This is a genomic window from Pseudarthrobacter sp. MDT1-22, from assembly GCF_054511035.1.
In genome coordinates, this window is record NZ_JBTNDK010000014.1 from 1 (window position 1) to 55,583 (window position 55,583).

The following is a 55,583-nucleotide window of genomic DNA, read 5'->3' on the forward strand; positions in this document are numbered from 1 at the left end:
AACCCGGACAACTACAAATCGCGTATCCTCTTGAGAAGTGCAGCCCGGATGGCAGCATGAGCAATCATCTCAGCAGACCATTCCCCGGGAACCTTGAAGAGCCGGGTTCGCCCTCTGGCTGTGCCTCGTCTACGCCCCCGCACGGTTCGACACCCACCTGTTCGTGATCATCCGCCAGTTTCCCGACGTCGGCGTCTCGCTGGTGCCTGTGCTCGTGCTGGCCATACTCTGGCCGATCCCGCGGACGGTCTGGCTGCTCGCGCGACTGCGGGGCGCCGCCGCTACCGAGCCGTCGCAGCCACATTGAACAGCACCGAGGCGCCCCTCTTCCGCTTCGACGCTGAACCCCGCCACCGGGGTTACGCCGAGGTTCTTCTGTCAGCTGCCCAGGTGCCACGAATAGCTAGCATCATTCCAATTGACAGTTGCCGAGAAACGGTAGCCCGATGACGAGCCATCCGGTTCGGTCTTGTTGACTGCGATGCATTGGAACGTGCCAGTGATAGCCGTCAAGTCATCGGAGGAACCTCCTCCTAGCGGAGTGCAGGAAGCCCGCGTGATCGGCCACTCCAGGACACCCTTGGTGACACGTGACTCTGCGTCCTTCAGAACTGAGTCCTCCAGCGCTGTGATAATCAGCTTTCGTTGTGCCCGCTTGCCCGTATCAGCGGCTTGTTTTGCAGCAGTCGCAGCGGCCGCTGCCCTCGTGGCCTCGGTCTGCCGCTTGTTTTCGGCTTCAGCCGCTGACGCCGCGGCAGCCTGCTCGGCGTTGACCTGGTTTGTATGCTGAATGTTTAGCGTGATTCCAATTCCCGCGATCACAACAATGAGAACAGCTGCCGCAATAAGGACAATGCGCTTGTTTACGTTAGCGAAGCGGCTTCGGGCGATGTACGGGGTGCCGCAACTCGGGCAATAGCCACCAAGCGTCAGACTTTGGACACTGCATTTTTGGCAAATCTTGGTCTGCGGTTCGTGTGGCTCTCTTGAGTCCGGTGCTCCGACTGCTGTCGAACTGTTGGCAAGGCTGTTCGGTTCCGGGTGAGGTTCCTCTGATTGACGTGGCTCGTCCTGCGGCGAATTGTTAGCTTCTGAAGTGTTCACAGGCGGTATCTCCTTGTCGGATGTCATGTGGCCAGCACTTGCCCGTATATCAGGCGGAGACAGACACGCTAAGGGAAGCCGGCGAAATCTTCCTATTGAATTCGTGCTGCACAATAGCTGAGCCGATGGAGCCCAAGAGGAACATAAGCCAGAAGGCGGCGTGACGTCCGAGGCCTTGGCGAGTGAACACCTCAACGCCGACTGAATACTTCCACAGCCAGACAATGTTGGCGATCGGCACGATCAGCAACCACGCCGTGGGTATTGCAGTGCCGTACTTATTCATTTCGTTCTTTGTCTTTACACTCCACACCAAAGAATAAATACCGAAGGTGATGAGAGGCAAAAGTAAGGGCGCTGCGATGCTGCGATATTTCATGATTCTCCTATTGATTGAGCATTCCAAAAACGTTCGCACTGTTGGCCTTCGAACGCCTTTTGGCTCCCGGGTCTGTTCGCGAACGAAAACAGCGCATGCAAGCTAAGTCGAGAGGTGGCGCTAGCTCTCACAGGCAACGCCGTCCTTGTCCCGGTCAAGCGCCGCCCGGTAGCCGGCCTGCCCGGCAAAGAGCGGTGCTGCCCCGGCAGCCTTGGCCTCGGCACAGCTGCCGAAGTAGGCCGCTGCCGGTGCCGGGGCTGGTGCCTGGACTACGGGTGCTGGCTTTACGACCGCCTGCTGGGCAGCCTGCTGTGCGGCTGCCTCGGCTGCTTTCTGGGCTGCAACCTGCTGCGCGGCTGCCTGATCTGCCGCAGCTTTGTCCGCCACAACCTTTGCTGCAGCAGCCGCCTCTGCTGCAGCCTTGTCAGCTGCGGCTTTATCAGCGGCGGCCTTTTCCGCCGCAGCCTTTTCAAGGTTCTTGACGCCGAGGTGAACGGTGGAGCCCTTTGCCACCTGTGCGCCTTCGGTTGGGTCTTGGGACGTCACCTGCCAGTTCTTCTTTACGATGATGGACTTGCCATCGGCAGTGTCCGCAGCTTCGACCTTGAACCCGAGATCTTCCAGTTGCTCCGTGGCTTTGTCCAGAGTCAGGCTCAGCACCCCTGGAACCGTGACAGCATCTGCAACCACTGCAACAGCGGTTGACGTTGATGACGCCTGCTTAACACTGCATCCCGTCAGCATGAGGCCGGTCAGCACAATTAATGTCAGTGTCTTCTTCATTTTTCCCCCTTGGAAAATTTTCTAAATAGGTGGAGTAATTTGGGCGTGGCTAGCTCTCGCAGGCCACACCGTCGGAATCGCGGTCCAGCCCGGCCCGGTAGCCGGCCTGCCCCGCATAGATCGGTGCGGCGCCGGCCGCCTTGGCCGCCGTGCAGTTGGCGTAATAGACGGCGGCCGGCGCTACAGGAGCAGGTGCCGGCACAACAGGAGCGGGAGCAACCGGGGCAGGAGCAGGCACCACAACCACTGGGACAGGAGCGGGAGCTACCGGGGCGGCCGCCGGTGCAGGTGCCGGCACCGCGGCGACTGGTGCCTGCTCGTTTGTTGGTGCGAGCTGCCCGGAGCAGTCGGCCAGGATCCTGGCCATCGCGTCGTGCTCCGCCTGGGTGACCCACAGGCTGTACGTTGCCTTCACCGAAATCTGCCGGGCCACGTATTCGCACCGAAAGCCCTTGTTCGGCGGCAACCACGTGGCGGCGTCGCCGTCGCCCTTTTTCATGTTGGTGGGACCATCCGTGGACTGGAGGTTCAGGGAGTCATTCGCGAAGGCCGTCCGCTGCTCCGTGGTCAGCTGCTGCGCGCCCTTCTGCCAAGCGTCGCTGAGTGCAACAACATGGTCGATCTGGACGGCGCTGCTGGTGGCACTCCCCCGCAGGAATCTGATGGTGCTACCCGTGTAGGGGTCCGCCAGCGTTCCGGACTGAACCTTGCAGGGCACGCTGTTGGTGTACGCGATCCCTGTTAGGTCGCGTTTGAGCATGTCGTTCCGGGTGTCGCAGCCATTGCGGTCAACGTCCATCCACGCCTGCCCGAACAGCGCGCGGTCATATCCGGTCTTGGGCGCCCGGCCCTTGACGGGAAGGGCCGCCAGCAGGTCGATCGCTTTGGTAGCAAACGCCGGCTGCGTCTTCGGAGCCGTTGCGCTGACGCCGTTCGCCAGGGCGAAAGCCGTCTCAGGATCGAGCGGGGCGCCCGTCGCCTGCGCAGTTGGAGCGGACGACGGCGTCGGCGAACCTGCGGAAGAGGCACTCGCTGTGGCCGTTGCTGGTGAGGCATTCCAGTCTGAGGAGGCTGCCTCAAGGTCATCCGCATTCGTCCGCGGCAACGCGGCCGCACCGCCGATGAAGAGAACAAAGGAAACCCCCAGGGCGATGGCCCCTGCCTTCCGCTTGGCCGGGAGCCACGCCCAGGACCGGCGTCCGGTGGCCAGGACATACAGGCCGGTGATGGCAGCCGAGATGGCCAAGACAACCAGGGCGCCCCCGAACCCGCCGCTGAAGGCACCAATAATCACGAAGAGGGCTGTGATGCCGCCGACGACGAACGTCGAAGCGCGTGGCCTGCGGGGCGGATTAGGTCCGGGCGCAGGAGCAGATGGTGCTGACCCGAAAAGGGTCTGATAGTTCGACATTCTTTTTCCCCAATACGGCCGGGTTAGCCTGACCCATTCCTTGAAACTTCACGTAAATGCCGAGCCTATTTCTTGGGGAGCTGGGGAAACCGAAACTTCGACGAACCTCGCACAACGTTGATTGAGTCTTGAGCTGATCTTGATCGGAGCACTGCCGCGCAGGATCATTTCTGACGCAGTAGCTGAAAACCCGGACACAATCTCCAAGGCGACCGACGCTGCCCAAGCCGCGCACCGCCGTCGTAAATTATCGATGGCGCGTGGATTCCCTCTTATCGCTATTTCGAACTCACTGCAGTACGTTGGGCCGACGCCGTGCGAATAGGGTGCTGTTGGGCACCGTTATTCCGGCCGCCAACTCTCGGAAACTTCGATTTGCGCATAAGGCTGGGGGTTCCTGGACTGACGCAACCCCGGGCGAGCGCGCGAGCGCACAGACCAGAGAGCAAAACTCATGAAATCTGCATCCCTTCCCCGCTCCCGTCAAAGCCCCCGGACCCGCTGGCTCGTACCTGCCGCCCTGATCCTCCTCAGCCTCGTCCCGGTCATCGCCGGGGCCGGGCGCCTGACCGAGCTCTCGGGAGGTCAGATCACGCCGGATAACGCGCGGTTCTTTGATTCGCCAGTCCCCGTGTTGATCCATATCCCCACCGTCACGGTGTACCTGGTGCTGGGGGCGTTTCAGTTCGTTCCCTCGCTTCGACGGGGCAAGCGCGGCAGGGCCAGCTGGCACAAAATCGCGGGACGCATTCTTGCCCCCACCGGCCTGCTCGCCGCCCTGTCGGGTTTGTGGATGGCAGTTTTCTACGATCTCCCGCCCCTGGACGGGCCGCTTCTACTTGTCCTTCGGCTGGCCTTCGGGTCCGCCATGGTGGCGTTCATTGTCCTGGGATTCATCGCCGTGCGGCGCCGGAACTACGTCCGGCACAGCGAATGGATGTCCCGGGCGTACGCCATCGGCATCGCCCAGGGAACCATTGTTGTGGTGACCATTTCGTGGATTCTCCTGGTTGGACCGGTTGACGAACTGACCCGGGCGCTTCTGGTTGGCGCATCATGGGCACTCAGCCTGGCGGTGGCCGAATACTTCATCCACCGGCGCGCCCAAGTACCAACGCGAGCGGCGCTCCTAAGCCGTGCGCCGTCGTCGTAATTACCGACGGCGGCCGCTGGCCAGGTGCCTAAGGTTTAGTAAGTGCACTTACGGGTTGGGATCTAAACTTAATCATGGACACGATCCCGGCGGTTTTCCTCGTCATCGGGGCAGCGTTCGCCTGGCTGGGCGTGACGCTAGTCGTCATTCTCCGCTCTCGGCGCCGAAGGAGTGCATCGAGGCCGGTACATCCAACGCATCCCACGGACCAGGCTCACCCCCGGACCGGCATGCGCTGGCGCCGCCTCCGCCGGATCGCGGACCAGAACACTGGAACTCCGTCGAGACGACACAGTCTGAAAATCAGGAAGGTCCGCCATTAAGGGCCCGGTGGTTTAGCTCAATCACCGAAACCGTCAGGACACGCGGCGGAACTCCCCCGGCCGGAGCTGGACATGGATGGGCAGCACCAGCTGGATGTGGGTGTCGCCGATGGGCTTGTCGAGCAAGTCGTTGATGGAGGTCTGCCCTTCCAACTCGCTGTGCTGGTTTTTGCCCATGTATCGAGCTTATGTGCGCCACGGCGGGAGTGAATCCTAAGACACGCGTGAGCTATGGCCTCTTGTCTGCGGCAGTGCCAGTATGTGGAGAATCAGGTTCGCTGCAGGCGCCCCATAACCGGGCAGTAAGGACGCGCAGTCATGACCTACGTCAACAGTTTGGCCGATGTGGGAGCAGCCGACATCGCCATGGCCGGCGGCAAGGCCGTGGGACTGGGCGGCCTCCTTCTGGCCGGGCTGCCCGTCCCCCCGGGGTTTGTGCTGAACACCGCAGCTTATTCGCACTTTGTGGAAACCAACCACAATGAGGCACGCATCCAGGAACTGGCAACTGTGCCGCCGGATGCCACGCCACAGGACTACGAGGACGCCTCGGAGCGGATCCGAACCCTGTTCACGGCCGGCACCATGTCGGCCGCCGTCGCAGCGGAACTCGGCGCCGCCTACGGGCGTCTTGGCGACGCGCGTCTCGATGACGGCGGGGAAACAGCCGTCGCGGTGCGTTCCTCCGCCACGGCCGAGGACCTCGCCGCAGCCAGCTTCGCCGGGCAACAGGAAACCTACCTGAATGTCCGCGGGGCCGAGGCGCTGGCCGCGGCCGTGATCGATTGCTGGGCCTCCCTGTGGACGGCGCGGGCCATGGCCTACAGGGCCCGCGAAGGCATCGGACCGGACTCGGTGCGGCTCGCCGTGGTGGTCCAGCGGATGGTCCAGGCCGACGCCGCCGGGGTGATGTTCACCGCCAACCCGGCCAACAGGCGCCGCGACCAGATCGCCATCAGTGCCGCGTGGGGACTGGGCGAATCCGTGGTCAGCGGGTCGGTCACCACGGATGACCTCGTGGTCGACGCCGGGACTGGCACCGTGGTGTCGCGGCACACGGCCGACAAGGCGGTTATGACTGTCTACGCTGAGCACGGCACCCGGGAGCAGCCGGTGGCGGCAGCCCGCCGTCGTGCGCCCGTACTGGACGACCGGGCCGCAGCCGAGCTCGCCGGCTACGGGACGCGGAGTGCGGATCATTTCGGGGCACCGCAGGACATCGAGTGGGCGCGGGCCGGGGGCGAGTTTTTCATCCTGCAATCCCGGCCCATCACCGCGCTCCCCGAACCGGCGGCCGACATCCCGGACACCTGGCCCGTGCCGTACCCGAAGGGGATGTACTTCAGGGCGAGCATCGTGGAACAGTTGCCCGACCCGCTCTCGCCGCTGTTTGCCGACCTCATTGACGGCTCGGTGTCCAGGTCGCTGCGAGCCTTGATGAACGAGGCCGTCGGCACGAACGTCATCCGCGAGGACGACGTGGGGCTGCCCACCATCAACGGCTACGCCTATTACTACTACCGCACCTCCGGAATGTGGCGGGTAATGGGCAGGGCGCTGACGGCGGTACGCGCACTGGCCCGCGGCCAGGCGCACATGGGAGTGGCCGGCTGGCGCGAATTCTCGCATCCCCGCTACGAACGCGTGATCAAAGACTGGCAGGCGAAGCCCGCCGCGGAGCTCTCCGGTGCGGAACTGCTGGACGGCGTGCAGGCGCTGCTGGACGCCGGCACCGTGTACTACACAGCCGTGCAGTCAGTCATTGCGCTCGCCGCGACCAGCGAAATCTCCTTCGGTGCGTATTACGACAAGTTCGTCCGCCGCGAGGGGGATCCCCCCGCCCTGACGTTCATCCTCGGCTACGACAGCGAACCCATCCGGGCGGAGAAGTCTCTGTACGACCTGGCAGCCTGGGCCCGCGGCGTCCCTGGGCTCGCCGCGGCGATCCTCCATGAACCGACGACGGCGTTGGCCGAGTCCCAGCGCACGGGGTTCCCGCCTGCCGGGTTCAGTGAGCCGTTGTGGCAGTTGTGGCGTCCTCGCTTCCAGGACCACCTCGGCCGGTTCGGCCATGCGGTGTACAACCTGGACTTCGCCAGCCCCGTGCCAGCCGACGATCCGTCAGCGTTGCTGGGCGCGGTGAAGTTCTATCTGCGGGGGCAAGGTGCTGACCCGCACGAGCGGCAGCGGCTGTCGGCCGCCCGCCGGGAGGACGAAACCAGCCGGATCAGCACCCGGCTCGGGCCGCGCCGCCGGGCCGCGTTCCTCCGTTTGCTCCGGTGGGCACAGAACACCGCGCCGATCCGCGAGGATGCCTTGGCCGACGTCGGTCTGGCCTGGCCGCTGCTGCGGCGGATGCTGCTGGAACTGGGACAGCGGCTGGTGGACTCCGCTGTCATCACCGAGCCCGCCGACGTGTTCTGGCTGCGGCACCAGGAGCTGCGCAGCGCCATCGAGTTCGGACTGGCCGCGCCGGGCACCCCGGCGGCCGTGGCCATTACCGGAGCGAACCGCCCCGTCCGCGCCGCCGCGGTTGAGGAGCGCAAGATGCTGTGGCGGGGCCAGGTGAAGGCCGCTGCCCCGCAACTGCTCCCGGAGAGCCGGTGGATGGAAAAGGCCTTCGGGTCCATGATGCCTGCAGGCTCGCAGCACCAACTCGGCGACATCATCAAGGGCACGGGCGCGAGCCCGGGCCGGGTCAGCGCTCCGGCCCGCGTCCTGCGGGGGCCCCAGGATTTCGCCCTGATGGAGCCCGGAGAGGTCCTGGTGGCCCGCATCACCACGCCCGCCTGGACCTCGCTGTTCGCGATGGCCTCCGCCGTGGTGACCGATGTGGGCGGCCCGTTGAGCCACAGCTCCATCGTGGCCCGGGAGTACGGCATCCCGGCCGTGCTCGGCACCGGAGTTGCCACCCAGCGGCTCACCAGCGGCCAGCAGATCCGCGTCGACGGCGACGCCGGCACCGTCACGATCGAGCATCCAAGCCCTACGCAGGAGCCGTGACCGGGTGGCATGATGGGCGCATGAGCCGAGTCACGTGCGACCTGACCATCTCCCTCGACGGCTTTGTCGCCGGCCCGAACCAAAGCCCGGCGGAGCCGCTGGGCGAGGGCGGCGAGCTCCTGCACCGGTGGATGTTCGAGGAACCCGAGGCCAACGCGGCCGCGATCGAAGGCATCCTCGCTTCCGGCGCCTACATCATGGGACGGAACATGTTCGCAGGTCCCGGGGCGTGGGATGAGGACTGGCGGGGATGGTGGGGCGAGGAGCCGCCCTATCACGCACCGGTTTTCGTTCTCACCCATCAGCCACGCGAGCCCCTGCAGATGCAGGGCGGCACCACGTTCAACTTCGTGACCGACGGCATCGAATCGGCACTGGCCCAGGCACGAGGCCGCCGGCAGCAAGGACGTGGCCATTGCCGGCGGAGCGCAGACCGCCCAGCAATACCTATCGGCGGGGCTGATCGACGAGCTGCGGCTCCACACCGCGCCCATCATCCTGGGGGCGGGCGAACGGCTGCTCGACGGCGTCGCGAACCTCACGCTGGAGCCGACAGAAGTGAGCGGCACCGCCCTCGTCACGCATGTGCGCTACCGGGTGATCCGCTGAAAACTGATGCTCGATCTGCATCAGGACCACGGCCAAGCTAGGCCCCAAGTGTCGCCGGCACGGCCCGGTCGAATGGTCCGCTGCCCCTGATCCGATCGACCACCTCAGTTCCGCGGACGCCTCACTTGCCGTGCTCCTTGGTGTGCTGCGCAAGCTCACGCCGGAGGACCGCGACAAGCCCACGCCGAGCGAGGCGTTCACCGCCCACGAGCTGCTTGAGCACCTGTCCGGATCGCTCAGAAACATGGGCACCGCCCTCGGTGCCGACATCACGGACCGCAGAGATGCTGCACCCGAGGTCCGGATCGCCGAACTGGCGCAACCCGTACTGGAAGCCTTCGCCCGCCGCGGCGTTGACGGAACCATCGATATGGGCTTCGCCGAGCTCCCCGCGACTATGGTGGCCGGCATCCTGAACCTCGAACTGCTCGTGCATGCGTGGGACTTCGCGAAGGCAAGCGGCCAGCAGCTGGCCGTGTCCGACGTCGTCACCGACTACGTGGAAGGGCTGGCCCTGGCGACGATCTCCGAACAGGTCCGCTCCGGTGGCAGCTTCGCACCCGCCCAACCCGTCGCGGAGACCGCCGGCAGCCTCGAGCGTCTCATCGCCTTCACCGGCCGGACCGTCACAGTCTGACCGTTTCCGCCAGGCAAACAACAGAAACAGCAATCACGAAAGAAGGACCGAAAATGTCAAAGTTTCTCTTTGTTTACCACGCCCCGATGACTCCCGCAGAGGCCGCGCCGGCACCGGAAGACATGGCAGCCGTTATGGCGGAGTGGAACGCCTGGGCTGCCAAAGTCGGCGACGGGATGGTCGACTTCGGAACCCCGCTGGCCAACGGCGTCCGCGTTTCGCCCGGCGGAGCCACGGCACCGAGCCAGCGCGAGGTCGCCGGCTACAGCCTCATCGAGGCCGAGAACGTCGAAGCAGCCTTGGAGCTCGCCAAGCAGCACCCGCACCTGAACATGCCAGGTGGCTGCGAAATCGAGGTCCACGAGGCCCAGCAGATCCCCGGAATGTAGTCCTGGCTCCCTATGGATTAGGCCGGTGTCCGCCGCCCTTCACGGCAGCGGCGGGCACCGGCGACGCACAGATTGGAATTCCCATGTCATGAGCATCGACGGAACCGCGACAACAAGAGTCACGACTTTCAGCCGGACATTCACCCTGAAAATCAAGGAATTTTCACCGACTGCACGGCTGGCACGGGGTGACGCGCTCGGAACCCGCGTCTACACTCTCAAGGAAACCGGCCCAGGAAAGACCCGTTTCGAGATGTCTGAACGTATCGGCGGGCCGGTGTTTCCGCTGTTCGCGAGCAAGATTCCGTCCTTCGACGCCAGCTTCTCCCAGTTCACCTCCGACCTGAAAGCGGCAGCCGAAGCGAAGGGCTGATTCGATGGACTGATCCGCGCAACCCGGACCCTCACCGGGGTTTCCATAGGCGAAACTCTACCGAGGGCGGCCCGGGGCGTAGCCTGAATCTATGGACTCCGAAGTCCGCGATCTCAGGCTCCACACCGGCATCACGGTGCCGTGCCTCGTCCACGGCGACGGCGACGCAAAGCCGGTGCTGCTGCTGCACGCGTGGGGCGAATCCCGCGGCAGCTTTGACCGCCTGATTCCCCTGTTGACCGGTTTCCGGGTCTACGCGCCGGACCTCCGCGGGCAAGGCGAGGCGGACAAACCGGAGCGCGGCTACTCCCTGGCGGAACAGGCCGAGGACGCAGCCGCAATCCTGGAGGCCCTCAACGTGCCGAGCGCCGTCGTCGTCGGCTCCTCAAGCGGCGGCTACGTTGCCCAGCAGCTCGCCATTGCCCACCCACAAAAGGTCGCTGCACTGGTGCTGGTGGGTGCTCCCTGGAGCCTCCACGGGCGGACCGCCTTCGCAGACGAAGTGGACGCCCTGGCTGACCCCCTCGACGAGGACTGGGTACGGGCGTCCCTGGCCTGGTTTCCCCTGCTGCACGAGGTTCCCGCCTGGTACATCGAGGACCGCGTGCGCGACGGTCTCAGGATGCCGGCCCATATGTGGAAAGGCATCCTGAACGGGCTGTGCGAGGCCACGCCACCCACGGAAACGGGAACCATCCACGCCCCCACGCTGATCCTGTGGGGCGCCCAGGACAGCTTGCTGCCACGCCGCGACCAGGAAACCCTGGCGGCCCGGATCCCCGGCTCCGTGCTGAAGGTCTACCCCGATGTGGGGCACCCGGTGCTGTGGGAGTGCCCGGAACAGGTCGCAGAAGATACGACGGCGTTCCTCGCCTCCCTCTTTGACGCCCGCAAGCCATCGGACGTACTGTGACGGCCCGTTCTGCAAGCTCGCCAGCCAGGCGGTTGAAGGAGGTTTACGACAACCTCCCGCTGCCACTGCCTATCGTGGCCGCGCTGGCCCTGGATCTCCTCCTTGACCGGGTCCGTCCAATGCCGCTTCCCGGCTCCCGCTCCCTCCACCGGATAGCGGGGGCGGCACTGCTGCTCGCCGGCGTCGGCCTGAATCTTTGGGCGCTGGCTGAACGGCGACGCCGCTCGGCGGGCCCCTTCGCGCTGGAGCGGCCGGTGGAGCTGGTCATCACCGGCCCGTATGCAATCACCCGCCATCCGATGTATGTCGGCTGGTGGCTCATCCAACTGGGCGCGGGAACCTTGGCCGGTTCATCATGGGTCCTCGCGACGCTGCCGGCCGAATTGCTTGTGGAACACCGCTTTGTCCTCGGCGAAGAGACCATGCTGGCCGAGCTCTTCGGACGGTCCTACCGTGATTACGCGAAAAAGGTTCCGCGCTACCTCGGGTTCCCGATGAGGCACAGTCCGCCAGATGCATTGCCCTGCAAAGTGCCGGGGCATTGCTTGCGCGGCGGGCTCGCTATTTAGCGGCAAGAGAACTCTTCAACGGGCATCGCGGGCGGCACTTCCTTAGTTCCGGCGGTGCCGGTGATGACTTTCGTAGCTTTGGAACACTTCTGAGGAGGTTTGGCCGGTGTGTCCGAATTTTCCGCGGAGGACCTCGGCCAGGTCATCCAAGGCCGCGTGCATCATCCGTCCGGCGAATTGCAGGTCGATGTTCGTGCTTGCCTGCGCTTCTGAGGCCAGTTGGTGCGCATAGGCGACGGTGGCCGGCAGTGATCCTCTCTGCTGCGCTTCGTGGAAGTAGTACGTTTCGTTGAACGCCAGCAGGTCCATGCTGACCGTGGCTACACTTCTGGCGAATGATTCGAGCAAGGCAGCGGCATGTCCGGATTCCAACGTCGACATGCCTTGCGGCCCGGCGGCCTGCCTGAACAGGTTCAGCTCGTGGGCAAGGGCGCGGCGTCGGCTGAGGGCGGGGTACATCTGCAGAATCCAGGAGACCGTGGCCGTAAGCAACCCGAATCCTGTGACGGCCTGTGCAGCGACGACGAACCGAAGTAATGGCGCCGCCGGAACTATCTCACCGAAGCCGACCGTGGAGAGGCTGACCATCGAGATATACATGGCCTCGGCAAGGTCCCCTCCCTGGGGGACGCCCGCTGCGTAGACGAACCCGTCCGGTAAATGCGGTAAATACACCAGTGCCCATCCCATGATGGACAAGGACGCCCAGGCGCCGATCACCGCCGCCATGGCGGCGGGTGCCGCGACAGTGGAGGCCCGGCCGGCGAATCGTCGGGACAGGAGCCACAGTGCACGCATGATCAGCCTGCACACGGGTCCCGTGCCGTGAGGATAGAGGAGCGTGTGAAAGACATCTGCGGCCATCAGCAGAATCAGTCCCGCACCGATGACCGTCAGCACAACGTCCGCAAAGTCCATGCTTCACCTTAGGCGTTGGGTAGCTGCCCCGGAGCACCCAAGGCCCGGCAGGGATCGAATGCGACGGCGGGCACCCTTCAACTATTGAAAAGGGTGCGCCATGAAGGCACGCGGCCGGTGCCGCCTCTGCGGTCGGCATCACGGGTCGGCATCACGCGGTGAGGTCACGGCGCCGGAGCCGGTAGGCAGCGATCCCTGCCCCGGCGAGGGCGATGACGGTCATGGTCAGGGCAGGCGCGGGGTTGAAGGCTTCGACTGGCATCGCCGCCGAGTGACGGAAAGGGCTCGCGTCCTGCAGCCAGGCCGGCAGGCGCAGAAGTTCACCGAACTGGCCCAGGACAAGGCCGGCGGCCAGCATGCCCCAACCCAGTGGAATACTCACTCTGGGTGCCGCTGCAAAGAGGACCGCGGTTGCCGCGACGAAGACGACGGCGGCCGGGACGTGCCCCAAAGCGGCGCCGACCAGCAGGCCTGGCGGGCCGTTTTCCGCTCCGGCCAGGGCAAGACCGATGGTGGCTGCGGTCCCGGCGACGACGGCCACCGCTACTGTCGAGGAGGCGGCGAGGATCAGGTTCGCGCCAAGCCACCGGGCCTTGGTTCTGGGTGCGGCAAGGAGAAGTTCGGCCCGGCCCTCGGCCTCTTCTGCACGGAGCCGCAGCACCGCCTGGATGCCGGCGGCTGCGGCGAGGACACCGGCGATGCCCAGCAAGGCTGCGGTGAAGACATCGATCATCCCTGCCCGGGCGCCCGGGACGAGCCGGTTGATCAGCTGCCGTAGTGAGTCATTGCCGCCGATCACGTCGCTGACCGCGGGCCCGAGGCCCCCAGCGATGCCACCCAGGAGGGCTGCGGCGACGGACCAGCCGATCAGGGTGGGCAGCTGCTGGCGCCAGGCAAGGCCAAGGAACGAAGCACCCCCGGCCCCAGCGCGTTCCGGGCCCGCGCGTTCGGGCAGGAGGCTGGCGCCCAGATCCCTGCGGCTCCTGAGTACCATGACCGCACCGGCCAGGACGGCTGCGGCCGCGGTCAGGATCAGCAGCGGTGCGGGATCGGCGGCCGTGAAAGGCCGGGAACGCTGCCCCCATCCGATAGGCGAAAGAAGCGAAACCCACCCGCTGGTGACATGGGCCGGATCGGCGCCCCGCCAAGGATCAGGGTTGCCGTCAACGACGCGGCGCGCCGGACCGGTACGGACCCGACCAGCTCTGCCCGTCCGAGCTCTTCATCGGTGCGGGTATGCCGGATGACCAGAAACGTGCTCATTAATCCTGCGAGCACGGCGGTGAAGGAATAGCCCTGGAAGAACACCAAAGCTCCGATACTGGTGCCGTCGGGCAGTCCGCGGATGAACCGGAACGCCGGGCTCGCCACAGACATTCCGATGATCGCAGCCCGCTCGGACTCGTCAGCGAACTCCGTGGCAACCGCCCCTGCGATGGCAAACCCCAGAAAAGCGATGCCCAGAATCCATGCTGGCAGCACGATCCGGTCCCTGCGCGCCTGAATCAACAGCAAAGTCATGACTCCGGACATCAGCGCACCTGCCCATTGGAATCGCTGTAGTGGCTCAGGAACAGGGACTCCAACGACGGCGGAGAGACGATCAGTCCGCTGATCCCCGCCGCGGCGACCGCTTGCAAAACCGGGGCAAGGTCCGCTGGGTCCACGTCAAACTCGACCACGTCCCCGTCGGTCAGAACCCCCTGTACGCCGGGCAGGGCTGCCAGCAGTGCAGCGTCAGCGCCCTCGAGCCTGAAATGGGTGAGTTTCAGATGCCTCAGCTCAGCCAGGGTCCCCGATTCCACGGCCCGGCCGGAGCGGATGATCGTCACCCGGCCGCAGAGCTGCTCGACTTCGCTGAGGATATGGCTGGAGAGCAGAACAGTGGCGCCGTCCGCGCTGACGCGCCGGACCTGCCGGCGGAACACCGAATCCATCACCGGGTCCAGGCCGGCGCTGGGCTCATCGAGCAGATAGAGGCGGGCCGGGCGGGCGAAGGCCGCGATCAGTGCCACCTTCTGCCGGTTTCCCTTGGAATACGTACGGGCCTTGCGCCGCGGGTCGAATTCGAACTCGTCGATCAGTTCCCGGCGCAGCCGCTCATCGGATCCGCCGCGCAGTCCGGTAAGCAGGTCAATGACTTCACCGCCGGAGAGGTTCGGCCAAAGGCTCACGTCCCCGGGAACGTAGGCGACGTCCCGGTGGGCCCGGACCGGGTCCCGCCAGGGATCCAGCCCGAACACACGCGCGGTTCCCGATGTCGGCCGGATCAGCCCGAGCAGCACTCTGAGGGTTGTTGATTTGCCCGCGCCGTTGGGACCAAGAAACCCGTGGACCTCGCCCGGACCAACGCGCAGATCAAGGTTGTCCAGCCCGGGTCCTGCCGAAAGTCTTCACGAGCAGGGTGGCGTCAATGACCGGTTCCGTTGCGGATGTCATGGTGGGTTCCGTTCCCTCGGTCCAGCGATAACGACCGAGGCGGCTGCCATGGCGTTCCGCGGGCACAGCTTCCCGCGGGCCGACCAGGCTTCCCGGCTCTCCGATCCACAGCCTACGTCCGGCCAACCCGCCAGGGAAGAGCTACCGGCGCAGGCCCGTCACGGCTGTGCGTTGAGCCGTTGGATGAACTCGTCCGCTTGGGCCAGGTTCCGGGCCATTTTGGCCCGCTGGCGGACGGCCTGCTCCAAGAAATCCGAGAGCCTCGCCCGGCCTTCCTCTGGAACTTCATGGCCCTGACCTGCGGCGAGGATGCCAAGGATCTCGGCCATTTCCTCGAGCGAGAACCCCAAAGGCTTCATCTGCTTGATCACCATGAGACGGTCGAAGTCATCTTCCGAATAGACCCGGAACCCACCGTCAGTGCGTGCGGTTGCAGGCAGCAGACCCACGTCGTCGTAGTGCCGGATGGTCCGCAGGGACAAGCCCGTCCGTTCTGCCAGTTCGCCGATGTGCATGGTGGTGCTGCCGGTTTTGGCCGTCATCAGGGACCTCCGTTCCTTGTCCGGGTACAACTCTACCATCACGTTAGGGTAGAGTTCGTGGTGAGTGGTGAGACCTTCAAGGATAGATGCCCACTTCCCGGCGCGGCGCTGCGCCCCCTGCATTCTTCGAAAAAGCGAAGACACTCTCGTGTCTTCCTGACCATGAACGGAGCCAGCAATGGCCGTCAAAACCGCCGGGGAAGCCTCAGCCTACACACCCGAACAGCTGCAATCTGTCCGGGAAACCCTGAAGTCTCCGCGCCGGCTCAAAACCGAAGTCTTCGCCGGGCTGGTCGTCGCCCTGGCGTTGATCCCGGAAGCGATCGCGTTCTCGATTATCGCCGGGGTGGATCCGCGGCTGGGATTGTTCGCCTCCTTCACGATGGCCGTCACCATTGCGTTCGTTGGCGGCCGGCCGGCGATGATCTCCGCCGCCACCGGTGCGATCGCCCTCGTCATTGCCCCACTGGTGAAGTCCCACGGTGTGGACTACTTCATCGCCGCCGTGATCCTCGCAGGAGTCTTCCAGGTCATCCTGGGCCTGTCCGGGGTGGCGAAGCTGATGCGATTCATTCCGCGCTCGGTGATGGTGGGCTTCGTCAACGCCCTGGCAATCCTGATCTTTATGTCCCAGGTCCCCGAGCTGCTCGGTGTCCCCTGGCTGGTTTACCCGCTGGTGGCCCTGGCACTGGTGATCGTGTTCGGCCTGCCCAAACTCACGAACGCCATTCCCGCCCCGTTGGTCGCGATTGTGGTCCTGACCCTCATAACGGTGCTTGCCTCCGTCGCCGTGCCGACCGTGGGTGATAAGGGCGACCTGCCCGATTCGCTGCCCTCGCTCTTCATTCCGAATGTTCCGTTCAACCTCGAGACGCTGCAGATCATTTTCCCCTTCGCGCTGGCCATGGCGTTCGTCGGCCTCCTGGAATCCCTCATGACCGCCAAGCTTGTCGATGACGTCACGGACACCCGCTCCCATAAGACCCGCGAAGCGTGGGGCCAGGGCGTGGCCAACATCGTCACCGGCTTTACCGGCGGCATGGGCGGTTGCGCGATGATCGGCCAGACCATGATCAACGTCAAAGCCTCCGGCGCGCGCACCCGCATCTCCACCTTCCTCGCCGGGGTCTTCCTGCTGATCCTCGTCGTAGCCTTGGGCGACATCGTTTCGCTGATCCCCATGGCCGCGCTCGTCGCAGTGATGATTTTCGTTTCGTGGGCCACGTTCGACTGGCACAGCATCCACCCCCGGACGCTGAAGATGATGCCCAAGAGCGAAACGATGGTCATGGTCGCCACCGTCATCGTTACCGTCGCCACCCACAACCTCGCCATCGGCGTCGGCGTCGGCGTCCTCGTCGCGATGGTTCTCTTCGCCCGCCGGGTGGCCCATTTCGTCACGGTGGAGCGGACAGCCAAGACCGTTGACGGTCATGAAACCGCTACCTACGTCGTAGACGGTGAGCTGTTTTTCGCCTCGTCCAACGACCTCTATACCCAGTTCGAATACGCCCTGGACCCCAAGGAGGTCATCATCGACATGCACGCCTCACACCTCTGGGACGCCTCCACCATCGCTGCCCTGGATGCGATCACCGAAAAGTACCGGCACCACGGCACGGAAGTGAAGATCATCGGCCTCAACGACGCCAGCGAACTCATGCGCCAACGCCTCGGCGGGAAACTCGGCGCCGGGCACTGAACCGTCAGGTCGACTTCACGGCACGCTGGGTGTCAGGGACGGATGCCGTCGGATGCTTCCACATGCTGTACGCCATGGGCAGCATGGCCACGAGAGCGGCGACACCGTGGACGTAGAACTGGACGGCGGACAGCGGGACAACACGCGACAGGGCCATGACAAGCAGCGCCACGACGACGACCCAGGTAAGCCAAAAGCTCAGCAGTCCGCTACGCGAGACACTGATGGCAAAGCCGACCATCCCGACAGCAAATGTGACCGCCGCGGCGATCAGCAGCGGGATGAACCATGGGAGCAGGGCAACTTGAGCCGCCCCGACGTCTCCGCCCGTTTCACTCGCGGCGAGCGGTGCGAATTCCATTGCCGGCAGCATCGCGTAGAGCGTGCTGCCGATGACGACGAAGGGCAGCGCGGCGGCGCTCCAGCGGTCTTCGCCTAGCTCGTGCAGGTGGCTTCTGATCGCGAGGAATGCCACGGCCAGGACTGCTGAAGCGACTCCCGTCGCCAAGTGCACAACCCCCCAGCGCGTCGGGTCGGCGGTGACCTCCGCAACCAACGCATCAATGTTCGGCTGTGGACCAGGCAGGTACGGGTGGTAACTGAGAGCGGCGAGCAGGATCACTGGCGCGATCGCCACGACGCCTGCGCGAAGCGAATACTTGGCCTGGATAGACATGAGGGCCTCCTGCAGCAGGTGCCACGCCGGGCTCCCTCCCACAGGAGTCGCAGTTCTGGAATCTCAGTATAGACCGTGAGCCATGGGAACGATGCGGGCGCCACTCGCCGGTTCCTTGAGGGTGCACAACATCGCCGGTTCCTGATTTCGACGGCCATCCGGTGATGGCTGGCCTCGCGGAGTGGCCAATATAGTAAGTTGCCTTATGATTTTGGTATATACATTGCCGCAGCGCCGGAAGGAACGGGTATGGTGGCGGAATCGCCGAGCTCCAACAGAATTGACGTGGTTGGCGGACGTTACCGGCTGGGCGAGGTGATCGGCCGCGGCGGCATGTCGTCCGTCTACCGTGCAAGGGATAAGAATCTGGGTCGCGACGTGGCATTGAAGCTCTTCGCACCCCAGGCCCCCGACGCAGACGAGTTGAAACGCCAGGAAGCTGAAATAACGCTGCTGGCGACGCTGAACCATCCCAGCCTCGTGACATTGTTCGATGTCGGCGTCGACGTACGTATCCCGGAGGAGCCCCGGCCGTTCCTGACGATGGAACTGGTCGAGGGACAGGATCTGCGCAGCCGGATCAGGCACAGTAAAGTCCCCCTGGACGAGCTCGCCGTCATAGGAGCCGGCATCGCCGACGCACTGGCCTATGTCCACGGCCTCGGCATCCTCCACCGCGATATCAAGCCGGGCAACATCCTCTTGGTGCAGATCCGACCCGGGGAGCCACTGCGGGCCAAGGTCGCAGACTTCGGCATAGCACGAATCGCCGACGCAACACGCCTGACCGTTACGGGGGCAATGGTGGGCACCGCGGCGTACCTCAGCCCCGAACAGGCCATGGGTTCCCCGCTCACCCCTGCCACAGACATCTATTCGCTGGGGCTGGTCCTGCTCGAATGCACCAAGCAGACAATGGAGTACCCCGGCAGCGCCGTGGAATCTGCGGTGGCCAGGCTGCACCGCGCGCCCAAAATTCCTGCGGATCTCCCTGCCGAGTGGGCAGACCTGATCCGCTCGATGACGGCAATCGAGCCGCTGGAACGCCCGACAGCTGCGGACATCGAGACGGTGCTGCGGCAGGCCCTTGTCTCGCCGACATCCACTCCCGGCGACCTTGCACCGGAAACCACGCGTGTGCTGCCGGCCATGCCGTTCAGGACGCCGTCCGTCACAGGAGAGTCGCCCTCCCCTAATCTGCGCGCAAGGCCGACCAACGAAGGCCCCAACGGTGAGGATTCCGCCAACGCCGCCCAGTCACGGCCGGTGCCTGGCGCCTATCAGCCCAGCAGCCCCCTGGGAGTGCGCCGACGGAGGTCGGCCCGTGCGGGACAGAAGATGCGGCGGCTCCCGGTGGTGGCCATCCTGATCCTTGTTGCGCTGGCAGGCGGGGCCGCGGCACTGACAGCGGGCCAGGCGCCAGAGTCCACATCCGGCGTCGTGCCTTACCCCGCGGTGAGCGGCACGCTGGGTGACCACCTCCTGGAACTTCAGAAGAGTGTGGAACCATGACCGGCTTTTACTCCACAGGCCAGCGCGCCGGAGCACGGGGAGCCGGCTTTGCCGCCACCTTGGTGCTGGCGGCATCGCTCGCCGGCTGCGGCCCGGCCGCTACCGGCCTGCAGCGCGACACGGCCTCCCATCTTCAGGAACTCGTGCTCGGCGTAAGCCAGGCAGCGGCCGCCAACGATCACGCGGCCGCGCTCACGGCACTGGAGAATCTGGAAGCGGACCTGGCGACTGCAGCCGGCAGCGGCCAGGTCTCCGAGGAACGGCGCCGGAGCATCATGACCAGCATCACCGCCGTCAGGGCCGACCTCAATGCCGCCGTAGAAGCCGCCGCCGCGGCAGCGAAGGCAGCTGAAGAAGCAGCGGTTGCCGCGGCAGAAGCGGAAAAAGCCAAGGCCGACGCGGAAGCCGCGCAGGCCGCCCAGGAAAACACTGCGCCCGTCGTGCCGGAACCTATACCGGCACCAGCTCCTGCACCGGAACAGGCAAAAGGCGCCGAGGGGAAAGGCAAAAACAAGAACGGCTGACGATTTGCCGTCCACCCTGGCGGACCCTTCGACTACGCTCATGTGATGCCTGTTCTCATCGCTCCGGACGTCAGTTATCACTCCTCCTGGGTGGAAGGATCCACGGAATTTGGCGGCGCCAACCGGGACGGTGGGGGCCCGAGGACTGGTCCTTGGAAGCACTCAAAGATGCCCAGACGTTCCGCCGCTTTGTCGATGCCCTCGTCAACGATGCCCTGCAGGAGAGCCCGCGCAAGCCGGGGTACGTGCCCTGCACCTACTTATGGATTGTGGAGGGTGACACGTTCCTTGGCTCGCTGGCCATCAGGCACGAGCTGAAAGATTTTCTCCCCAACGAGGGCGGGCACATCGGCTAAGGTGCTTAGGCAAACACTCATTGGGGGAATTATGAACTGTTTCGACTTGCGCTGATCCTGGGCTTCCTTGCTGCAGGCCTTACCGGCTGCACCTACTCATCCCCTCCTTCGTAGGCTGGAAGCACGCACACGGAATTGCCGGCGCTGTCCACACCTGCCCCGTTAACCATGGCAACCTACAACCGCAGGGGTCCGCGACGCCTTTCTCGATGGATACCAAACAGTGCGACGACTCACCCGACTCGAACACAAATGGCTGCACGCACTCGTGCTGTTGCCGGGAATCCCAGCCATCCCACCCGGCGATGACCCCGCCGGGTGGGCCAGCGCTCTGTAAGCCGGTGACTGGTGGAGAAGTTCCTATATCGGCTTCCCGCTATGCCAGGCGAGAAACTGGCCTTCCGCGCGCACATCCTGGGTGGGATGAGGAGCAAGGACGTGGCCATTGCCGGCGGAGCGCAGACCGCCCAGCAATACCTATCGGCGGGGCTGATCGACGAGCTGCGGCTCCACATCTCGCCAATCCTCCTGGGAGCGGGCGAACGGCTGCTCGACGGCGTCGCGAACCTCAAGCTTGAACCGACGGAAATGCGGCTGCCGCTAGACGCGCGTTGGGAAGGACTCCACCTTGGCTGGATCCCGCTCGACGACGTCGCCCAGCACCCCGTCAATACGGTCCAGAGTGTCCTGGCCCAGCGGGAGGTCGGCGGCCTTGACAGTGTCGTCGAGCTGCTCAGAGCGGCTGGCGCCGACAATCGCCGCGGAAACGTTGGGGTTCGCCAACACCCAAGCCACGGCCAGGGTAGCCAGCGGCACACCGAGGTCCGCGGCAATCGGCTTGAGCTTCTCCACCCGCTCCAGCACCTCGGGTTGCATGAACTTGTGCTCAGTCTTCAGCCCGCCGTCGTCGGCGGTGAATCGGCTGCCGGCCGGTACGGTGGAGGCACCGTACTTGCCGCTCAGCACGCCTTGGGCCAGCGGCGACCAGCACACCTGGGTGATCCCGAGCTCTTCGCAGACCGGCACCACTTCAGGTTCGATCACGCGCCACAGCATGTTGTACTGCGGCTGGCTGGAGACGAACTGGATGCCCAGTTCGCCCGCCAACGCGGCGCCCGCGCGGATCTCCGCCACGGTCCATTCCGAGACGCCGATGTAGTGGGCCTTCCCGGCACGGACGATATCCGCAAAGGCACCCATCGTCTCCTCGAGCGGGGTCTCGTAGTCATAGCGGTGCGCCTGATAGACGTCCACGTAGTCCGTCTGCAAGCGGCGCAGCGAACCGTTGATGGATTCCATGACGTGCTTGCGGGACAGGCCACGGTCGTTCTTCCCGGTGCCGGTTGGGAAGAACGCCTTGGTCATGACCTCGATGCCCTCGCGGCGCACACCCTTGAGTGCTTCGCCGAGCATCGTTTCGGCCTTTGTGCCTGCGTAGGCGTCGGCGGTGTCGAAAGTGGTGATGCCAAGGTCCAGGGCCTTGCGCACGCATGCCGTGGCAACATCCTGGTCCACGGTTTCGCCGTGGGTGGCCCAGTTGCCCAGCGCGATCGAGCTGACGTACATGCCGCTGTTGCCGAGTTTGCGATACTGCATAAAGTTTCCTTTCAGAGTTTGCCGGGGTGTCCGGCGGAATACTGAGAATCCGGGGCGGTAAGTGTTGTGCGCAGGGCCCGGGGCGGTGCGGTGGTCTCCCGTACCACCAGGCGTGCCGGACGGGCAAGGTTGGCCGCTTGCCCTCCATGCATGACCTCCAGGAGGATCCGGGCGACGTCCTGTCCTTGTTCGGCCACCTCGTGGTCCATCGTTGTCAGGCCCACGACGTCGCAGAGCTCGTGGTTATCGAATCCGACCACAGAGAAATCCCGGGGAACTTCCAGGCCTGCCTGGCGGAGGACCTTAAGGACCCCGAAGGCCATCTCATCGGAGGCTACAAAAGCCGCGGTCGGAGCGCGTCCAGCGACAAGCAGCCGGGACATGGCCGCCGCGCCCCCAGCGACACTGTTCTCATCGAATTGTTCAAGGGCGACGTCCAGGGTCAGTCCGGCCTCGGCCAGAGCCTCCCGGTATCCCACCAGCCGCTCCAAGGGCGGCACACCGCCCAAATTGCTGCCCTCCTCATCACGGATGCCGATGAACGCTATCTGCTCATGGCCTAGGTTCAACAGGTGCCTCACAGCAGCCCGCCCGGCCCCGACGTTGTCCACAGACACCGATCCGGCGCCCTGCGCTTGAGCCCCAAGCAAAGCCACCGCCTGCCCCTGGGAGGCGAGCGATTCCAGCTCCTCCCTGCTCGGCTGCAGGGCCATGATGATGACCCCGTCCGTACGGCCATGCAAATGCACGGTGCCGAAGAACCTCTGACGCTGTCCGGCAGTGGCGAGCTCGTAGAGGAGCACATCGAATCCGGCCTCCCGGAGCGTGTGTGTGGCCTCGCCAATAACCTTTCCGAAAAACCACTTGGCCAGCACCGGTACCACGATGCCCACGGTCATCGTCCGGCCTGTCGCAAGACGCGACGCAGCCGGGGATGCCGAATACCCTAGCTCATCGGCCGCCTTCTGCACGCGCTTGCGAGTTGCCGTCGAAACACCCGGAACGGAACGCAGCGCACGGGAGACTGTTGATATGGAGACCCCAGCACGTTCCGCCACTGATTCAACGTTTGCTACCATGCAACCTATGCTAGACAAGCATTCCGCAGTAACGCAAGCGCTTGCAATGCGTTCAGCGCGTCGCTGACTCCAATGCCGACGCCGGGGACTCATAACCGGGCTGACCAGCCTCCGGCTACATCGCCCAGCAGCTCGCCATTTCCCATCCACAAAAGGTTGCCGCACTGGTGCTGGTGGGCTGTCCCCTGAGCCTCCACGGGCGGGCACCCTTCGCCGACGAAGTGGACCGCCTGACGGACCCCCTCGACGAGGGCTGGGTCCGGGATTCCCTGACCTGGTTTGCCCTGCTGCACGATGTTCCGCGGTGGTCGCTCGAGGACCGCGTGCGCGACGGTCTCAGGATGCCAGCCCACGTGTGGAAAGCCATCCTGAACGGCCTGGGCGAGGCCACCCCGCCCACGGAAGCGGGAACCATCAACGCCCCCACGCTGATCCTGTGGGGCGCGCAGGACGGCTTGCTGTCACGCAGCGACCAGGAAACCCCTAGCCACCCGGATCCCCGGCTCCGCGCTGAAGGTGTACCCCGGAATGGCACATCTTGTGCTGTGGGAGTGCCCGGAACAAGTGGCGGAAGATACGACGGCGTTCCTCAGCTTGCTCGGTTGAGGTCAGGCACCAAACCAGCGGCCGCCGTCGTGATTCCCGACGACGGCGGCCGCCCGGCAGGCGCTCAGCTGAGGTATCCGTTCGGGTTGAGGACGTACTTGGTGGCCGCTCCGGCGTCGAACTCGGCATAGCCCTTGGGCGCATCCTCCAGGCTGATCGCCTTCGCGTTCACGTTCTTGGCGATGCTCACCTTGTCGTGCAGGATGGCCATCATCAGTTGCCGGTTGTACTTCATCACCGGGCATTGTCCGGTGGTGAAGCTGAGCGACTTGGCCCAGCCAGTGCCCAGGCTCAGGCTCAGCGCACCCTTCTTGGCAGCTTCGTCCACGCCGCCCGGATCGCCGGTGACGTACAGCCCGGGAATGCCCAGCGCACCGCCGGCCGCGGTGATTTCCATCAGCGAATTCAGCACCGTAGCGGGCGCCTCCTTGGCGTCATGGCCGTGGCCGCGCGCTTCGAAGCCCACCGCGTCCACGCCGCAGTCCACTTCCGGGACGCCCAGGATCTGCTCGATCTGCTCCGCCGGGCCGCCCTTGCTCAGGTCAATCGTTTCGCACCCGAAACTGCGCGCCTGCTTCAGCCTGTCCTCGTTCAGATCGCCCACAATCACGACGGCGGCACCCAGCAAGTGCGCGCTGGTGGCCGCTGCGAGGCCAACAGGCCCAGCGCCGGCCACATACACTGTGGAGCCGACGCCCACCCCGGCCGTCACGGCGCCGTGGAAGCCGGTGGGGAAAATGTCCGACAGCATGGTCAGGTCCATGATCTTTTCCAGGGCCTGGTCCTTGTCCGGAAACTTCAGCAGGTTCCAGTCTGCGTACGGGACCAGCACATAATTGGCCTGGCCGCCCACCCAGCCGCCCATATCCACATAGCCGTAGGCGCTGCCGGGGCGGTCCGGATTAACGTTCAGGCAGATGCCGGTCTTGCGTTCCTTGCAGTTCCGGCAGCGGCCGCAGGCGATGTTGAAGGGCACCGAACAGATGTCCCCCACTTTGATGAACTCGACGCCGGGACCAACCTCCACCACCTCGCCGGTGATCTCGTGCCCCAGCACCAGGTTGGGCGGCGCCGTGGTGCGCCCGCGGACCATGTGCTGGTCCGAACCGCAGATGTTGGTGGCCACGGTTTTCAGGATGACCCCGTGGGGTACTGTGCGCCCCACGTTCGCCGGATTCACGCCCGGGCCGTCTTGGAGTTCGAAGCTTGGATAGTCGATGTCGATCAGTTCGACCTTGCCCGGTTCTTTGTAGGCAACGGCTTTGTTCCCAGTCATCAGTGCTCTCCTCTGGTCAGAACGGCGAAGCCCAGTGGGGCCGCCATGAATCATGAGTGTTGCGATGGATCCCCACGTGCAGGGCCTGCCCGTTGCTTGAGCAGCTGGATGTTTTCCTGGCGTTGGGGGTCCGGCCAGTCTAGGCATGCCGGCCCGAAGGGTCCATAGCCCGAACCCCTTATTTGCTCCCCTGCCGGGGGCCGTCTGGCCTGGCGGGGCAGGTTGGCCTGGCGGAATTCAGGCCGGCCGGCCTGGACCGGATGCTAATTGAAGGTCCAGGCGGGCAACTCCGCCTTGCCCCGTCGTCGCCGCCGCAGCACCGCGATCAGGGCACCGGCGCCGCCCAGCAACAGGGCCGCCGCCCCGGCGGCGATCGCCGTAAGTCCGAGACCGGAGACTCCGCCAGTGGTACCCCCGGCTGAAGAACCTCCGCCGGACCCCGGGGACTCCGCGCTGGGCTCCCCGCCGTCGGGCGTTCCCGCACCAGGCGCGGGCGCACCTGCAGCGGCAATCAACGTCAGGGACCTGCCGCCCCTGTTGACCACCACCACGGAGCCGTCGGCCCGGACCGCTATACGGCCGGGGTCCTCACTGGTGGGAATCGCCGCCGCCGCGGCCGTGGCCCCGGGCGGGATGACCGAGACCGTGTTGTCCGCGCTGTTGGTCACGTAGACCGCGCTGTCCGGAGTGGCCACCACCTCCTGCGGTGCAGCGCCCACGGGGATCCGCCGCGCCACTGTGGCACCGCCCGGTTCGATGACCGCCACGTCGTTTCTGAGGATGTTTGCCACATAGACGGTTCCGTCCGGCGCGGCGGCAATCCCGTGCGGGTGGTCCTTCGCGCCGACGGTGATGGTGTGGGAGGGGCTCGGCGAACCGGCGGCCACCACTGTGACAGTGCCCTCGTACTCGTTGGTGGCGTACGCCGTCCCGTCCTTAGCCAGGGCCACCTCCACCGGGTAAGGCCCCGCCTGGATAGCGCGCTCGGTCCATACACCGCCAGGCGGCACCACCGAAAGGCTCCCTTAGGCCGGGTTGGCCACGTACAGCGATCCGTCCGGTCCGGCCGTCAGCCAGTGCTCGCCCGGGGTCACCCCGATCGCAAAGCCCGCTTCAGCCGCACCGGGGGCCACCACGCCGATCTGGGCCTGCCCGGACTCTGTCGACTGGAGCACGTAAAGGGTCCCGTCCGTCGTCACCGCCAGCGACGAGGGAAAACGTCCCACCTTGATGGTGCGGGAAGCGCGCGTTTCGCCGGGCTTGAAAACGCTGACGCCGCCCGCCCAGTGGTAAGCCGGCGTCGATCACCGTGGTTTCAGTGACGGCCGGATCAGTCGCCGTCGGGTCCTCGGCGGACGCCGGGAGCGCGACGACGGCGGGGCCCAGCAGGAGCCCGGCCGCGGCCAGCAGCGCCATGCCTGCGCGCAGCGACGTTGGTGTCTTCGTGCCCTCCTACCTGTCGCCGTTAGCGCTGTGGCCGCTGGGGGTGAAACTTGGCTGAGGATGGCGGTTCAAGTGTCGCTCAAGCCGAGGGCTGGGATTACTAGTGCCCTAAGTTCCAGGAACAATGAGGTCAGCCCGGAGGCGTGTCCCGTCAGCGGCGAAGAACCTGTCCTCTTCATCCATCCAACGACCCAAAGCGCCCTGTGACCTTCTCCGTCCCGATCTATGCCGCGTCGCATACGCTCGTCCTTTTGGGCCTCCACCCATATCGCGAAGGCAATCTTCGCCGAGGCTCTCCCGTCAGGTACAGGTAACGCCTTCGATGAGCAGCACCGGACTCCAGCTCACTGTTGTCCGACGACCCAGGAGATCACCGAATATGTCCTTGGCCCAGGACGGCACCAGGCCCCAGCGGGCAACGAGCAGGTGCCGGTCAATCGCCCCGTCCTCAAGCCGCTCGGCAATAATCGGCACGCCCTGGGTGGGCACCACGTTCCAGCTCGGCGCCGGCGGAGTCCCCTCCACCTCGTTGGCATAAGTGCGATTGCTAAGTTGTTTGGCGGTGAACGAAAGCGCAGTTCGCATTGGCGGTTTGTGTTGAAGATCCTGGGTTGCGGTGTTGTTTGCGGCCTTTTCTAGGCTTTGAAATCCGAGATGAGTTTCGCACTCCGTGCCCGGATTGGGGCTAGATGTTCGCCAATGCCGCTGAGCACAATGCCGGCGTCGGCCGCCTGGAGCGCGGATTCCGGGATGGACAGCCCGTCTGCGCGGAGGCTGATTAGGGTCTCCACGAGTCGAAAGGCCAGATCTCCGTTCTGGCCGGTGGCGGTCCAGTCGTTCTCGGGGAGTGCTGCCCCCAGGCGTTGGTACAGTCCCCGGAGTTCCCGTCTGTCTTTAGTGAAGCTGTGGAACCGTTCGCTGCGTGATTCCGGGAGGTTGTAGAGCACGCCGACGTTCCAGCGGGCATTGCACAGTTGGGTTCCGTCAAACAACGCGACGGCGTGGAGCCGGGCACCAGCCGATACGGGGTCGCGATCGCCGTCGGCCCCCGCGCAGATGCCGCGGGCAAAACCGAGGCCGCTGGATACTGTGCCCGCGAGCAGCACCTCAAGAATGTCGTCCTTGGTCTTGAAGTGGTGGTACAGCGAGGACTGGCGGATCCCCACGGCCTCCGCGATGGACCGCGTCGACGTGGTGGCATAGCCCTGGATGGTAAAGAGTTCGGCGGCGGCGTCGAGGATTTCTTCACGTGCGGTGGCTCCCGGGCGGGAGGGTTGCTGATTACGGGGGCGTCCGGGGCCGGTTGTTGTCACTGCATTATTCTTGCACTCCGGGCGCACCATCTGCTGCCGCCTCGGTGGCGGTGAGGAGCCCGAAATGTGGTGGAAATGAACCGTCAATCAACTCTTTACAACGGGGAAACGAGTTCGGGATCGCGGCCTGTAAAACTATCAATTGACCGGTATTCCGCAGCGCCGGCACCACAGCGCTGCTTGTGCCGGAAAGCTTTGTCCCAACGCCGTCCCAGCCCCGGAGATCCCGATGACATCCACTGTTCTTCCCAGATCCGCGCAGGCGGATGATGCAGACCTTACGTCTCTTGGCTACCAGCCGTCCCTGCACCGCAAGCTCGGCCGCTATGCTTCATTCGCGGCAGGCTTCTCCTTCGTGTCCATCCTGACCACCATCTTCCAGCTCTTCGCGTTCGGCTACTCCTTTGCCGGACCGGCCTTTTTCTGGACCTGGCCAGTGGTCCTGCTCGGCCAGCTTCTTGTGGCCCTGAATTTTGCAGAGCTTGCCGCCCGCTACCCGCTCTCCGGCGCCGTGTATCAGTGGGCGCGGCGTGTGGGCGGCGAAACGGTTGGCTGGTTTGCCGGCTGGTTCATGGCGCTGGCTCAGGTTGTCACAGCTGCCGCTGCGGCCATTGCCCTGCAGGTGGTCCTTCCCCAGCTCTGGGGCGGCTTTCAGCTGGTTGGTGGCGACGCCGCACTGAACACTGTCTCGGGTGCCGCGAACGCCGCGGTCCTGGGCGCCATTCTGCTGGTGGTCACCACGGTGATCAACTCCATGGGAGTCAGGCTGATGGCCCACGTGAACTCCGTCGGCGTGACGTGCGAGATCGTCGGCGTCATAGCGGTGGTCCTCGCCCTCATCACGGCCGCCCAGCGCGGACCGGACGTCGTGCTGGACACCGTCGTCCTGCAGGGCTCCGATCTTGGCGCTGTAGGCGCGTTCATGGTTTCGGGCCTGATGGCCGCCTATGTCATGGTGGGCTTCAACTCGGCCGGGGAACTCTCCGAAGAGACAAAGGACCCTCGCCGGACCGCACCCCGCACCATCCTCTCGGCCCTGATCATCTCCGGCATCGGCGGGGCGCTGATGATCATCACCGCGCTGATGGCAGCTCCCAGCCTCGATGACGGCCGGCTCGCCACCGAGGGCCTTCCCTATGTGTTAACTGCCGTCCTCGGGACCTTCTGGGGCAAGGTACTCCTGGTCGACGTGGCCGTGGCTATCTTCGTCTGCACGTTGGCCATTCAGACGGCCGGCTCGCGGCTGGTGTTCTCCATGGCCCGAGACGGCAAGCTTCCCGGCTCGGCACTGCTTTCGGCCGTCCATACTACGCGCGGCACGCCGATGTGGCCCTCCATTGCCATCGGCGCACTGGCTGTCGGCGTTCTGGCGATCAATGTAGGCAATGCGGCGCTGTTCACCACGCTCAGCAGCGTTTGCATCGTGATGGTCTATCTGGCCTACCTCCTGGTCACCGTGCCGCAGCTCCTCAACCGCCTCCGCGGCGACTGGGACCGGGTCGGCGAGACCATGCCGGGGGGGTTGTTTTCGCTGGGGCGGTGGGGTCTGCCGATCAATATCCTCGCCGTGCTGTACGGGGCAGTGATGGTGGTCAACCTCGCCTGGCCACGACCCGAGGTCTACGACCCCTCCGGAGAAAACGGAATCCTCCTCTACTCGGCTCCGCTGATGGTGGGCGTAGTGCTGCTCCTCGGTGTGTGGGTCCGACGCTCCAGCGCCCGGTCGGCCGCACGCTCGGAAGCCTGACCACACAGCAGGACTGCAACGCGCGGTTGCAACATCGGATTGTTACACCACCCCCTGCCACGCCAACACCCCCAGGATTGACATGACATTGACCACTGAAGCACCAGCCACCGCCACCACCGCCGGAGCCCGCGCCCACGCCCGGGAGCAGCATGGAAGCGCCGCGGACACCATGCGGCACATCCCGGCCATGTCCGCCCCGGAGCGGCTCACCGCCGACCTGCCGGACAGTGCCAAGGAGCATCTGAGCTGGGCAGAGTCCGTGGCCTTTGGTCGCTACACCGCACTGACGCTGGCCCGGGGGTCCCGGATCCGGCTCACAGACACCAAGGGTGATGCCTGCGTCCATGTCCTGCTCTACCGGACCGGGGCCCTGCACGAGCGGCTCAACGTCGCAGACACCGTCAAGGTTCCGTGGCAGGCGTACCCCACCGCAGGACACCCGCTGCTCTCCGACGCAGGCCGGCTGATGGCCACCATCGTGGCTGACACCTCCGCCAGCCACGATGCCCTGACAGGTGCCACCACCCTAGTCGGAAACACCACCCGCTACGGAGCCGGAACCGCCCACAGCAGCTCGCCGGCCGGGCGGGAACTGCTCACCCTTGGTGCGCTGAAGCAGGGGCTGGGCGTACGCGACGTGGCGCCATCAATCTCGCTGTTCAAGGGGATCCGGGTGGATCCGGACGGCGGCATCCGGTTCACCGGAGGTGCCGGTCCCGGGGCGGCCGTCGACATCCTGCTGCAGATGGATGCGGTACTACTCCTGGCTAACACGGCCCATCCACTTGATCCGAGGCCCGCTTTTACCGGAACCGCCGTGGATGTCCTCGCCTGGCACGCCCCCGAAGACCTGGACCTGCTCGCCGCGGGCCATCTTGTTGGGCCGCTCATGCCCGAACACCGCCAGGCCCTGAACAACACCGAACACGACCTCACGGCAAGGAACGCACGATGAACACCGCCACCGAAACCCGGGCCCCCGTCAACGCAACCGTTAGCCAGACAGCGCTCGTGGCCGGCACCGTCATCCTGGACGAATACGTGGAAGCGCGCGGGCCCTGGTCCGCCGTCATTGCCGCCGGCGACGTCCTGACCATTGTGGACCTGGAAGGCAACCAGGCAGTGGACTGCCTGCTGTACGCCGCCGAGGACACGTCGGTGAGGTACTCAGCCGCCGTCACCATCGCCGCGCAGCGCTCCATCGTGCTGACCACCGGCTCCGTGCTCCGCTCCGATACCGGCGCCCCGCTGATGACGGTTATGGCTGACGAAGTCGGCGTCCACGACACCATCGGCGGCGCCTGCTCCCAGGAATCCAACACCCTCCGCTATGGCCAGCACACCCGCGAGCAGCACGCCTGCGTCGAGAACTTCCTGATCGAGGGTTCCCGCTGGGGGCTGGACAAGCGCGACCTCGTCTCGAACATTAACTGGTTCATGAATGTCCCGGTTGACCCGGACGGTGCCCTCGGCATCGTGGACGGCCTCTCCGCCCGGGGCAAACGCGTGGCCCTTCGGGCGGACATCGACACTCTGGTTCTGGTCTCTAACTGCCCGCAGATCAACAACCCGTGCAACGGCTTCAACCCCACCCCCGTCCGTATGATCGTCACCCGGCCGGAGGCTGCCCTGTGAACCGCTTCGACACCCTGCTCATTGCCAACCGCGGGGAAATCGCGTGCCGCATCATCGAATCCGCGCGGAAGATCGGCCTGCGCACGGTGGCCGTGTACTCCGAAGCGGACCGCGGCGCCCGCCACGTCCGGCTCGCCGATGAGGCCGTGCTCTTGGGCCCGGCACCGGCCAAGGAATCGTACCTGCGCGTCGAGGCGCTGCTGTCGGCCGCTGCGGCAACCGGGGCGGGAGCCATCCACCCCGGCTACGGCTTCCTCTCCGAGGATGCCGGCTTCGCCGAGGCAGTCGAGGCAGCCGGGCTGGTCTTCGTCGGTCCCACCCCGGAGCAGCTCAGAATCTTCGGCACCAAGCACACGGCACGGGATGCCGCCCGCGCTGCCGGCGTCCCGATGATCGCCGGCTCCGGCCTCCTCGCAGGCGTGGACGAGGCCGTACTGGCAGCCCGGGACATCGGCTTCCCGCTGATGCTCAAGGCCACCGGCGGCGGCGGCGGAATCGGGATGACCGTCTGCCGCACCGAGGACGAACTCACCGAGAGCTACCCCCGCGTCGCGCGGCTGGCGGATGCAAGCTTCAGCACGGCCGGCGTCTTCGCCGAGCGGTACGTCGAGCAGGCACGGCACGTGGAAGTGCAGATCTTCGGCGACGGCGAAGGCAGGGTTGTGAGCCTCGGGGACAGGGACTGCTCGCTCCAGCGCCGGCACCAGAAAGTCGTGGAAGAGGCACCCGCCCCGGACCTTCCCGAATCCCTCCGCGACGAACTGCACCGCAGTTCGCGGGCGCTCTGCGCATCTCTGGACTATCGCTCGGCCGGGACCGTGGAATTCGTCTATGACCCGGTCCGCGAGCACGCCTCGTTCCTCGAAGTCAACGCCCGGCTTCAGGTGGAGCATCCCGTCACCGAAGCCATTACGGGTGTGGACCTGGTCGAGTGGATGCTCCGCCTTGCCCAAGGCGGCACCGAAGCAAACTCGGTGCTGGGCGGCCGGCCGGACAGCATTCCCGTGACCGGCTACGCCGTGGAAGCCCGCCTTTATGCCGAAGATCCGGCCCGCAACTTCCAGCCCAGTTCAGGGACCGTGACAAACGCCGTCTACCCCGCAGCCGACGGCGTGCGCGTGGACGCATGGGTGGAAACGGGCAGTGAGGTATCCACCAACTACGACCCCCTCCTTGCCAAGATCATCACCACAGGCGCCGACCGGCACCAGGCCTTCGACAGGCTCGGTGATGCGCTGAAGAACACCCGGATCGACGGCATCGAAACCAACCTCGGAATGCTCCGCGCAGTAACCGGACTGCACGCGGTCCGGAGCGCGGAACATTTCACTGGAACCCTGGATGAGCTGGGTGACCCGGAACCCCGGATCACCGTGGAAAGGCCTGGGCTGCAGACTTCGGTCCAGGACTGGCCCGGACGGGTGGGCCTGTGGCAGGTCGGTGTCCCGCCCAGCGGTCCTATGGACGACCTCTCTTTCCGGCTCGGCAACGAGGCGCTGGGCAACGCGGAGGGCGCGCCCGGGCTTGAGTTCACCATGACCGGCCCCTGCCTGCGCTTCAGCCACAGCACCACCGTGTGCGTCACCGGCGCGGACGTGGTGGCTACCGTGGACGGTACCGAGATTTCCGCTTGGGAACCAGTGACGGTGCCCGCTGGAGGCACGCTTGACATCGGCACGGCCGAAGGATCTGGCCTTCGCGGATACATCCTGTTCCAGGGAGGGCTTGACGTGCCCCGGTATCTCGGCAGCGCCTCAACGTTCACCCTGGGCCAGTTCGGCGGCCACGGCGGGCGTGTACTTCGCGCCGGCGATGTCCTGAGGGCAGCGACAGTCGACGGCGACGACGCTCCGGCCGTTGCTTTTGGCGGGTCGGGACTGGCCGGCAGAGTCCCCTTGGACAGCCGGCCTGCGCTGACGTCCGAATGGGAATTGACGGTAGTCGAAGGACCGCATGGCGCGCCGGAGTTCTTCCAGCGCGAGGACATCGAGGACCTGTATTCGGCCAGCTATGAGGTGCACTTCAACTCTGCCCGGACCGGTGTGCGCCTGATCGGCCCTAAACCCCGATGGGCGCGGGAAGATGGCGGCGAAGCCGGGTTGCACCCCTCAAACATCCACGACACCGCCTATTCCGTGGGAGCCCTGGATTTCACTGGCGACACCCCCATTCTGCTGGGTCCGGACGGTCCCAGCCTGGGCGGCTTCGTCTGCCCGGTCACCGTGGTGAGCGCCGACCGTTGGAAGCTGGGCCAGCTACGTCCCGGTGATACTGTGCGCTTCGTGCCAGTGGAAGCCAGCCGGGCGCCGTCGACCAAGGATCTGGGTCCCGCCCGGCAGTTGGTGCTGCCCGGCGATCACGACTGGGCATCCGGGGCGGTGTCGGCCCCCGGTCTCCGTCGAGGAGACGGCGACGACGGCGTGCTGGGACGGGTGCCCCAAGCCCCGGGCCGGCCTGCTGTCACGTATCGCCGCTCGGGGGACGACAACCTGCTGGTTGAATATGGCGACATGGTCCTTGATCTCAGCCTGCGGGCCCGTGTGCATGCCCTGCACCAGCACATTGAAGGGCTCCGCTTGCCGGGGATCGTTGACCTCACCCCCGGCATCCGTTCCCTGCAGATCAAGGTCGACCCTTCGGTGCTTCCGACCCCGAAGCTGTTGGGCCTGGTGCAGGAAGTCGAGGCTGCCCTGCCGGCAAGTTCAGAGCTGGTGGTGCCCAGCCGCACCGTCCGTCTTCCGCTGTCCTGGGATGACCCGGCCACGCGCGAAGCCATCCAGCGCTACATGGCCGGTGTCCGGGATGACGCTCCCTGGTGCCCGTGGAATATCGAATTCATCAGGCGCATCAACGGCCTGGACTCTGTGGACGAGGTCTTTGACACGGTCTTCAACGCCGAATACCTGGTCCTCGGCCTTGGCGATGTCTACCTTGGCGCCCCGGTAGCTACACCGCTGGACCCCCGCCACCGTCTGGTGACCACCAAGTACAACCCCGCCCGGACCTGGACACCGGAAAATGCCGTGGGAATCGGCGGTGCGTACATGTGCATTTACGGGATGGAAGGCCCTGGTGGATACCAGTTCGTGGGCCGTACCACCCAAGTGTGGTCCCGTTACGCCGATTCCGCGCCGTTCGAGGCCGGTTCGCCCTGGCTGCTGCGGTTCTTTGACCGCATCTCCTGGTACCCGGTCAGCCCCGAAGAACTGTTGGACCTGCGGGCCGACATGGCCGCGGGCCGGGGCCACGGAGTGGAGATCGAGGAGGGCACCTTCTCCTTGGCGGACCATGAGGACTTCCTTGCCCGGAACAGCGACTCGATCGAGGTGTTCCGCGCGAAGCAGGCGGCAGCGTTCACCGTCGAACGCCAAGCGTGGGCCGACGCTGGTGAGTTTGACCGCGCCGACGCAGCAGCCGCCGTTATTCCGATCGCCGAAGAGCTGGTGGTTCCCGAGGGAGGAACGCTGGTTGCCGCGCCTTTCGCCGCGAGCGTGTGGAAGGTGGATGTGGCTCCCGGTGACCGGGTCGCCAAAGACCAGCCGCTGGTTTCGCTGGAGGCCATGAAAATGGAAACGGTGTTGGTTGCCCCGTGCGACGGCGTGGTCCAGCAGGTCCTGCCTGTGGCAGGTTCCCAGGTGGTGCAAGGCGAGGCCCTCGTGGTCATTGCACCACCGGCGGACCAGAACGCAACCGGGCACTCCGACGTGGTTAGCGACGAACTGGAAGAGGCTGCAGCATGAGCACCGTACCCGTAAGCCGATGCGCCACCGAGCGTGTGCGAGCAGCACTGGCCGCCATCGACGCCGTCGACAGGCCGGAAATCTGGATTGCGCTGCGCCCGGCGGATCAACTTCTGGCCGAGGCCGGCCGTATCGACACTGCAGTGGCCGCCGGCGCGGACCTCCCTCTGGCCGGAATGCTCCTTGCCGTGAAGAACAACGTTGACGTGGCGGGGATCAGCACCACGGCGGCATGCCCCGGGTTCGCCTACATGCCGGAGCAGGACGCCGAGGCCGTAGCCCGGCTGCGGGCGGCCGGGGCCGTGGTTCTCGGCGCCACCAACCTGGACCAGTTCGCCACCGGGCTGGTAGGGACGCGAAGCCCGCACGGAGCCGTCCGCGATTCCCGCCGACCCGACCATATTTCCGGCGGTTCCAGTTCAGGCTCCGCCGTCGCAGTGGCCCTGGGGCTCGCCGATGTTGCGATCGGCACGGACACCGCCGGCTCGGGACGGGTACCCGCCGGACTTCAGGGGATTGTGGGCATCAAGGCCACACTCAACGTGGTTTCCACCGCCGGAGTAGTTCCGGCATGCCGCTCGTGGGACGCCGTCACTGTGTTCGCCCGGGACCTGGCGACAGCCGAACTGGCCATGGGAATCATGGCAGGGAACGCACGAACCTGGCCGTCGGACGCCAAGCTTGCCGCACCGGCCCGGCCACGAGTTGCCTATCCATCGGCCTTGCCGGAACTTCCGCAAGATTGGGCTGATGAATTCGGCCGCCAGATTGCCAGGCTTCAGGCTTCGGGAGTTGATGCGGAGCCCATCGAGTTCGACGACTTCCTTGAGGGCGCGCGTCTGCTTTATGACGGCGGTCTGGTGGCTGAGCGCTATGCCGCCGTCGGAGCATTTGTTGCCTCCGCTACCGCTGACTCCGGCAATTCTGACGGGTTGGATCCCACCGTGGCCGGAATTGTCCTCCGGGCTGGCGAGGTCCCTGCCCACCGGTACGTTTCGGACACCGGCAGGCTCAACGACCTCAAGAGCCAGGCAATGGCGCATTTGCGGGGCTTCGATGCACTGATCGTCCCCACAGCACCTTTCCACCCGAGCCTCTCGGACGTCGCCCGCGACCCTGTCGGAGTGAACTCGAAGATGGGGACTTACACCAATTTCTGCAATCTCTTCGACCTGTGCGCTGTCGCCATACCGGCCGGGGAATTGGACGGCTTCCAGTTCGGGCTCACCGTTGTCGGGCGAACGTTCGAGGATGCGGTTGCCGCTGACATCGCCCGCAGAATCGAAACAACGCCTGCCCCACCGGCCCAGTTCGCGGCCGGAGCCGTCCAGGCGCCCCCGGCCGGCCCCCGGAAACCATGGCCGGTGCGGGCGGGCGCCTCCGCTGAGCCGCTCGTCGTGGTTGGGGCACATCGACGAGGGCAGCCCCTGTCCCACGAACTCGAAACCTTAGGTGCCGCCTGGGACGGGGATGTGCGTACGGCGGCCTGCTACCGCATGGTCGCACTGGACACCCAGCCACCGAAACCCGGGGTGTACCGGTCAGAGAACGGGGCGGAGCTCGTGGCAGAGCGCTGGCTGCTGCCGGAAGCGGCGCTGGGACGGTTCCTGGCCGCGCTGCCCGAGCCAATGCTCCTGGGTTCCGTTCGTCTGGCAGACGGTACTCGCGCTGTCGGCTTCGCCTGCGACGCTGTGGCTGCCTCCACTGGCCAGGACATTACAAGCTACGGCGACTGGATCGCTGCAATGGCGGCCGGATTGGAGGGCCCAGGGCAAGACGCCCGCGGTAGCCTCCGGGACTCGCTCCTGACCGGGTTCACCCGGGGTCGCGAGTCAAACACCACACGCGGCTAGCAGTGGCTGCAATCCTCGGATTACAGGAACCTTGAGGCCAGCCCACAGATCACAAACCCATATTCAGATTCCCCAGCTCTGACAGGGGTGGAATGAAACGATCAGAAGAAGATAACCAGCTGGTGGCCACAAATTAGTTTCAGATCTTGCCTTAGCCGCCCGGTGAATCGTCCAACGAACCCGGCGGGCGATGCGGAGCGCCAATATTGGTGGCTGCTCCCCGGTGACGCCGCATACGCGATACCGGAAAATGCCCAGTTAGAGGGCGGAGTGATTCAGTCTCCGGCCGTCGGTTCGTCCAACTCCGTCTGATTGCTCCGATATGGAGATTTGCCCAAACCTAAACGACAGGACGCTCTCCGACGTCTCACGCGCCACTGTCTACCGCGAGCTCCAACGCGCGCAACATTTAGCGCTGCGAAAATGTGGGATCAGAGGTGCCAGCGACGGTGCTTTGCCCGGAGCCGCGAAAGCGCTCGGGCACCGTGTCGTTCAGTGAGAAGGGGCCCCACGCGTCGCTCTTGGGCAGGGTCTCGTCGATTTCATGCCACCGCTCCCATGCCGCTTGGCGCGTGACCCCGAGAGCGGTGGCGATCTCTGCCCAGGACAGGCCCGCCTTCCGTGCGTACTTCACGGTCGTGAGTTCGGTGTGGTCGCACGTCTGGCGGACCTGCTGGATAGCCCTCAGGGTGGCGATTACCTCCGCCTTCCAGCTCTGTGGGCTCGACATGGACGCTCCCGTGGATCGAGGCCCCTTCATTGCCCTATGGACGGTTGGCCCGCCGCTGTATCTCGCCATAACGTCAGCGTGTCCTTACGACGGCAACCTGTCAAGGCACCTTGGCAAGGTCCCATAAGATCCAGCACCGCCCGAGTGTGGAGCGCCCGGTAAGGATCGGCTTAGGTGCACCAGGGCTGCCATTTAGCGCTGCAAAAACACCGCCACTTACCACTGCGATTCACAGCAATTGGGCCAATTTCCCCGCCCACGCACTCTTGCCGGACCCGGAAGGCCCAGCAATGCCGACTATCCTGATGCCACCAACGGCCGATGCACTCAGCACGGCGTTCCGGATGGCCTCCAAAGTGTTGTTCACGCGACAATCCTTCGTGCCAATTGGATCCAGCTCTCTGGCTGACCGGCCAGCGCTGTTAGCGCAGCCGGATAGACCAGCGTTGGTCTTCGCGCCATTCAAAGCTGATCGTCATGCGAACAGCATTCCAGACGCTCTTGGGCGCCGCTCCTTCACAGCACCTTTGAGAGGAACGCCTTGGTCCGGTCCTGCTGGGGATTGCCCAGCAGCTCACGGGGCGGGCCCGCCTCGACCACCACGCCGCCGTCCATAAAGGCGATGGAGTCCGCCACTTCGCGGGCAAAGCCCATCTCGTGGGTCACCACGATCATGGTCATGCCACTCGTGGCCAGTTCCTTCATAACGTCCAGGACCTCACCCACGAGCTCCGGGTCTAGGGCACTGGTCGGTTCGTCGAAGAGCATCAGCTTCGGATCCATGGCCAGGGCCCGGGCGATGGCCACGCGCTGCTGCTGCCCGCCGGACAAGTGCGCCGGGTAGTGATCCGCCTTGTCCCCCAGCCCGACGCGCTCCATCAGCTCCATGGCACGCAGGGTGGCCTTGGCTTTCGGAATGCGTTTGACCCGCATCGGCGCCTGGATGATGTTTTCCAGCGCCGTCATGTGCGGAAACAGGTTGAACCGTTGGAACACCATGCCGATGTCGCGGCGCTGGAGCGCTGCTTCCTTGGGCTTGAGCTCATGAAGCTTGTCGCCCTTTTGCCGGTAACCCACCAGCTGCCCCTCCACGAAGAGCCGGCCGGCGTCGATCTTTTCAAGGTGGTTGATACAGCGCAGGAAAGTGGACTTGCCGGAGCCGCTGGGCCCCACGATGCACAGCACCTCACCGGCCTGCACTTCCAGGCTGATGCTGCGCAGCACGTTGTTGGAACCGAAGCTCTTGGAGATCCGGTCCGCGGTCACCATCGGAGTAGCGCTCATCCTTTGCCTCCCAAATCATTGCCCATTGGCGCAGCAGTCATTGCCGCCGCCCCAGGATCACTTTCCGACGCCGGTCCCGCCTGCCGCCGTCCCGTTCCGCGTGAGAAACGCTTCTCGATGAAGTGCTGCCCCACCATCAGGACAGACGTGAACAGGAGGTACCAGATCGATGCCACGATGAGCAGCGGAACGGGGGTGAAGGTCACCGCGGAGATGCCGCGGGACACCCCGTAGAGGTCGATGCTGAGCGGAATGGCCGCTACGAGCGAGGTGGTTTTGAGCATGGAGATCACCTCATTGCCTGTGGGCGGAATGATGATCTTCATGGCCTGCGGAACCACCACGTAACGCATGGTCTGGCCCCATGACATGGCGAGCGCCGTCGACGCCTCCTCCTGGCCCTCATCCACGGACAGCAGTCCCGCGCGGACAATCTCGGACATGTAGGCGGCCTCATTCAGCGCCAGTCCGATCACCGCGGTGATGTAGAGGTTGGTGAACACGTCGTTGGGAATGGTGATCCACGGCGTCATGAATGGTATCCCGATGGTGAACACGGGGTAGATGAGCGCCACGATGCCCCAGAACACCAGCTGGACGTAGACCGGGGTCCCGCGGAAGATCCACAGGTACAGCCAGGCGATGCTCTTGACCACCGGGTTCGGCGAGAGCCGCATGATGGCCAGAAGGAGCCCCAGGACGATAGCGCCGATCATGGCGTAAATGGTGAGCGTCAGGGTCACCCAGGCCGCCTGGCTGATCCGGCGGTCGAAGAGGTACTTGCCCACCTCCGCCCAGCCGTAGTCGGGCCGCTGCGACGCATCCACGATGAACAGCGCCAGCAGGAACACCAGGACGACGGCGATCGAGATCCGCCAGGGGTGGCGCAGGGGAACGGCCACAATGGCGTCCCCCTGCGCTTGAGTTCCGCCGGTTGCGGGGTTGGGCCGCGCCACGGCGGCATGTTTGGGAAGAGTCACGGCTGGTTACTTGGCCGACGACGCCACGTTGAGCGCCGCCGTCTTCACGCCGCCGCTTTCCACGCCCCATTTGGACAGGATCCTGTTGTAGGTGCCGTCGTCGATCAGGGCCTGCAGCGCCTTCTGCAGCACCGGGGTGAACGCGCTCCCCTTGTCCACCGGAATCCCGTAGGGCGCCACTTCAAAGGCATCCCCCGCGGTCTGCAGCTTCTCCTTTGTCTGCGAGATCGCGTAGAGGGTCACCGGCGAGTCCGCACTCATGGCGTCCACCTGGCCCACCACCAGGGCGTTGGTGGCCTGGTCCTGCGCGTCGTACTTGAAGATCTCAATCGCGGGTTTGCCCGCATCCGTGCACGCCTTGGACTTGGCCGGCACCTCGTGGGTGTCCTCATAGGTGGTGGCCTGGACGGCAACCTTCAGGCCGCAGGCGTTGTCCGGGTCCACGGTCTTGCCCTTCGGCGCCGCCCACTGGATGCCCGCCGAGTAGTAGTTCACAAAATCCACCTGCTTTTCGCGTTCCAGGGTGTCGGTGAACGACGACATGCCCATGTCGTCCTTGCCCGCCTTGACGGACGGCAGAATGTTGTCGAACGTGCCGATATCAAAGTTGACCTTCAGCCCGAGCGAGGCACCCAACGCATTGGTGAGGTCCACCGACCAGCCGGCCGGGGCGCCGTTGCCATCCTTGAATTCGTTGGGCGGGTAATTGTTGGCCATGCCCACGTTCAGGACGCCCGCGGATTTCATTTTCTCCGGCAGCAAAGCCGCAAGTTCCTCATTCTTCTGGACTGCGGTGTCCGCGGAAGCAGACGCTTTATCCGCCGCCGCCGGCGCGCTGTTGTCCACACAACCCGAAAGCATGAGTGCTGTTGCAGCGGTCAGGGCAGGGATTAGATAGCGGTTGCGCATTGGATCCTTAAGTGGTTGAAGATAAAGGTCCGGCACCGCGAAAAATGTGCGATTCCTCGGGATTGCGAAATCAGTGAGGAATTCAGTGGGGCGGCATGGCACCCGTCAATCGGACCGCATTCCGTAAGTCACGGATAGCTTCCGGGCCTCTGGCCTTCAACTCGGAGATAGTGGATGCGCCTACCAGCGCCATGCTAGGCGCAATTCGTTGGAGAAAAGGCCTGGACACGGCTCGCCCCCGGAATGCGCAGGCCGCCGCTAACGCCCAGCAAGCCCGCCCAGCACCACGTTCACCGGCTCCTGCCCGGCCTGCAACAAACCGATTTGCTTCCGGATCAGCCGCGCCACCCGCGGCAGCATGGCCGAGCTGGCCCCGCCCACGTGCGGGGTGATGAGGACACCGGGCACGGTCCACAGGGGATGATCGCGCGGCAGCGGTTCCGGATCCGTCACGTCCAGGGCGGCCCGGAGCCTGCCGGACGACGTCTCGCGCAGCAATGCCTCGGTATCGGCCACCGGCCCGCGGGCCACGTTCACCAGCAGTGCGCCGTCCGGCATCGCCGCCAGGAACCGGGCGTCAACCAGGTGCCGGGTCTGCTCGCTCAGGGGAACACTGACCACCACAATGTCGTGGAGCGGCAGTTGCTCATACAGGGAATCAATCCCGTGGATCCTGCCGCCCTCATCGTCGCGGCCGCGGCTGGCCAGCCGCGTCACCTCGGTCTCGAACGGCAGCAGCCGGGCCTCAACCGCCTTCCCCACTCCCCCATAACCCACCAGGAGCACCCGCCTGTCGGCCAGGCTAGGGCGCTCGCGGTGGTCCCAGGTTCCCGTCGCCGAATTCCGCACAAAGTCCGGGATCCCCCGCTGGCTGGCGATGATCATGCCCAACGCAAGTTCCGCCGTCGACGTCTCATGCACTCCCGCCGCGTTGGCGAAAAGGCACCCCGCGGGCAGCACCGCCTCGACGCCGTCGTAACCGATCAGCTGGCTCTGCACCAGGCCGACGCCCACGGAGTCCAGCGCAGCCAGCGCCCCCACCCCGCCCATGTAGGGCGGCACCACAATGTCGAACTGCTCCGCCGGCGCCGGGCCGGTCAGGTCCCACAGGAAGAGTTCGACGCCGGCGGACGGCTCGAGTGCGTCCACCAGGTTCTGGCTGGGCAGACTCACCCGTAGTTTCGGTGATGCGGGCAAACCGGACATGGGTGCTCCTTCTCTCGACTTTCCTGCCAGTTAACCAGCCCAGCGCTACCGGTCGGTCTTGACCACCGTGAACAGCACCGCCGAGTCCTCTTCCGCTTCCAGGCTGTGCAGCCCGTCCGGCACGATCAGCAGGTCTCCGGCTTTGCCCTGCCACGACTCCCCGCCAGCCCTCAGCCAGACCGATCCCTTCAGCACGTAGACCGTTGCCTCGCCGGGGTTCTGGTGCTCGCTGAGCTGCGTGCCGGCACGGAAGGCCATGACGGTCTGGCGCAGTTTCTTCTCATGCCCGCCGAACGCTGTATCGGCTGCCCGCCCGCTCGGTGCCGCAACAGCGGCAGCGATCTGCTGACGGGCCAAAGCCTCAATCGATATCTTTTGCATGACGCAACCGTACCTACGATTGACGGCGTTGCCGAGGGCCGTTCACTCACCGTCCTGCGGTGCTACCCGTGCGTGACGGCAGCCCCCAGAAGCCCGAACAGCGTTCCGGCCGCCAGGGCAATGAGGGCGCGCCTCCGCGTGGGATACAGCCAGCGCACTGCAAAAACAGCCACCGTGAGAATCAACCCGTTCACCACGCTCATGGTGACCGCCAACCATTCGGTACCGGTGGACACCCCGAAGCCTCCACCGCTGCAGCCGCTGATCCCGCACCAGGCAAGACCCGCCACGAGCCACTGCGGAAAGCTCAGCAGGACAGCGAGGGGCACGGTCCACCAGAGGTGCCGAACGTTCCGGGTGACCCCGTGAATTGTCACCCCCGGAACCTGAGGCATAGCGAGAGGCCTGGCGGCTGGAACCGGCTTCCGGATGCTCAGGACCATCCACCGGAAGAGCGCTGCGTTGACCACCGCAAGGGCGAGGAATCCCAGGTAGTGGATAACCGTCGTCGGCCTCAACCCACCCTGCGGCGGCGGACCCGACGAATCAAGGAGGAAGACCACGGCGAAATACGCCGCCGAAACGGGCAGCGTCAGAACCACCACGGCCAGCCACAGCCGCTCCCGGAACACGGCATCCAGCCCCGTTTCGAAGGAACCGGTGACGAGCGAAGCCCCGACAGCGGCAACCGTCACCGCCAGATAAACGGCGACGGCGATCCTGGCCCAGCGCGGTAGCAACCCCTTATCCGGTAAGGATCCTGTCCGCATAGTCATGACCGGGCCCTCGCCGGACGGACCATGCGGATTTTGGGCAGCTCTTCCCACTCGGGTGGCAGCTGGCCGCGCGTGCCGTCAGGGCGAAAGCCGTGTTTGAGGTAGAAGGCCTGCGCCCGGGGATTGTTCTCCAGCACCCAGAGATAAGCCGGACTCTCACCGATGGCCGCGCTCAGCAACGCGGCCCCCAGCCCGCTTCCGTGCGTCCGCCGGAGTGTGTACAGCGAATACAGTTCCAGCGCCTCCGGGCCGTCCTCATCCCGTGCGGGACCCGAGTCGGCGAGACCCACCACTTCATGGTTGGCGTCCACGGCAATGATCCGCGGGTCGCTGCCGGCCAGGAATGGTCGATACTGTGCATCGCGCCCATGTGATCCAGGCCCGGCAGGACGCGGACGTCCCACCCGGCTTTGGTCAGGGACGCTTGATGCCTCGCCAGGGGCTCCCGATGGACACCCGCACTCCGCCCCAGACCGGTTTGTAGTCAATCTGGTCCTCGGCGCCGGCGAACGCGAGTTTGGGCAGGTCCCCCGGGAGCACTGCGGCGGAATCGTCAAAGTCCTGCAGCGCTTCGTACAGGGTGACGAACTGCTGCGTCTGCGCCTCGGTGGTCTGGACCGACACCGAATCCCAGTCGCCCGGTTCAGGTTCCGTGACCTGGCCTGCCGGTTCGCCGGCCTTTTCCACGGACATGGCGTGCGGGGCGCGGGTGACGGCCAGCATGCTTCGGTACGGACCCTCGAGCGGCGGGAACCCGCCCAAGGCGAGCGCCCGCAGACGGTCGGTGCGGAGTGCGAGCTGCAGGCCGCACAGCGCCAGCCAGGAGTAGCCGTAGTAGGCAAAACGGTCGACGCCGGCGGCATCGGCAATTGCCAGCAGATCCTTCGCGATGTTCCCCGGGGTGAAGCGTCTGCGGCGCCGGGTGGGCCATGCGGTGCGCTTCGTAGTACGCGGCTATCACCCGGTTGGTTGGTGCCAGTCCGTTGATGAGGTTTGGTCCCAGGTCCGGGTCCCCGCCCCACTGGCGCAGCGTCTCCGCCTCCGCCGCGGTGTGGGGCGCCAGGCTGACCGGCAGGAGGACTCCGGGTCCGTCTCCCTGAACCGTGACGGGGATGGTTGAGCCGTCATGGAGAACTGCCTCAACTGTTTCCGTGCCCATTGGCTGCCTCTTCCTCCGCGGTATTCACAGAGGGCATCCCCGTTCGTTGACACTCCTCTACGGCGGACGTGTACTTAAAATGGCGCCTGTGATTGCAGGGACAAATCACGAAGCGGCCCACGCTTCCGTGCGGCCGCCCTCAACACATGGAGGTCGAAATGGGACAGGCACGCGAGGTCATGGACCGCTTAACCACGGCCATGGCAGCAAAGGACAAGGAAACACTAGCGGGGTGCTACGCCGAGGACGCCGTGGCCTTTACTCCTGATGAAGGCGAGCTCACCGGGCGGGAGGGAATCACCAACTACCTCTTCCATTTCTGGGAAGCGCTGCCGGACGTCACGTATGAGTACGCCGATAAGCATGGGGCCGGGAATGTGGCTATCGATGAGGGTTTCGTCGCCGGAACCAACACCGGGCCGTTGAGCCTGCCTTCCGGCGAAACCCTGCCGGCCACGGGCAAACAGGTCAGGGTCAGAAGCTGCGACATCGCCAGGGTGGAGGGTGGCCAGATCACATCGCACCACTTCTACTTTGACCAGATGGACTTCCTGGGACAGCTCGGGCTGCTTCCGGAATTGTCCAAACACTGATCGGCGCCGGCCCTACTTGAGGATCTCGGCACGGCGCAGCCGGACGATGTCCTCCAGCACGTCGTTGGGGAGGGGATGCGCCGCCGTGAACCGGATGGTCCCTTTGGACAGGGAGTACCCTTCAAGCCGGCCGGCGACGGCGTCAATCACCGCCGGGGAAAACGGGAAGACGGAGAGGTGCTTGCCTGCCCGGACGACGCCCACGAGAGGCTTTCCCTCAAATTTCAGGGCCGGCATCCCGTAGCTCATCCCCTGCTCGGCCTCCGGCACAACGGCCCTTGCAACATCGATCACATGTTGCAGGCAGCCGCGGTCCGGCTCAGGAAGATCGGCCAAGGAATGTCAACGGAGCCCATGGCACCCATTCTATTCCTGAGCGTGACGCGCTATTCCTGAGCGTGGCGCGAGGGGCCGCACCTGCCTTCGCGGCAAGTGCGGCCCCTTCGTGCGCCAATCAGCCCTGCGGCTGGCTACTTGCGCTGGGAGATGTTGAGAATGTTCCCTTCGCTGTCCAGGAACCAGGCGGACTTCCCCCAGTCGTTATCCGCAACGCCGTTCTCCGTCTTCAGGCCGGGGAAATCGTAGTCTTCAAAGACGACCCCGCGGCCCCGCAGTTCCTCCATCTCGGCTTCGAGGTTGTCCGTTTCCCAGCCCATCTGGGTGTTCTTGGCCGTCCCGGCATTCTCCGTCTGGTAAATCAGGAAACCCGTTCCGTTGCCGCCGCTGTAAAACAGGCTGTCGTCCTCCATGGAATCGGACGGTTCCAGCCCCAGCTTGTCCCGATAGAAATCCTTCGCCCTGTTGATGTCCTTCGCAGCGAGAACAGCCATAACGGTTCGATCCTTGAGCATGATGATTTCCTTTGTGCCTTGCTTTCGCGTTGATGGCGATGCTCTCCCCCGGAGGCGGTTCCGGAACCCCGTTGTCCGGTGCCGCGTGGCCGCCCGTTACGCCAAGTGCCGGAGCGGCCACCTGGGACTCTCCTGCGCCGCGCCAGCCATCATCAGCGAGAGGATCCCCGAAGCCTATGTGGCCATTATGGAACTGAAAGGGCACTCGCGGATATAGGGGATTTCTACCGCTTCGAGCGTCCCTCCCGGAGGCCCCACGGATGCCGGGAACAAGTATGGCATCCGGGGCCGCTGTTGTTGCCGCACACTTAGCTAGTGCGTACTTTTGGTGTTGAAGAAGAATTCCTGATCGTTGATCCCTCCAACGGCAGTCCCCTGCCCCTGGCAGCAGACCTGCTGCGCCTCCAGGACCCGGGCGAACCGGCGGACCTTTCCACGCACCCGGCGCTCGCCGTCGAGCTTCACCAGGAACAGCTCGAAGTGATCACCCACCCGCACAGCACCCTGAGCGGACTCTCCGCCGAAATCCTGTCAGGCCGCGCCTACGCGGACTCGCTTGCCCGGAAAGTCGGCGCCAGAATCGCCGCGCTTGCCACGTCCCCGTTGGCAGTGACACCCCATTCCACCAGCAACCCCCGCTATGACGCGCTGCTGGAAAAGTTCGCCCTGACAGCCCGTGAGCAGCTGACCTGCGGATGCCACATCCATGTCTCCGTCGACTCCGATGAGGAAGGCGTCGCAATCCTGGACCGGATCAGGTCCTGGCTGCCGCCGCTGATGGCGTTAAGCTCCAATTCACCGTTCTGGGACGGCGCTGACAGCGGCTATGCAAGCTTCCGCACGCAGGCCTGGAATCGCTGGTCCTCGGCCGGGCCGACGGAAATCTTCGGCTCGGCGCAGGCCTACCACCAGCGCGTGGCGGACCTGGCTGCCACGGGCGTAGTCAACAACCCTGATTTTGACGCCCGCCTCTCCGCCCGCCACCCCACCGTGGAGATCCGGGTATCCGATGTTTGCCTCGATCCCCGCGACACCGTCCTGATCGCCGCCCTGGTGCGGGGCCTGGTGGAGACCGCTGCCCGGGAATGGAAATCCGGCCAGGAGCCGGACATGGTTCCGGCCATCATCCTGCGCCAGGGGGCCTGGCTGGCCAGCCGGTGGGGAATCCAGGGCGAACTGCTCCACCCGCTGACCCACAAGCCGGAGTCCGCGCGCAATGTCATCGCCGCGCTCCACCACCATGTCCGCGACGCCTTGGTCGAGGCGGGCGATGCAGCCTACGTCGAGGAATCCCTGCACCGGATCTTCGCCAACGGAACCGGCGCCAGGCTGCAGCGGCAGGCCTACGCGCGCCACGGCCGGCTGGCAGACGTGGTGAGCGACGCCGTCGTGGTTACCCACCAGGAACCCGCCATCTACGAGCCGCTCACCCCGGTTGACCTGTCACTTCTGGTCCCCAACCAGGTGGTTTAGCCACCAAACCTGATCGAGCAACCCCGCGCGCCTCGGAGTCGAGACTGTAGTACCGGTTGCGTCCGTCCTTCCTGGCACGCACCAGTCCGACGTCGGCCAGCACCATGGCTTCAGTGCCCCTCCCCCGGGTTGCTCTAATACTTGCGGTCCCCAAAACCTCGGATTAGCCACCAGACGTGATAGAGCAAGCCCGCGCGCCCTCGGCCTCGCGTCGGATTCTGCTCAATCATCAACTTCCACCCTTCGGGGCGGGCTGGATTTCCGGGGGCGCCCGCGTGCCGCCGTCGAATGATTGAGCAGAATCCGTCGGCCGCAAGCGGGCCGGGAACCGCGGGATAATGGAAGCATGAGCAATCAGGACCCGGATCCCTGGGCCGAATTCGACAGGCTCAAGCCCGCAGTCCCGGACCGTGTGGCTGGCTATCCCGGTGGCGAACCGGTGGGCTTTGGCTTCCGGACGGGTGTGCGCAGCGCCAACGTGGCCCTCGGCTTCGCCGTGTACGCGCTGGCGCTGGGAACCATGCTGGTCCTCACCGGCGCGGTGGTCTTCATCGCGCAGGGGCAGTGGCTGCTGCTCGGGCTGATGGTGCTGATCGAGGCCGTCTTCGTCTATGGATTCATCCGGCTGGCACGCCAGGCGCGCGACCGCCGAGTCTCCGGCTAGTCGCCCCTCCGGTCAGGCGGGCTTCTGGGCAGGCTGCGGGGCAGGCTTCTGACCGGGCAGTACGGCTAGGACCGCGCGGCGCGGATAGCCCGGGCCCCAGCTGCGCCGGCGGCCAGGATCACCGGGACCAGGCACATCAGGGTGACCACTGTGTTGGGGCGAAACGCCGCGCGGCCGCCGACGGTCCGGTACACACCCAGCGGCAGCACCATTCCGCCGCCACCCCCGCCGGAGGCACCGTCACCGGCTTCGCCGCCTCCCCCGAACCCGAAGGACACCAGTGCAACCGGGATGATTTCTTCCCCGCCCACCTGGACGGCCGGGCCATAGGCCTTGGTGACGCCAATGTTTTTGAAGGTGTCCACGAAGGACGAAAAGGAATCAGACATGACTTCACCATAGGCGCGCGGCGCGGCGATCACCATGGGTGAGCGGCCGACGTCGGGCCTTCCCCAGCGAGCGGCGCATTGCCCGCGACCCCTGCCTGCAATACTTCGGGGATGTCTGCTCCTTCAGCCGCGTTCGCCGAGAACGCCATCCGCCAGCCCGTGCGCGCCCAACACCTGACGAGTCGTTCATCCTCACGGACCAGGACACCATCGCCAGCGTCCGTCGCGCGCACCGGGAGGCTTGCGAGGCATCGCGCGAGGCGACGTCGTTGTTGGAGCTCGACGACGTGCTGCGCGGCAACCGCCGCGGCCCGCTCCCGCTGCATTGGGTGTACCTGCATGTGCTGCGGGAGTTCGCCCAGCATTGCGGGCACGCCGATATTCTGCGCGAGCAGATCCTCAACGGCTGACGCCGGGCAAGCGCCGGCGTCAGCAGCGCCGGGTCAAGCCTTGTTGACCGTCGCGGCGGCCGAGAGGGCGGCCAGCCCGCGCTCGAAGTCGCCGCCGACCATCTTGTCCATGTTCACGATCATGGCGAAAATCTTCGCGAGCCCCTTGTTCTCGCCGGTCATCCGCCACGTGACCTGGGTCCCGCCGTCGGCCGGTGTGAACGTAAACGTGGTGGGATTCACAGCCTTGAACGGCTTTGTGAACTCAAGGCGGACCTTGATACTCCGGGGAGCATCCGACTCGACGATCTCCATGTTTCCGCTGCCTGCTTTGCGGTTGCCGCTCCAGGCATACTTGGCCCCCACACCGGCGTCACTGCCCGAATACGAGCGGTTGAGTTCCCGGTCCACGTTCTCCCAGGGCGACCATTTGGTCCACTCCAGGAAGCTGTTGACCAGCGGAAACACGTGTTCCGCAGGGGCAGGAATAAGGGCGCTGCGAGTGACTTCGTAAGTTGACATGCCGCAATCGTAGGTGGAGGGAGCCGATATTCAGCGAGTCCCGCATGTGGCGTTCACCAAGTGTTCCGGAACCCGATACCTGTCTTGCGTACTGTCGCAGGATCGACGGCCGGAGGTACGGCCGCATCAGTGAAAGAGGCATCGATGACCACCGGAATCCACCAGCCCACCCTCAGCCGGCGGGCCGCGCTGGCCGCCGCCGGAACCCTTGGCGCGCTGGGACTGACAGTGGCCGCAGCAGCCGGAAGCTACGCGGCACCGGGAGCGAAGGCACCCAAGCCCACCCTCGCATTCCGCCCAGACGGCGGCTTCAAAGTGATCCAGTTCAACGACACCCAGGACGACGAGCAAACGGACCGCCGCACCATCGAGCTCATGGACAAGACCCTGGACGCGGAGAAGCCGGACTTCGTGGTGATCAACGGCGATGTGATCAACGGCGGCTGCGACTCTGAGCTGGAGGTCAAGCAGGCACTCAACCACGTGGTCCAGCCCATGGAGCACCGGCAGATCCCCTGGGCCGTCACGTTCGGCAACCACGACGAAGATTCCGTGGCACGGACGGGCATGACCGAGGCCAAAATGCTGCAGTTTCTGCAGACCTACGAATTCAACATGAACGGCGACTCCACGCCGGGGCTCACCGGGACGTCGAACTCGCTGCTGCTCGTGCAGTCGGCCAAGTCCAAGGAGCCGGCCTTCGGCCTGTGGCTCATCGACACCGGCCGATATGCCCCGGACGCCATCAATGGACAGGACTTCGAAGGCTACCCCGACTGGGACTGGGTACGCATGGACCAGGTCACCTGGTACCGCAGCCTGTCCATCGCCACCGAGCAGAAGTACGGCAAGAAGGTCCCCTCCCTCATGTGGGGCCACATTGCGCTCCACGAGCACCGCAACATGTGGTTCGCCAGCCTCGACTCGCGGACGGACGCCGATCACACCCGGGCCCGCACGAAGCACAACATCGTCGGCGAACGGAACGAGGACGAGTGCCCCGGCCCCATCAACTCCGGCCTGTTCAGCGCCTTCCTGGAACGCGGGGATGTGCTCGGCTACTTTGTGGGCCACGATCACGTCAATACCTACGTGGGCAACTACTACGGGGTGCAGCTCGGCTACGCCCCCGGAACCGGCTTCGGCGCCTATGGGCTCCCCGGCGCTGAACGGAATCGCCTGCGCGGCGCCCGGGTCTTTGAGCTGGATGAGAACCACCCCGGAATCTACAAGGACACCCGGCTGGTCTTCGCCAAGGACATGGGCATCGACCTGACGGCCAACGACCAGCCGATCGCTCCCCGGCCACTGGACCCGGCCCAGGCCTAGGGACGCTACCGTCGGCGAGGACTGGGTGCCGCTCCGTGTGGCTCCGGCGGGACTGGCGGGCGAGGGGGTGGGGCGGGCTATCCGGCTGTTGGCCGGTTTCTGCCGTCCCATCCCCTGTGCCGCAGGTTGCGGGTGGCCATCAGCGAGGCGCCGATGAACAGCACGCCCAGGACCACGGTGGCGACGCCCACGTAGAACCATCCACCCTGGCCGAAGATCATCAGCGCGACGCCCAGCAGGCACAGGCCTTTAGCTGTGATATCCAAGTACAGCTGCGCCTTTGGAGAGTCCATACTTCCACGATAAGCCCGGTGGCGGCATCGCACCCCGTGCGCTTTTCCTAGTCCGCCCGCTCGAAGCTACTGGTCAGGCGGACAGCGGCCAGGCCCGCGGCCGCAGCCCAGGCCTGCGGCGAACCTGCGTGATGGTACGTAACCGGCACAGGGAAATCCGCCCGCGAGAACCCGCCGAACAGTTCCGGCAAGCTGTTGCCAAAGTGCGCGGCCGCCTCCCGGATCCCCGCTGCCACGGCCCGTGCCTGGTCGGTCAGCCCGTAGGCTGCCATTCCCTCCGCGGCCAGCATGCTGTCATGCGGCCAGACGGAGCCGTTGTGATAGGACATCGGGTGGTAATAGTGCTGGCCTTCGGCGAGGGTCCGGATCCCCCACCCGGTGAAGAAATCGTCCCGGAGCAACCGGGAAGCGACCGCACGGGCGTCGTCGGCATCGAGGATCCCCGCCCACAGCAGGTGGCCGGCATTGGAAGCCAGCGCGTCAACCTGCTGGCCTTCACCGTCCACGGCCAGGGCGGGAAAGTTCTGGTTGTCCATCCAGAACGCGTCCCGGAACCGGAGCTTCAGCTCCTCGGCGAGCCCGTGAAGGGTGCCTGCCCAGGCCTGGTCATCCCATTGCTCGGCTGCAAGGCGGGCGCATTCCCTGAGGCCGCGCCAGGTGTAGCCCTGCACTTCGGCAAGGGCGATGGCGCCCACCGGTTCGCGGCCGTCGGCTCCGGCCACGGCGTCGAACGAGTCCTTCCAGCCTTGGTGGAGCAGGCCCGCGGGGTCCGGGGTGTAGCGAACAAACCCGGTGTCCTTCAGGCCGCCGTCGCCGAGGATCCACTCGACGGCGGCCCGGGCGGGCTGCTCCAGGTCGCGGAGCAGCACGGGATCCTCCACTTGCCCCATCGCCATCAGGAACAGCGGGGTGGAGTCCACCGTGCCGTAGTAGCGGCCGTAGGGAACGGCACCCAGCTGGGCCAGCTCGCTCACGCGCACCTCGTGGACAATCTTCCCTGGCTGCTCCACCCGCGCCGGATCATCCGCTGTTCCCTGCGTTGCAGCCAACGCGCGGAGCACATCGCCCAGCAGCTGCGGGCATTCTTCACGCGTGAGCATCGACGCCAGCAGGGAATCCCGGCCGAAGAGCGTGAGGAACCAGGGCAGCCCGGCCGCGGGGATGGTCAGTTCGGGCTTGACGGGGCAGGGCATCAGCAGCGAATCAAGGTCTTTCAGGCTCTGGCGCGCCAAGGCGGTCAGCCCATCGCCGGAACGTACGACGGCGGCCGGAACCGTCGGGGGTGCCTGCCCGCCACTGGCGACCGCAGAAACAGTCAGGGCCTGCGTCTCGCCCGCTGCCAGCGCCAGATCCCAGGACAGGGCGGCGCCGACGAAGCGCCCGTCGGCAGGCTCCCTGCGGACCGTTGGCGGGATGCTCGCGGCCAGGCGGACGCCGGCCTGGAAGGTCCGGCCCCGGAAAGTGTGGCTGTAATCGAAGGCCAGCGAGCCGTCGTCGTGGACGTCCATGCTGCTGGCGGCGGCGCTGAGATCGAAGATCCGGCCGTCGGTGCGGACGGTGAACTGGTCCGCGAAGTCTGTGCCGGCCCGCAGGACCAGGCGGGCGGTGATTGGCTCCCGGCCAAGGTTGCGGATGCGCAGGGTATCGGTGAGGCCTCCGGCGTCCAGCTCCTGGGTCCGGAGGACGAAGAGGTCGTGCGTCTGGTTCCGCCGTGCCGCCGGACTGAGGGCGGTCTCGCGGCGGCCCGGTTCACGGACGCTGCCCACATCCCAGAAGGTGGAGTCGTTGATCTCCAGGATCCAACGGGACAGCAGGCGCGTATCGGCAATGTAGAGGCCTTCGGTTCCCTGCGCGGGTGCGTCTGCCCGGCCCACGCTTCCGTCGGCAGCGCCGCGCATCATGGCGCCGTGGGCCACGAGGACCGAGGCGGCGGACGGGGGTGCAACGGCGGTCATGGCGTGCTCCGATGATAGGTGGTTTCCAGGGCCAGCGCGGCGGTCCAGCTGAATCTGCGGGTCCCGTGCGCGGCTCCGGTCCAGGGGTCTACGTACTCGGGGAAGTTGTGCTCCGCTGCGAGCCTGCCGATATTGCCCCGAAGGAACGCCGCCTGGTCGGTGTGGCCAAGCCTGTCCAGCGCCTCCGCGACCATCCAGGACATGTTGAACCAGGCCGGGCCGCGCCAGTACAGGGCCGGATTGTGGTCCACGGCCGTGGCATCGTAGCTGGGCACCATCAGGGCGCGCCCGTCCATGAAGCGGGGTCCGTTCAGGGTCTCCAGCAGGGCGTCGGTGTGGACCTGTCCAGGCAGCAGGAGCGGGATCAGGCCGTTGATGGTCGCCTTCTTGACCACTGTTCCATCGGTGATGTCGCGGGCTGAGTAGCAGCCCAGTTCCGGGACGTACAGGTCCTCCAGCGCTTCGGTGATCTGTTGCGCCCGGTTTCGGTGGGCCTCGCCGGGCAGGCCCACCTCGGCGGCAATGTCCGCCAGGGCCAGCTCCGACACCGCCAGCAGCGTGTTGAACAGCGGATCCTCCATCAGGAACGGGTAGTCCGCATCGGCGTCGTCGCAGCCGTGGTCCCGGTAGCGCTCAGCCATCCAGAAGTATTTGCCGTACTCCTTCTGGCTGGGCCGCTCGCCGGCGTCGGCGTGCTGCAGGTCGGGCCGGTTCAGATCGGTTTTGTTGTCCGTCGGGATCCGTTTCATCACCGTGTCCCACAGCGGCGAATTGTCCGTGCCGGACTCCCAGGGGTGCACGATGCAGGCCAAGCCGGACCCGCCGCGGTCGCGGCGGCCGGACAGGTATTCGTGCCAGTGGACCAGCTTGGAATAGTTCCGCTCCAGGAAGGACCGGCGGCGGGATTCGGCGGGGTCGGCCTGGTGGATTTTCCAGACAGCCCACGAATGGTTTGGCGGCTGGACCAAGCCTGCTGTCTCCACCTGCTTCGGGGAGCCGGGAATGAGGCGGGACTGCCAGAACGATGCCCCCGGGGCGTAGTCCTCGTCCCGGTGGGGATCGAAGATGATCTGCGGCAGCCGGCCGTCATCCCACTGGCCGGCGAAGAGGGCATCCATCTCCTGGCCCGCGCGGCGGGGTGAGATCCGGCTGAGGCCCATGGCAATGAAGGACGAATCCCAGCTCCACTGGTGGGGATAGAGGCCGGCGGCCGGAACCGTGTAAGTCGTGCGCCAGTTGGCCTCCAGCACCGCCGTGGAGCGCGCGGCGATCAGCTCGGCCACTACTGATGACCCGCCGTCGCTGGTCCCCGAAACGGCCGTCACAGGTATCGCCCCAACAGGGAGGGCACCCGGGGAAGGACTTCCTCCGCCGGTCCGGACAGCCGGGATTCCAGGGCCACTGTGCCCTGGTAGCCGATGGATTTCAGCGTCGCACCAAAGAGGGCCCAGTCGATGTGCCCGGCACCGGGTTCGAGGCGGTTGGAATCGCTTGCTTGAATGTGGCCGATGTATCCGGCGGCGTCCTGGAGGGCCGCTGCAGGGTCGCTTTCCTCAATGTTCATGTGATAGGTGTCCGGAGCCAGGCGTACGGCGTCCAGGCCCACAAGCGTCAGCAGCCGCACGCCGTCGGCGAGGGTGTTGATCATGTGGTCCTCATAGCGGTTCAGGGGTTCAAGATAGATCTCCACCCCTTCGGCGGCCGCATGCTCGCCAAGCTCCGTGAATGATTCCACCAGCACGGCGGTGTCCTCTTCCTCGGAGCGCGACGGGATGAATGGAGGAAGGCGCTTGGAGAACATGCCGTAGGAGGCCGGCGTCATGACGCCCCGGCCGCCGATCTCGGCCATAACGCTCAGCTGCGATTTGAGCTGGACGACGGCGTCCTTCCGCAGTTCGTCGTCGAAGGCTCCGACAAAGTGGGGCATCTCCACGCAGGCGGTAGGCATGACCACACCGGCATCCCGGGCCCGGCGCAGTTCCGGCAGGCGCGCCTGGAACCGCAGCCCGCCGGCGGACCGCAGTTCGATGCCGTCGAAGCCCCAGGCAAGCGCTTGGTCGAATTTCTCTTCCAGGCTGGTACCGGGCAGGTGCTGCTCCTGGACGGTGATGAGGGTCATGGGAACTCCAATACCACCTGGAGGGCGGACTCCGGGTCCGTGTCCAGGAGTTCGTAGGCTTTGGCGGAATCCGCCAGGGAAAAGGCGTGGGTTACCAGCGCCGGCGCGTTCACCCGGCCGTCCGCGAGGTGGTCCACCACGGTCTGCTGCAGCCGGGGCACGGTCCAGCGGGAGCGGAGCCGGTTAGGAACGGAGCCGATCTGGGAAGCGAGGAGCTGAACCCGGTTATGGTGGAACTCCTCACCGAACCGGACACCGGCGGCTTCGCCCTGATAGAAGCCGGCGGCGATGACGGTGCCGTCGGCACCTACCGCCCGGGTGGCTTCGTGCAGTGCACGGTAGTTTCCGCTGAGCTCGATGGCCACATCCACGCCGGCACCGCTGGTGATGCGCCGGATGTCCCCTGCCAGTTCCGGGGCGGGGCCGAGGGCATGCAGGGCACCCCATTCGAGGGCACGCCGGCGGCGGGCCTGGATTCCGTCCACGGCGATCACCTTTGCCCCGTTAAGCACTGCGAAGCGGGTGGCAAGCAGTCCGATGACGCCCTGGCCAAAGATGGCCACGGTGGAGCCGGGGCCCAGGTCCGCGGCCAGCACGGCACTCAGGGCGATTGCGCCAACCCGCACGAACGCGCCGGCGAGGGGATCCATCCCTTCCGGCAGCACGTGGCCCCGCAGTGATTCTGCCGCGAGAACGCCCTCGTCCCGGTGGCCCCAGATCCCCCAGACCATGTCGCCCACCTGCACGGGAGGATCGGCATCAACGGTGTCCACCGCCTGTCCTGCGGGTGGCGCCAGCTCCACCACTTCGCCGACTTCGGAATATCCCCAGCCATCCAGCGGATACCCAGGGGCCTCCAGCCCGGGCTCGAACAGCCGTGACGCGGGGTCCCAGATGGATGTCAGGTAGGGGTTGGTGCCGCGGTAGGCAGTGAGCTCGGTGCCCGCCGAGATGCCGGAATAGATGGTCCGCACC

General features: G+C 65.5%; 57 protein-coding genes and 4 pseudogenes (1 of these 61 running past the window's edge). 25 read left to right on the plus strand and 36 right to left on the minus strand.

Annotation, left to right across the window (positions count from 1 at the left end):
* Positions 1 to 378: 378 nt before the first annotated feature.
* The 4 genes from ACX80M_RS12295 to ACX80M_RS12310 form a co-directional block, all read right to left on the minus strand.
* On the minus strand, positions 379 to 1,104 hold the full coding sequence (locus tag ACX80M_RS12295; RefSeq protein ID WP_252608747.1) for a hypothetical protein: 726 nt from the start codon (positions 1,102 to 1,104) through the stop codon (positions 379 to 381).
* Between the two features lie 49 nt (positions 1,105 to 1,153).
* Positions 1,154 to 1,483 carry a DUF4234 domain-containing protein gene (locus tag ACX80M_RS12300; RefSeq protein ID WP_252608750.1) on the minus strand — a complete coding sequence of 110 codons (330 nt, stop codon included), beginning with the start codon at positions 1,481 to 1,483 and terminating at the stop codon, positions 1,154 to 1,156.
* 120 nt (positions 1,484 to 1,603) lie between these two features.
* Complete coding sequence (locus tag ACX80M_RS12305; protein WP_459309767.1) at positions 1,604 to 2,266, minus strand: excalibur calcium-binding domain-containing protein; 663 nt, start codon at positions 2,264 to 2,266, stop codon at positions 1,604 to 1,606.
* A 49-nt stretch (positions 2,267 to 2,315) separates the two neighbouring features.
* Positions 2,316 to 3,677, minus strand: a complete 1,362-nt coding sequence (locus ACX80M_RS12310; protein WP_252608755.1) for a GmrSD restriction endonuclease domain-containing protein — start codon at positions 3,675 to 3,677, stop codon at positions 2,316 to 2,318.
* Positions 3,678 to 4,131: 454 nt separating this feature from the next.
* Between ACX80M_RS12310 and ACX80M_RS12315 the strand changes: the two genes are divergently transcribed.
* A complete protein-coding gene (locus tag ACX80M_RS12315) occupies positions 4,132 to 4,830 on the plus strand; it encodes a DUF2306 domain-containing protein (RefSeq protein ID WP_459309768.1) in 699 nt (232 codons plus the stop codon).
* A gap of 356 nt (positions 4,831 to 5,186) precedes the next feature.
* On the opposite strand, the gene ACX80M_RS12320 is transcribed toward ACX80M_RS12315, so the two are convergent.
* Positions 5,187 to 5,330, minus strand: a complete 144-nt coding sequence (locus ACX80M_RS12320; RefSeq protein ID WP_252599294.1) for a hypothetical protein — start codon at positions 5,328 to 5,330, stop codon at positions 5,187 to 5,189.
* A 141-nt stretch (positions 5,331 to 5,471) separates the two neighbouring features.
* Here ACX80M_RS12320 and ACX80M_RS12325 point away from each other — a divergent pair, with 141 nt between their 5' ends.
* The 7 genes and pseudogenes from ACX80M_RS12325 (at position 5,472) to ACX80M_RS12355 (ending at position 11,646) form a co-directional block, all read left to right on the plus strand.
* Positions 5,472 to 8,156, plus strand: coding sequence for a PEP/pyruvate-binding domain-containing protein (locus ACX80M_RS12325; protein WP_252608759.1), 2,685 nt, complete (start codon positions 5,472 to 5,474; stop codon positions 8,154 to 8,156).
* Between the two features lie 20 nt (positions 8,157 to 8,176).
* Positions 8,177 to 8,765: pseudogene (locus ACX80M_RS12330) on the plus strand (dihydrofolate reductase family protein).
* A 94-nt stretch (positions 8,766 to 8,859) separates the two neighbouring features.
* Positions 8,860 to 9,402 carry a TIGR03086 family metal-binding protein gene (locus tag ACX80M_RS12335; protein WP_308216165.1) on the plus strand — a complete coding sequence of 181 codons (543 nt, stop codon included), beginning with the start codon at positions 8,860 to 8,862 and terminating at the stop codon, positions 9,400 to 9,402.
* Positions 9,403 to 9,455: 53 nt separating this feature from the next.
* Positions 9,456 to 9,791: a YciI family protein gene (locus ACX80M_RS12340; protein ID WP_252599301.1), complete on the plus strand. Its 336-nt coding sequence runs from the start codon at positions 9,456 to 9,458 to the stop codon at positions 9,789 to 9,791.
* Between the two features lie 88 nt (positions 9,792 to 9,879).
* Positions 9,880 to 10,164 (plus strand): SRPBCC family protein, encoded by a 285-nt coding sequence (locus ACX80M_RS12345; protein WP_252599302.1) that lies wholly within the window; start codon positions 9,880 to 9,882, stop codon positions 10,162 to 10,164.
* Between the two features lie 91 nt (positions 10,165 to 10,255).
* A complete protein-coding gene (locus ACX80M_RS12350; RefSeq protein ID WP_252608763.1) occupies positions 10,256 to 11,077 on the plus strand; it encodes an alpha/beta fold hydrolase in 822 nt (273 codons plus the stop codon).
* Between the two features lie 74 nt (positions 11,078 to 11,151).
* Positions 11,152 to 11,646 carry a methyltransferase family protein gene (locus ACX80M_RS12355; protein ID WP_252608765.1) on the plus strand — a complete coding sequence of 165 codons (495 nt, stop codon included), beginning with the start codon at positions 11,152 to 11,154 and terminating at the stop codon, positions 11,644 to 11,646.
* A 42-nt stretch (positions 11,647 to 11,688) separates the two neighbouring features.
* Here the strand turns inward: ACX80M_RS12355 and ACX80M_RS12360 are convergent, their stop codons facing one another.
* From ACX80M_RS12360 to ACX80M_RS12380, 5 genes and pseudogenes are all read right to left on the minus strand, one after another.
* A complete protein-coding gene (locus tag ACX80M_RS12360) occupies positions 11,689 to 12,564 on the minus strand; it encodes an ion channel (protein WP_252599305.1) in 876 nt (291 codons plus the stop codon).
* A gap of 151 nt (positions 12,565 to 12,715) precedes the next feature.
* Positions 12,716 to 13,558, minus strand: coding sequence for a hypothetical protein (locus ACX80M_RS12365; protein ID WP_252599306.1), 843 nt, complete (start codon positions 13,556 to 13,558; stop codon positions 12,716 to 12,718).
* Between the two features lie 38 nt (positions 13,559 to 13,596).
* The gene (locus tag ACX80M_RS12370; RefSeq protein ID WP_252608767.1) at positions 13,597 to 14,085 is read right to left on the minus strand and encodes a hypothetical protein; all 489 of its coding nucleotides are present in this window, start codon (positions 14,083 to 14,085) and stop codon (positions 13,597 to 13,599) included.
* A gap of 11 nt (positions 14,086 to 14,096) precedes the next feature.
* Positions 14,097 to 15,003 (minus strand): annotated as a pseudogene (locus ACX80M_RS12375) (ABC transporter ATP-binding protein).
* 158 nt (positions 15,004 to 15,161) lie between these two features.
* Entirely contained in the window at positions 15,162 to 15,545 is a 384-nt protein-coding gene (locus ACX80M_RS12380) for a helix-turn-helix domain-containing protein (protein ID WP_252608911.1), read from the minus strand.
* Positions 15,546 to 15,723: 178 nt separating this feature from the next.
* Here ACX80M_RS12380 and ACX80M_RS12385 point away from each other — a divergent pair, with 178 nt between their 5' ends.
* Entirely contained in the window at positions 15,724 to 17,247 is a 1,524-nt protein-coding gene (locus ACX80M_RS12385; protein ID WP_252608773.1) for a SulP family inorganic anion transporter, read from the plus strand.
* A 4-nt stretch (positions 17,248 to 17,251) separates the two neighbouring features.
* On the opposite strand, the gene ACX80M_RS12390 is transcribed toward ACX80M_RS12385, so the two are convergent.
* A complete protein-coding gene (locus tag ACX80M_RS12390) occupies positions 17,252 to 17,923 on the minus strand; it encodes a hypothetical protein (protein WP_252608777.1) in 672 nt (223 codons plus the stop codon).
* A gap of 249 nt (positions 17,924 to 18,172) precedes the next feature.
* Here ACX80M_RS12390 and ACX80M_RS12395 point away from each other — a divergent pair, with 249 nt between their 5' ends.
* The 4 genes and pseudogenes from ACX80M_RS12395 to ACX80M_RS12410 form a co-directional block, all read left to right on the plus strand.
* Positions 18,173 to 19,435: a serine/threonine-protein kinase gene (locus tag ACX80M_RS12395; RefSeq protein WP_252608780.1), complete on the plus strand. Its 1,263-nt coding sequence runs from the start codon at positions 18,173 to 18,175 to the stop codon at positions 19,433 to 19,435.
* A complete protein-coding gene (locus ACX80M_RS12400; RefSeq protein ID WP_252608782.1) occupies positions 19,432 to 19,959 on the plus strand; it encodes a hypothetical protein in 528 nt (175 codons plus the stop codon). The genes ACX80M_RS12395 and ACX80M_RS12400 overlap by 4 nt, the downstream gene beginning before the upstream one ends.
* A 152-nt stretch (positions 19,960 to 20,111) precedes the next feature.
* Positions 20,112 to 20,315, plus strand: coding sequence for a hypothetical protein (locus ACX80M_RS12405; protein ID WP_252608784.1), 204 nt, complete (start codon positions 20,112 to 20,114; stop codon positions 20,313 to 20,315).
* A gap of 429 nt (positions 20,316 to 20,744) precedes the next feature.
* Positions 20,745 to 20,909: pseudogene (locus ACX80M_RS12410) on the plus strand (dihydrofolate reductase family protein); the annotation flags it as partial.
* 6 nt (positions 20,910 to 20,915) lie between these two features.
* Here ACX80M_RS12410 and ACX80M_RS12415 read toward each other — a convergent pair.
* Together ACX80M_RS12415 and ACX80M_RS12420 are read right to left on the minus strand one after the other, a co-directional pair.
* Positions 20,916 to 21,911 (minus strand): aldo/keto reductase family protein, encoded by a 996-nt coding sequence (locus tag ACX80M_RS12415; RefSeq protein ID WP_252599319.1) that lies wholly within the window; start codon positions 21,909 to 21,911, stop codon positions 20,916 to 20,918.
* An 11-nt stretch (positions 21,912 to 21,922) separates the two neighbouring features.
* A complete protein-coding gene (locus ACX80M_RS12420; RefSeq protein WP_252608786.1) occupies positions 21,923 to 22,990 on the minus strand; it encodes a LacI family DNA-binding transcriptional regulator in 1,068 nt (355 codons plus the stop codon).
* Positions 22,991 to 23,163: 173 nt separating this feature from the next.
* Between ACX80M_RS12420 and ACX80M_RS12425 the strand changes: the two genes are divergently transcribed.
* Positions 23,164 to 23,727 carry a hypothetical protein gene (locus ACX80M_RS12425; protein ID WP_252608788.1) on the plus strand — a complete coding sequence of 188 codons (564 nt, stop codon included), beginning with the start codon at positions 23,164 to 23,166 and terminating at the stop codon, positions 23,725 to 23,727.
* Here the strand turns inward: ACX80M_RS12425 and fdhA are convergent.
* From fdhA to ACX80M_RS12440, 3 genes are all read right to left on the minus strand, one after another.
* Entirely contained in the window at positions 23,661 to 24,872 is a 1,212-nt protein-coding gene (gene fdhA / locus ACX80M_RS12430; RefSeq protein ID WP_252599322.1) for a formaldehyde dehydrogenase, glutathione-independent, read from the minus strand. The two genes, ACX80M_RS12425 and fdhA, sit on opposite strands and share 67 nt — an antisense overlap.
* 263 nt (positions 24,873 to 25,135) lie before the next feature.
* Positions 25,136 to 25,885: a YncE family protein gene (locus tag ACX80M_RS12435; protein WP_252608790.1), complete on the minus strand. Its 750-nt coding sequence runs from the start codon at positions 25,883 to 25,885 to the stop codon at positions 25,136 to 25,138.
* Between the two features lie 12 nt (positions 25,886 to 25,897).
* Positions 25,898 to 26,098, minus strand: coding sequence for a hypothetical protein (locus ACX80M_RS12440; protein ID WP_252608793.1), 201 nt, complete (start codon positions 26,096 to 26,098; stop codon positions 25,898 to 25,900).
* Positions 26,099 to 26,190: 92 nt separating this feature from the next.
* Between ACX80M_RS12440 and ACX80M_RS12445 the strand changes: the two genes are divergently transcribed.
* Positions 26,191 to 26,373, plus strand: coding sequence for a hypothetical protein (locus ACX80M_RS12445; protein WP_252608794.1), 183 nt, complete (start codon positions 26,191 to 26,193; stop codon positions 26,371 to 26,373).
* A gap of 320 nt (positions 26,374 to 26,693) precedes the next feature.
* Here the strand turns inward: ACX80M_RS12445 and ACX80M_RS12450 are convergent.
* A pseudogene (locus tag ACX80M_RS12450) lies at positions 26,694 to 26,900 on the minus strand (SOS response-associated peptidase family protein); the annotation flags it as partial.
* Positions 26,901 to 26,950: 50 nt separating this feature from the next.
* Positions 26,951 to 27,628 (minus strand): TetR/AcrR family transcriptional regulator, encoded by a 678-nt coding sequence (locus ACX80M_RS12455; protein ID WP_252608797.1) that lies wholly within the window; start codon positions 27,626 to 27,628, stop codon positions 26,951 to 26,953.
* Between the two features lie 229 nt (positions 27,629 to 27,857).
* Between ACX80M_RS12455 and ACX80M_RS12460 the strand changes: the two genes are divergently transcribed.
* The 5 genes from ACX80M_RS12460 (at position 27,858) to atzF (ending at position 36,606) form a co-directional block, all read left to right on the plus strand.
* The gene (locus ACX80M_RS12460) at positions 27,858 to 29,375 is read left to right on the plus strand and encodes an amino acid permease (protein WP_252608799.1); all 1,518 of its coding nucleotides are present in this window, start codon (positions 27,858 to 27,860) and stop codon (positions 29,373 to 29,375) included.
* An 82-nt stretch (positions 29,376 to 29,457) separates the two neighbouring features.
* Positions 29,458 to 30,333 carry an urea amidolyase associated protein UAAP1 gene (locus tag ACX80M_RS12465; protein WP_252608801.1) on the plus strand — a complete coding sequence of 292 codons (876 nt, stop codon included), beginning with the start codon at positions 29,458 to 29,460 and terminating at the stop codon, positions 30,331 to 30,333.
* Positions 30,330 to 31,013 (plus strand): urea amidolyase associated protein UAAP2, encoded by a 684-nt coding sequence (locus tag ACX80M_RS12470; RefSeq protein ID WP_252608803.1) that lies wholly within the window; start codon positions 30,330 to 30,332, stop codon positions 31,011 to 31,013. Before ACX80M_RS12465 ends, ACX80M_RS12470 begins: the two co-directional genes overlap by 4 nt.
* A complete protein-coding gene (gene uca / locus ACX80M_RS12475; protein ID WP_459309769.1) occupies positions 31,010 to 34,753 on the plus strand; it encodes an urea carboxylase in 3,744 nt (1,247 codons plus the stop codon). The genes ACX80M_RS12470 and uca overlap by 4 nt, the downstream gene beginning before the upstream one ends.
* Positions 34,750 to 36,606: an allophanate hydrolase gene (atzF, locus tag ACX80M_RS12480; RefSeq protein WP_252608807.1), complete on the plus strand. Its 1,857-nt coding sequence runs from the start codon at positions 34,750 to 34,752 to the stop codon at positions 36,604 to 36,606. Before uca ends, atzF begins: the two co-directional genes overlap by 4 nt.
* Before the next feature lie 409 nt (positions 36,607 to 37,015).
* Here the strand turns inward: atzF and ACX80M_RS12485 are convergent, their stop codons facing one another.
* From ACX80M_RS12485 to ACX80M_RS12525, 9 genes are all read right to left on the minus strand, one after another.
* Positions 37,016 to 37,336 (minus strand): hypothetical protein, encoded by a 321-nt coding sequence (locus ACX80M_RS12485; protein ID WP_252608809.1) that lies wholly within the window; start codon positions 37,334 to 37,336, stop codon positions 37,016 to 37,018.
* 516 nt (positions 37,337 to 37,852) lie between these two features.
* On the minus strand, positions 37,853 to 38,620 hold the full coding sequence (locus ACX80M_RS12490) for an amino acid ABC transporter ATP-binding protein (protein WP_305887088.1): 768 nt from the start codon (positions 38,618 to 38,620) through the stop codon (positions 37,853 to 37,855).
* Positions 38,617 to 39,576 (minus strand): amino acid ABC transporter permease, encoded by a 960-nt coding sequence (locus ACX80M_RS12495; protein WP_252608916.1) that lies wholly within the window; start codon positions 39,574 to 39,576, stop codon positions 38,617 to 38,619. The genes ACX80M_RS12490 and ACX80M_RS12495 overlap by 4 nt, the downstream gene beginning before the upstream one ends.
* Before the next feature lie 30 nt (positions 39,577 to 39,606).
* Positions 39,607 to 40,509, minus strand: a complete 903-nt coding sequence (locus ACX80M_RS12500; protein WP_252608811.1) for an ABC transporter substrate-binding protein — start codon at positions 40,507 to 40,509, stop codon at positions 39,607 to 39,609.
* A gap of 258 nt (positions 40,510 to 40,767) precedes the next feature.
* The gene (locus tag ACX80M_RS12505; protein WP_252608814.1) at positions 40,768 to 41,715 is read right to left on the minus strand and encodes a 2-hydroxyacid dehydrogenase; all 948 of its coding nucleotides are present in this window, start codon (positions 41,713 to 41,715) and stop codon (positions 40,768 to 40,770) included.
* A gap of 45 nt (positions 41,716 to 41,760) precedes the next feature.
* The gene (locus ACX80M_RS12510; RefSeq protein WP_056346835.1) at positions 41,761 to 42,096 is read right to left on the minus strand and encodes a cupin domain-containing protein; all 336 of its coding nucleotides are present in this window, start codon (positions 42,094 to 42,096) and stop codon (positions 41,761 to 41,763) included.
* 62 nt (positions 42,097 to 42,158) lie between these two features.
* Complete coding sequence (locus ACX80M_RS12515) at positions 42,159 to 42,872, minus strand: hypothetical protein (protein WP_252608816.1); 714 nt, start codon at positions 42,870 to 42,872, stop codon at positions 42,159 to 42,161.
* On the minus strand, positions 42,869 to 43,183 hold the full coding sequence (locus ACX80M_RS12520) for a GNAT family N-acetyltransferase (protein WP_252608818.1): 315 nt from the start codon (positions 43,181 to 43,183) through the stop codon (positions 42,869 to 42,871). The genes ACX80M_RS12515 and ACX80M_RS12520 overlap by 4 nt, the downstream gene beginning before the upstream one ends.
* Before the next feature lie 103 nt (positions 43,184 to 43,286).
* The gene (locus ACX80M_RS12525; RefSeq protein WP_459309770.1) at positions 43,287 to 43,595 is read right to left on the minus strand and encodes a hypothetical protein; all 309 of its coding nucleotides are present in this window, start codon (positions 43,593 to 43,595) and stop codon (positions 43,287 to 43,289) included.
* A gap of 594 nt (positions 43,596 to 44,189) precedes the next feature.
* On the opposite strand from ACX80M_RS12525, the gene ACX80M_RS12530 reads away from it, so the two are divergent.
* Complete coding sequence (locus tag ACX80M_RS12530) at positions 44,190 to 44,624, plus strand: nuclear transport factor 2 family protein (RefSeq protein WP_252608821.1); 435 nt, start codon at positions 44,190 to 44,192, stop codon at positions 44,622 to 44,624.
* Positions 44,625 to 44,636: 12 nt separating this feature from the next.
* Here the strand turns inward: ACX80M_RS12530 and ACX80M_RS12535 are convergent, their stop codons facing one another.
* The gene (locus ACX80M_RS12535; protein ID WP_252608824.1) at positions 44,637 to 44,918 is read right to left on the minus strand and encodes an iron chaperone; all 282 of its coding nucleotides are present in this window, start codon (positions 44,916 to 44,918) and stop codon (positions 44,637 to 44,639) included.
* Between the two features lie 176 nt (positions 44,919 to 45,094).
* Positions 45,095 to 45,475: a VOC family protein gene (locus tag ACX80M_RS12540; protein ID WP_252608826.1), complete on the minus strand. Its 381-nt coding sequence runs from the start codon at positions 45,473 to 45,475 to the stop codon at positions 45,095 to 45,097.
* Between the two features lie 315 nt (positions 45,476 to 45,790).
* Between ACX80M_RS12540 and ACX80M_RS12545 the strand changes: the two genes are divergently transcribed.
* On the plus strand, positions 45,791 to 46,948 hold the full coding sequence (locus ACX80M_RS12545) for a glutamate--cysteine ligase (protein ID WP_252599335.1): 1,158 nt from the start codon (positions 45,791 to 45,793) through the stop codon (positions 46,946 to 46,948).
* 346 nt (positions 46,949 to 47,294) lie between these two features.
* The gene (locus ACX80M_RS12550) at positions 47,295 to 47,612 is read left to right on the plus strand and encodes a hypothetical protein (protein WP_252599337.1); all 318 of its coding nucleotides are present in this window, start codon (positions 47,295 to 47,297) and stop codon (positions 47,610 to 47,612) included.
* 65 nt (positions 47,613 to 47,677) lie between these two features.
* On the opposite strand, the gene ACX80M_RS12555 is transcribed toward ACX80M_RS12550, so the two are convergent.
* Positions 47,678 to 48,001 (minus strand): hypothetical protein, encoded by a 324-nt coding sequence (locus tag ACX80M_RS12555; protein WP_104062533.1) that lies wholly within the window; start codon positions 47,999 to 48,001, stop codon positions 47,678 to 47,680.
* Positions 48,002 to 48,039: 38 nt separating this feature from the next.
* On the opposite strand from ACX80M_RS12555, the gene ACX80M_RS12560 reads away from it, so the two are divergent.
* Entirely contained in the window at positions 48,040 to 48,411 is a 372-nt protein-coding gene (locus ACX80M_RS12560) for a mycothiol transferase (RefSeq protein ID WP_308216164.1), read from the plus strand.
* 33 nt (positions 48,412 to 48,444) lie between these two features.
* Here the strand turns inward: ACX80M_RS12560 and ACX80M_RS12565 are convergent, their stop codons facing one another.
* Positions 48,445 to 48,912, minus strand: a complete 468-nt coding sequence (locus tag ACX80M_RS12565; RefSeq protein ID WP_252599339.1) for an SRPBCC family protein — start codon at positions 48,910 to 48,912, stop codon at positions 48,445 to 48,447.
* Between the two features lie 144 nt (positions 48,913 to 49,056).
* On the opposite strand from ACX80M_RS12565, the gene ACX80M_RS12570 reads away from it, so the two are divergent.
* On the plus strand, positions 49,057 to 50,241 hold the full coding sequence (locus ACX80M_RS12570; RefSeq protein ID WP_252608831.1) for a metallophosphoesterase family protein: 1,185 nt from the start codon (positions 49,057 to 49,059) through the stop codon (positions 50,239 to 50,241).
* 77 nt (positions 50,242 to 50,318) lie between these two features.
* Here ACX80M_RS12570 and ACX80M_RS12575 read toward each other — a convergent pair whose 3' ends face one another.
* The 5 genes in view from ACX80M_RS12575 to ACX80M_RS12595 are tightly spaced (at most 47 nt apart) and all read right to left on the minus strand, a layout consistent with a single transcriptional unit that may run on beyond the window.
* Positions 50,319 to 50,534, minus strand: a complete 216-nt coding sequence (locus ACX80M_RS12575; RefSeq protein ID WP_252599342.1) for a hypothetical protein — start codon at positions 50,532 to 50,534, stop codon at positions 50,319 to 50,321.
* Positions 50,535 to 50,581: 47 nt separating this feature from the next.
* Positions 50,582 to 52,489 carry a glycogen debranching N-terminal domain-containing protein gene (locus ACX80M_RS12580; protein WP_252608834.1) on the minus strand — a complete coding sequence of 636 codons (1,908 nt, stop codon included), beginning with the start codon at positions 52,487 to 52,489 and terminating at the stop codon, positions 50,582 to 50,584.
* Positions 52,486 to 53,814 carry an MGH1-like glycoside hydrolase domain-containing protein gene (locus tag ACX80M_RS12585; protein ID WP_252613394.1) on the minus strand — a complete coding sequence of 443 codons (1,329 nt, stop codon included), beginning with the start codon at positions 53,812 to 53,814 and terminating at the stop codon, positions 52,486 to 52,488. Before ACX80M_RS12585 ends, ACX80M_RS12580 begins: the two co-directional genes overlap by 4 nt.
* Positions 53,811 to 54,608, minus strand: coding sequence for a sugar phosphate isomerase/epimerase family protein (locus tag ACX80M_RS12590; RefSeq protein ID WP_252613396.1), 798 nt, complete (start codon positions 54,606 to 54,608; stop codon positions 53,811 to 53,813). The genes ACX80M_RS12585 and ACX80M_RS12590 overlap by 4 nt, the downstream gene beginning before the upstream one ends.
* A protein-coding gene (locus ACX80M_RS12595; protein ID WP_459309771.1) for a zinc-dependent alcohol dehydrogenase crosses the window boundary here: on the minus strand, positions 54,605 to 55,583 show its 3' portion. The gene runs 86 nt beyond the window's last position; the window shows 979 of its 1,065 coding nt (coding positions 87-1,065); the start codon falls outside the window, past its right edge — the gene reads right to left on this strand; its stop codon occupies positions 54,605 to 54,607. Before ACX80M_RS12595 ends, ACX80M_RS12590 begins: the two co-directional genes overlap by 4 nt.

Coding starts and splice junctions, on each gene's coding strand:
- ACX80M_RS12300 (WP_252608750.1), bottom strand. CDS start 1,483: ATGAAATATCGCAGCATCGCAGCGCCCTTACTTTTGCCTCTCATCACC.
- ACX80M_RS12305 (WP_459309767.1), bottom strand. CDS start 2,266: ATGAAGAAGACACTGACATTAATTGTGCTGACCGGCCTCATGCTGACG.
- ACX80M_RS12310 (WP_252608755.1), bottom strand. CDS start 3,677: ATGTCGAACTATCAGACCCTTTTCGGGTCAGCACCATCTGCTCCTGCG.
- ACX80M_RS12315 (WP_459309768.1), top strand. CDS start 4,132: ATGAAATCTGCATCCCTTCCCCGCTCCCGTCAAAGCCCCCGGACCCGC.
- ACX80M_RS12320 (WP_252599294.1), bottom strand. CDS start 5,330: ATGGGCAAAAACCAGCACAGCGAGTTGGAAGGGCAGACCTCCATCAAC.
- ACX80M_RS12325 (WP_252608759.1), top strand. CDS start 5,472: ATGACCTACGTCAACAGTTTGGCCGATGTGGGAGCAGCCGACATCGCC.
- ACX80M_RS12340 (WP_252599301.1), top strand. CDS start 9,456: ATGTCAAAGTTTCTCTTTGTTTACCACGCCCCGATGACTCCCGCAGAG.
- ACX80M_RS12345 (WP_252599302.1), top strand. CDS start 9,880: ATGAGCATCGACGGAACCGCGACAACAAGAGTCACGACTTTCAGCCGG.
- ACX80M_RS12350 (WP_252608763.1), top strand. CDS start 10,256: ATGGACTCCGAAGTCCGCGATCTCAGGCTCCACACCGGCATCACGGTG.
- ACX80M_RS12360 (WP_252599305.1), bottom strand. CDS start 12,564: ATGGACTTTGCGGACGTTGTGCTGACGGTCATCGGTGCGGGACTGATT.
- ACX80M_RS12365 (WP_252599306.1), bottom strand. CDS start 13,558: ATGGTACTCAGGAGCCGCAGGGATCTGGGCGCCAGCCTCCTGCCCGAA.
- ACX80M_RS12370 (WP_252608767.1), bottom strand. CDS start 14,085: ATGACTTTGCTGTTGATTCAGGCGCGCAGGGACCGGATCGTGCTGCCA.
- ACX80M_RS12380 (WP_252608911.1), bottom strand. CDS start 15,545: ATGACGGCCAAAACCGGCAGCACCACCATGCACATCGGCGAACTGGCA.
- ACX80M_RS12385 (WP_252608773.1), top strand. CDS start 15,724: ATGGCCGTCAAAACCGCCGGGGAAGCCTCAGCCTACACACCCGAACAG.
- ACX80M_RS12390 (WP_252608777.1), bottom strand. CDS start 17,923: ATGTCTATCCAGGCCAAGTATTCGCTTCGCGCAGGCGTCGTGGCGATC.
- ACX80M_RS12395 (WP_252608780.1), top strand. CDS start 18,173: ATGGTGGCGGAATCGCCGAGCTCCAACAGAATTGACGTGGTTGGCGGA.
- ACX80M_RS12400 (WP_252608782.1), top strand. CDS start 19,432: ATGACCGGCTTTTACTCCACAGGCCAGCGCGCCGGAGCACGGGGAGCC.
- ACX80M_RS12415 (WP_252599319.1), bottom strand. CDS start 21,911: ATGCAGTATCGCAAACTCGGCAACAGCGGCATGTACGTCAGCTCGATC.
- ACX80M_RS12420 (WP_252608786.1), bottom strand. CDS start 22,990: ATGGTAGCAAACGTTGAATCAGTGGCGGAACGTGCTGGGGTCTCCATA.
- fdhA (WP_252599322.1), bottom strand. CDS start 24,872: ATGACTGGGAACAAAGCCGTTGCCTACAAAGAACCGGGCAAGGTCGAA.
- ACX80M_RS12460 (WP_252608799.1), top strand. CDS start 27,858: ATGACATCCACTGTTCTTCCCAGATCCGCGCAGGCGGATGATGCAGAC.
- ACX80M_RS12465 (WP_252608801.1), top strand. CDS start 29,458: ATGACATTGACCACTGAAGCACCAGCCACCGCCACCACCGCCGGAGCC.
- ACX80M_RS12470 (WP_252608803.1), top strand. CDS start 30,330: ATGAACACCGCCACCGAAACCCGGGCCCCCGTCAACGCAACCGTTAGC.
- atzF (WP_252608807.1), top strand. CDS start 34,750: ATGAGCACCGTACCCGTAAGCCGATGCGCCACCGAGCGTGTGCGAGCA.
- ACX80M_RS12485 (WP_252608809.1), bottom strand. CDS start 37,336: ATGTCGAGCCCACAGAGCTGGAAGGCGGAGGTAATCGCCACCCTGAGG.
- ACX80M_RS12490 (WP_305887088.1), bottom strand. CDS start 38,620: ATGAGCGCTACTCCGATGGTGACCGCGGACCGGATCTCCAAGAGCTTC.
- ACX80M_RS12500 (WP_252608811.1), bottom strand. CDS start 40,509: ATGCGCAACCGCTATCTAATCCCTGCCCTGACCGCTGCAACAGCACTC.
- ACX80M_RS12505 (WP_252608814.1), bottom strand. CDS start 41,715: ATGTCCGGTTTGCCCGCATCACCGAAACTACGGGTGAGTCTGCCCAGC.
- ACX80M_RS12510 (WP_056346835.1), bottom strand. CDS start 42,096: ATGCAAAAGATATCGATTGAGGCTTTGGCCCGTCAGCAGATCGCTGCC.
- ACX80M_RS12515 (WP_252608816.1), bottom strand. CDS start 42,872: ATGACTATGCGGACAGGATCCTTACCGGATAAGGGGTTGCTACCGCGC.
- ACX80M_RS12525 (WP_459309770.1), bottom strand. CDS start 43,595: ATGCTGGCCGTCACCCGCGCCCCGCACGCCATGTCCGTGGAAAAGGCC.
- ACX80M_RS12530 (WP_252608821.1), top strand. CDS start 44,190: ATGGGACAGGCACGCGAGGTCATGGACCGCTTAACCACGGCCATGGCA.
- ACX80M_RS12540 (WP_252608826.1), bottom strand. CDS start 45,475: ATGCTCAAGGATCGAACCGTTATGGCTGTTCTCGCTGCGAAGGACATC.
- ACX80M_RS12550 (WP_252599337.1), top strand. CDS start 47,295: ATGAGCAATCAGGACCCGGATCCCTGGGCCGAATTCGACAGGCTCAAG.
- ACX80M_RS12555 (WP_104062533.1), bottom strand. CDS start 48,001: ATGTCTGATTCCTTTTCGTCCTTCGTGGACACCTTCAAAAACATTGGC.
- ACX80M_RS12565 (WP_252599339.1), bottom strand. CDS start 48,912: ATGTCAACTTACGAAGTCACTCGCAGCGCCCTTATTCCTGCCCCTGCG.
- ACX80M_RS12570 (WP_252608831.1), top strand. CDS start 49,057: ATGACCACCGGAATCCACCAGCCCACCCTCAGCCGGCGGGCCGCGCTG.
- ACX80M_RS12575 (WP_252599342.1), bottom strand. CDS start 50,534: ATGGACTCTCCAAAGGCGCAGCTGTACTTGGATATCACAGCTAAAGGC.
- ACX80M_RS12580 (WP_252608834.1), bottom strand. CDS start 52,489: ATGACCGCCGTTGCACCCCCGTCCGCCGCCTCGGTCCTCGTGGCCCAC.
- ACX80M_RS12590 (WP_252613396.1), bottom strand. CDS start 54,608: ATGACCCTCATCACCGTCCAGGAGCAGCACCTGCCCGGTACCAGCCTG.